Genomic DNA, 56,451 nt, shown 5'->3' on the forward strand with positions numbered 1-56,451 from the left:
GCCCAGCGTTTTGAATGGGTTCACCACCATATTCCCGGCCTGCTCACCCTGAACGCCTACCGCGCCATCACCCTGCTCGAAACGCCGGACACGGTACGTTTTGGCTGGGCGAATAAACAGATTGTCAAAAACCTTAGCCGCCAGCAGGTGCTTGAGATGTTAGAAAAAAGCCTGAATGCCGGGCGAGCCGTGCCGCCGTGGACGAAAGAACAGTGGGCCGAGCGCGTAGCGCAGGAAATCGATGATGTTCAAAGGCTGCCGGAAAGTATACGGCTAAAAATCAAACGGCCGGTCAAGGTACAACCTGTGGCCCGCGTGTGGTATCAGGCACAGCAGAAACAGGTGCAATATGCCTGCCCTTCTCCGCTGATTGTTTTGTGTAAGCAGGAGAGTGGCGAAACGCCTCCCGACACAGGAGAGTTGCTGAACTACGATGCCGAAAATATTCAGCATCGCTATAAGCCTAAAGCGCAGCCGCTGAGACTGATTATCCCGCGGCTGCACCTTTACTGCGAAGCGTAAAATTACGACTTCATGCTGCCGACCATATCCTCAGGGCGAACCCAGGCGTCGAACTCTTCCTCGGTCAGATAACCGAGTTTCAGCGCCGATGCTTTAAGGGTCAGCCCCTCTTTGTGGGCTTTTTTGGCAATTTCTGCCGCTTTGTCATAGCCGATATGGGTATTGAGCGCGGTCACCAGCATCAGCGACTCGTTCAGCAACTGGCTGATACGCTCGCGATTAGGCTCGATGCCCACCGCACAGTGCTCGTTGAAGCTTTCCATGCCGTCAGCCAGCAGGCGAACGGACTGCAGGAAGTTATGGATAACCATCGGGCGATAAACGTTCAGCTCGAAGTTACCGGACGCACCGCCGATGTTCACCGCCACGTCGTTGCCCAGCACCTGGCAGCAAAGCATGGTGACGGCTTCGCACTGGGTCGGGTTCACCTTCCCCGGCATGATGGAGCTGCCCGGTTCGTTCTCAGGAATCGACAGCTCGCCAATCCCACAACGTGGGCCGGAAGCTAGCCAGCGAACGTCGTTGGCAATTTTCATCATCGCCGAGGCCAGCCCTTTCAGCGCGCCATGCGCGTGAACCAGGGCATCGCAGGTGGCTAATGCTTCAAATTTGTTTGGCGCCGTCACAAACGGCTGCTTCGTGAAGTCAGCCAACTCTTTTGCCACTCGCACCGCATATTCAGGATGCGTGTTCAGCCCGGTACCCACCGCCGTGCCGCCCAATGCGAGCTCCGCCAGATGCGGCAAGCTATGGTCGATATGCTTCAGGTTATGCTCAAGCATAGCCACCCAGCCGGAGATCTCCTGCCCCAGCGTCAGCGGCGTGGCGTCCTGCAGGTGGGTACGGCCGATTTTGACGATATCCTTAAACGCATCGGCCTTTTTGGCCAGCGTTTGTTTGAGCACGTTTAACTGCGGCAACAGGTGCTCGCGAACCGCGATAATGGCCGCCACGTGCATGGCGGTCGGGAAAACGTCGTTCGAACTCTGACTTTTGTTCACGTCGTCGTTCGGGTGCACCAGTCGCTCCATCCCGCGCACGCCACCCAGAATTTCACTGGCGCGGTTCGCCAGCACTTCATTCATGTTCATGTTGCTTTGGGTGCCGGAGCCGGTCTGCCAGATAGCCAGCGGGAACTCACCGGGGTGCTTTCCTGCCAGCACTTCATCGGCGGCCGCGATAATAGCCGTGCCGCGCTCTGCGGGCAGCAGGCCGAGGTCAACGTTGACCTTTGCCGCCGCGCGCTTGGTGAGCGCCAGCGCCCGAATCAGCTCGGTGGGCATTTTCTCGGTAGAAATGCGGAAGTGCTCAAGTGAACGCTGGGTCTGTGCCCCCCACAGTTTATCTGCCGGGACGTCGATCGGGCCCATTGAGTCTTTTTCACTGCGACTGGATGTCATGCCTTTCTCCTTTGCGATAAAAAAAGCCGCCACTATAGGCGGCGGCTTGAGTATTACTTAACGCATCGAGAGCACTGTGAGGCCTGAATTTTCTGGAAGAAGTCGTTGCCTTTGTCATCCACAAGGATAAACGCCGGGAAGTCTTCCACTTCGATTTTCCAGATGGCTTCCATACCCAGTTCCGGGTACTCCACACACTCCAGACTCTTGATGCTGTTTTGCGCCAGCACGGCCGCCGGGCCACCGATGCTGCCCAGGTAGAATCCACCGTGTTTGTGACAGGCGTCGGTCACCTGCTGGCTGCGGTTGCCTTTGGCCAGCATGATCATGCTGCCGCCGTTGGCCTGCAGCTGATCCACGTAGGAGTCCATGCGGCCCGCCGTCGTCGGCCCTAATGATCCGGATGCGTAGCCGTCAGGCGTTTTGGCCGGGCCTGCGTAATAAATCGGGTGATCTTTCACGTACTGCGGCAGATCTTCCCCGTTATCGAGACGTTCTTTCAGTTTAGCGTGGGCGATGTCACGCGCCACAATAATGGTGCCGGTTAACGACAGACGAGTGGACACCGGGAAGTCGGACAGCTGAGCAAGGATCTCTTTCATCGGGCGATTCAGGTTCACTTTCACCGCCTCGCCCTCGCCTGCCTGACGCAGCTCTTCCGGGATGTATTTGCCCGGATTGTGCTCCAGTTTTTCAAGCCAGATGCCGTCTTTGTTGATTTTGGCTTTGATGTTGCGGTCGGCGGAACAGGACACGCCCATCCCAACCGGGCAGGATGCGCCGTGACGCGGCAGACGAACAACGCGGATATCATGCGCGAAGTATTTGCCGCCGAACTGCGCGCCCAGACCAAGATTCTGCGCTTCTTTCAGCAGTTCTTCTTCCAGCTGCACGTCGCGGAACGCCTGACCGTATTCGTTGCCTTCCGTCGGCAGGCCGTCGTAGTACTTGGTTGACGCCAGCTTCACGGTTTTCAGCGTCGCTTCGGCAGACGTTCCGCCGATAACAAACGCCACGTGATACGGCGGGCAGGCCGCGGTACCTAACGTACGCATTTTCTCAACCAGGTAATCTTTCAGCTTCGCCGGGGTGATCAGCGCTTTGGTTTCCTGATAGAGGTAAGTTTTATTGGCAGAACCGCCGCCTTTGGCGATGCACAGGAATTTGTACTCGTCGCCGTCCACGCTGTAGAGATCAATCTGCGCTGGCAGGTTGGTACCCGTGTTCACCTCTTTGTACATATCCAGCGCGGCGTTCTGGGAATAGCGCAGGTTATCTTCAATAAAGGTGTTGTAGACGCCGCGAGACAGCGCTTCTTCGTCGCCGCCGCCGGTCCAGACGCGCTGGCCTTTTTTACCCATGATGATAGCGGTGCCGGTGTCCTGGCAGGTCGGCAGAATGCCCTTGGCGGCAATGTCTGAGTTACGCAGGAACTGCAGCGCAACGTATTTATCGTTCTCGCTGGCTTCCGGGTCACTCAGGATATCCGCCACCTGCTGCTGGTGCGCCGGGCGCAGCATAAACGAAGCGTCGTGGAAGGCATGTTGGGCCAGCAGCGTCAGGGCCTGAGGATCAACCTTGAGGATTTGCTGGCCGTCAAACTCGGCGACGGAAACATAGTCGGAGCTCAGGAGGTAATATTCGGTCGGGTCTTTTTGGAGCGGGAAAGGCTCCTGGTAATGGAAGGGTTTATTCGACATATTTCTCTCACTTGCGACAACAGTAACGTTAATTTTTATATTTCAGCGCAGGATCTTACGCTGCGTTCCAAAAACAAGTCATAACATGCTACACAATTTTTTAACAGAAACTGAGACTAATACGACTTTTTGTTGCCCTGGTTACTTCGCGGCGGATAATTGGTTTAATAACTGAAACTTCGACTCAATGATGACAGGGACCTGAGATGCAAAAATTGATCAATGCGGTACAAAATTATACCTGGGGAAGTGAAACGGCGCTAACGGAACTGTACGGCATCGCCAACCCGCAGCATAAGCCCATGGCCGAACTGTGGATGGGCGCTCACCCAAAGAGTAGCTCAAAAGTGCTCGATGCCAACGGGCAACCGCACGCATTGCGCGATGTGATTGACGCCGACAAGCAAGCGCTGTTGGGGAAAGCCGTTGCCGGGCGTTTTGGCGAGCTGCCTTTCCTGTTCAAAGTCCTTTGTGCCGCCCAGCCCCTCTCCATTCAGGTTCACCCGAACAAAAAAGCGTCTGAAATCGGCTTTGCGAAAGAAAATGCAGCGGGTATTCCGCTTGATGCCGCAGAACGTAACTACAAAGATCCTAACCACAAACCTGAACTGGTCTTTGCCCTGACGCCGTTCCTCGCGATGAACGCTTTCCGCGAATTCTCTGACATTGTGTCGCTACTGCAGCCGGTATCTGGCGCTCATCCGCTGATTGCGCATTTCCTCCAGCAGCCCGGGGCCGAAAGTCTGGCGCAGCTGTTTGCCGGCCTGCTGAATATGCAGGGCGAAGAAAAAGCCCTGGCGCTCGGCGTGCTGAAAGCTGCCCTGAATAATCAGCAGGGTGAGCCGTGGGAAACCATTCGCGTGATTTCCGAATTCTACCCGGACGACAGCGGCCTCTTCTCCCCGCTGCTGCTGAACGTGGTTAAGCTTGAGCCCGGCGAGGCAATGTTCCTGTTCGCCGAAACCCCACATGCCTACCTGAACGGTGTGGCGCTGGAAGTGATGGCCAACTCTGACAACGTGCTGCGTGCCGGATTAACGCCGAAGTACATTGATATTCCTGAACTGGTGGCTAACGTTAAGTTCGAGCCAAAACCGGCCAACCAACTGCTGACCCAGCCGCAGAAAACCGGCAGCGAGCTGGACTTCGCTATTCCTGTGGATGACTTTGCCTTTTCCCTGCACGACCTGAGTACGCAGGAAGCCGCGCTGGCACAGCAAAGCGCAGCCATTGTGTTCTGCGTTGAAGGTGAAGCCGTGCTAACCAAAGACGCCCAGCGTCTGGTGCTGAAGCCGGGTGAGTCTGCGTTTATTAGCGCCGCCGAGTCGCCAATTGCCGTCAGCGGCGTTGGCCGGGTAGCACGAGTGTTTAATAAACTTTAACTTACTGATCTTTTTAGCGCGTATTGCTAAGCTAGTAAGCATGTTGACGAAAACGCCTGATAACAGGCGTTTTTCTTTCGCCCGGTGGGGGACGGCTACCGGCTTCTATACATGGATAATGACACGATGAAAAAATCTCTGGTTGCGGTTGGGGTAATTGTTGCGCTGGGCGTGGTATGGACCGGCGGAGCGTGGTTTACGGGTAAACAGCTCGAAGGTCGTATGGCCGAAATGATTGATAACGCCAATGCTGAAATCAAAAATTCAGCACCGGAATCGGGGATTGTGCTGAGCTACCAGGACTACAAACGTGGGCTTTTCCACAGTTCGGTACAGCTGGTGGTTAAGCAGGCTGCCGGGACGAAAAATGCCCTGCTCACGCCAGAACAAAGCGTGTTATTCAACGAAACCATCGATCATGGTCCTTTCCCGTTCGCGCAGCTGAAGAAATTCAACCTGATACCGAGCATGGCGTCGATCCACACCGAACTGGTGAATAACGACGTGACCAAACATCTTTTCACGCTGACCAAAGATAAGCCGCTTATCGGCGTGGAAACTCGCGTCGGCTACAGCGGCGCAACGTCTTCGGATATCGCGCTGGCGGCCATTGATGCCACCGAGGGTGAAGACAAGTTCAGCTTCAGCGGCGGCAAGTTCACCGCCGACGTGGACGGCGCAGGAAATGAAATCGCCCTTTCCGGCTCGGCCGACAGCGGCCTTGTGAACACCGTCAACGAATACGGCCAGCGCGTGCAGCTCTCTTTCAACGGGATCAAAACCGACGGAGACAGCAAACGCAGCCTGTTTGACCAGCGCGTAGGCTCACAGAAAGCGACTATCGACAAGCTATCTATGGTTGTGGACGGCAAAGAAATTGCCGTTGTCGAAGGCTTCAACCTGAACGCAAAATCTGACGTGCAGGACGACAAAAAGCACTTTACCGGCCAGTTCGACTACAGCCTGGATGCGCTGAAAGTCCAGAACCAGAACATGGGCAGCGGCAAGCTGACGCTTAAGCTCGGCAATATTGATGCCGCCGCACTACGCGACTTTACCCAGAAGTACAACGCTGGCGTACAGCAGCTAATGGCCGACCCGGCGCTGCAGCAAAACCCTGAGCTCTACCAGCAAAAATCCGTGGAGCTGATTAGCGCTAACCTGCCGCTGCTGCTGAAGGGCAACCCTATCATTACCGTTGCCCCGCTGAGCTGGAAGAACGCGAAAGGCGAATCGACCTTTAACCTGTCCCTGTTCATGAAAGATCCTCAGGGCGCAACCGGCCCGGCCAATACGCCGGAAGAGCAGCTGGATCGCTACGTGAAATCTCTCGACGCGAAGCTGGTGATCCCTATGCCAATGGCTACAGGGCTGATGTCCCAGGTGGCACAGCTGGAAGGCTACAGTCCGGAAGAGTCGGACAAACTCGCCGGCCAGCAGATCAAAGGCCTCGCCGCCATGGGCCAGATGTTCCGCATCACCAAGGTTGACGGCGATAACATCACCACCAGCCTGCAATACGGCAGCGGAAAAGCCTCGCTGAACGGCGAGCAGATGTCGCTGGGTGAGTTGTTCAGCATGTTCGCCCTGCCAGCGGGTATGGGTGGCCCGGCGCTGCAGGATAACGACAGCGATGCCGTACCGCAGCCGCAGGACGAAGCGCCGGGGGATGATTCATCTCCGGACGCCGACCCGGCACCTCAGCAGTAAGCCATACAAAAACCCGCCAGATGGCGGGTTTTTTAGTTTCTGCCAGCCAGCAGCGCCGCAAGCGAGTCCCGAATCTCCGGCCATTCATCGTCAATAATGCTAAATCTCACCGAGTCACGCTTTCGGCCATCCGGCATAATCCGCTCGTGTCTGACTATTCCTTCCTGCTTCGCGCCTAATCTCAGAATGGCGCGGCGAGATTTTTCGTTGATCACATCCGTGGTGAACTGCACCCGCACACAATCCAGCGTCTCAAACGCATATTGCAGCATCAGAAATTTGGCTTCGGTATTGGCCCATGTGCGCTGCCAGCGGGTGGCAAGCCACGTACTGCCAATTTCAAGCTTGCGGTTTTTCATATCTATTTTCCAAAACCGCGTGCAGCCAATCACGTTTCCAGACTCAATATCTATCGTCACGAACGGCAAAATTGTCCCTGCCTGCCGCCCATTGAGTGCATGCTGGATGTAGTCGTTTACCGTCTGTGCGGACGGCACAACGGTAAACGGCAAGTTCCACAGCTCACCGTCAGAGGCGGCCTCAACCAGCAGTGGAGCATCGCTCAGTTCCAGGGGTCTAAGCTTGACACGCTGGCCGGTAAGTGTAGGAAAGTCGCTCATGTGATCCCTGCAAAAGTTAGTTTTTAATAGTGATTAACCGCGCCGGCATGATCTGGTTGCTGTACACGACGTCGCTTTCCTGGGCCCGCTGGAGAATGCGCTGCGCCGCGCTGCGACCAATTTCCCTTGCAGGCGTCGTCACCCAGGTCATCGGCACGTCGTCCAGGTCATCTTCTGTGACTTCAGCAAAGCCTGCCAGCGCGATGTGCCGGTCGTAATAACTGTCCACGCTGCCGCCACCCATCTGCCAGCCTGCACGGGTCAGGCCGAACCATGCCCCCATCGCCACTGTACTGTTGTGGCAAACCACGGCGCTGATGGTCGGAAAGTTGTGCAGCAGTTCCGTGATGGCATCCGCCGCCTGCTTCTGGCTCGGCTCGCACTCGAGGATCCAGTCGCTATGGAAAGGCAGTCCATGCTGCATCAGGGTGGCGCAAAACCCGCCCAGCCGCTCCGCCCGCGTTAACGACGAGCTACGCCCGCCGAGCCAGGCAATACGCTGATGCCCGCGTTTAATCAGATGCTCGGTCACCATTTGCGCCGCCTGCATATTATCCGGGCGGATAATATCAACCTCGTCCAGATAACTTGCCCGCGAGGCAAACACCAGCGGCACCTTATTCTGTACTGCCATATCCCGCAGGTCCGCCCCCTGGCCTGCCGCCCCGGCAATAATAATGCCGTCCACGCCCTGGGCCACCAGCGTGTCGAAACAGCGCTGCATGTGCTGCCCCTGGCTTCCGCTCTGGGTAAGAAACAGAAGCTGGCCCTGCTGCTCCAGCGCTTCCGTTAACCCGGCGGTCAACTCCGCATAAAAAGGATTACAGAGGTCGCGGACAATCAGGCCAATCACCCCGCTCTGCCCGCCGCGTAGCGAAGCCGCCTGGCGATTACGCACAAAGCCTAACTTTTCGATAGCCTCATTCACCCGCTGACCGGTGGCGGTGGAGATCCTGCCCTTGCCGCTAAGCACCAGCGATACCGTGGTCACCGAGACACCTGCGGCCTCGGCAACCTCGTTGATAGTGATTCTTTTGGTCAGCGTCGACATCGTTAAGTCAGATCCTCCGTGAATCGATAAATATAAAGATAAAACGTTTTACTTATGCTGGCATATTCAACTTCATTATGCGCGGTAATTCTGCGATCGTCCTCACGATAAAATTGGGTAAAACGTTTTATCATTTTCAAACTTTACTTACACAACACCTCATTTTAACCGGGTCAAGGAGTCGTGATGGCGGCTAATACACCACAAAAAAAATCGCTTTGGGAGTTTTTCCAGAACCTCGGCAAGACTTTTATGTTGCCGGTCGCGCTGCTGTCATTCTGCGGCATCATGCTGGGGATCGGCAGTTCGCTGAGCAGCCATGACGTTGTGACCGAAATCCCGTGGCTGGGTAATCCGGTCTTACAGCTGATCTTTACCTGGATGAGCAAAATGGGCTCATTCGCGTTCAGCTTCCTGCCGGTGATGTTCTGTATCGCCATCCCGCTGGGCCTGGCGCGCGAGAATAAAGGCGTGGCCGCCTTCGCCGGTTTCGTTGGCTATATGGTAATGAACCTGGCGGTTAACTTCTGGCTGACCGCCAAAGGCATCCTGCCGACGACCGATGCGGCAATCCTCAAAGCCAACAACATTCAAAGCGTGCTCGGCGTGCAGTCTATTGATACCGGTATTCTCGGCGCGGTTATTGCCGGGATTATTGTTTATTTGCTGCACGAGCGTTTCCACAATATCCGCCTGCCGGACGCGTTAGCGTTCTTCGGCGGCACCCGCTTTGTACCGATCATTACCACCCTGGTGATGGGGCTGGTTGGCCTGGTTATTCCGCTGATCTGGCCAGTTTTTGCCGCCGGGATCAACGCCCTGGGCTACATGATCCACAGCGCAGGTATCTTTGGGCCAATGATCTTCGGTACCGGGGAGCGTCTGCTGCTGCCGTTCGGTCTGCAGCACATCCTGGTGGCTCTGATTCGCTTCACCGAAGCGGGTGGCACGATGGACGTTTGCGGCCACACCGTAAGCGGCGCGCTGACTATCTTCCAGGCGCAGCTGAGCTGCCCGACTACCCACGGCTTCTCTGAGAGCGCAACGCAGTTCCTGTCCCAGGGTAAAATGCCAGCGTTCCTCGGCGGCCTGCCAGGTGCCGCGCTGGCGATGTACCACTGCGCTCGCCCGGAAAACCGCCACAAGATTAAAGGGCTGTTGATCTCCGGCGTGATCGCCTGCGTCGTCGGCGGTACTACCGAACCTATCGAGTTCCTGTTCCTGTTCGTCGCCCCGGTGCTGTACCTCATTCACGCCGTGCTGACCGGGATTGGCTTCACCATGATGTCCGTACTGGGCGTGACTATCGGCAACACCGACGGCAACATTATCGACTTCTTCGTCTTCGGCGTGCTGCACGGCCTGTCCACCAAATGGTATATGGTGCCGGTTGTGGCTGCGGTATGGTTTGCTGGCTACTATGCCATCTTCCGATTCGCTATCACCCGCTTCAATATCAAAACCCCAGGGCGCGATATTGAAACCACCACCGCAGAAAAACCAGTTGGCGGCCACACGGGCAAATCTGGCTACAACGTGCCAGCGATTCTGGCGGCACTGGGCGGCAGCGATAACATTTCAACGCTGGATAACTGCATCACCCGCCTGCGTCTGTCGGTTAAAGACATGTCGCTGGTGGATACCGCGGCGCTGAAGGCCAACCGCGCCATCGGCGTGGTGAAGCTCAACGAACACAACCTGCAGGTGGTTATCGGGCCACAGGTTCAGTCGGTAAAAGATGAGATGGTCGGCCTGATGCGCACCGTCGAGGCTTAATTTATCCAGGAGCGCCCCGGCGCTCTTCATTATCAGACAAAGAGGGAAAGCGCGGTTTTCCCTCTTTGTGGTTAAAAGCTGTGAGGTTTTATGTTTGATTTTTCTGTGCCGGTTGACCGCCACGGCACCTGGTGCACCCAGTGGGATTACGTGGCCGACCGCTTCGGCGCCGCCGACCTGCTGCCCTTCACCATCTCCGACATGGATTTCCCTACCGCGCCCTGCATTCTTGATGCTCTGCAAAAAAGATTGGCCCACGGCGTGCTCGGCTACAGTCGCTGGAAGAACGACGATTTTCTCTCCGCTATCGCCCACTGGTATCAACAGCGTTTCGGCAGCACCATCGACCCGGAAAGCGTGGTCTACGGGCCTTCGGTGATTTACATGGTTTCGCAGCTTATACGGCAGTGGTCACAGCCGGGCGACGGCGTGCTGATTCACACCCCGGCGTACGATGCGTTCTACAAAGCAATTGAAGGCAATCAGCGTCAGGTTCTGAGCGCGCCGCTGCAAAAATCAGCGGAAGGCTGGCACTGCGATATGGCGGAGCTGGAAACCCTGCTCGCCCGGCCTGAATGTAAAATCATGCTGCTTTGCAGCCCGCATAACCCGACAGGCAAAGTCTGGACGCGGGAAGAGCTGACCACCATGGCTGGACTCTGCGAACGCCACGGCGTGCGGGTTATCAGCGATGAGATCCATATGGATATGGTGTGGGGCAATAACCGTCACATTCCGTGGTGCGAAGTTGGCCACGGCGGCTGGGCGTTGCTCACGTCCGGCTCCAAAAGCTTCAATATCCCCGCGCTCACCGGTGCTTATGGCCTGATAAATAATGAGGACGACCGCCAGCAGTACCTGAACGTGCTCAAAGGGCAGGATGGCCTCTCCTCTCCGGCCGTGCTGGCGGTTGTGGCTCATATCGCCGCCTACCGGGAAGGTCAACCCTGGCTTGACGCACTGCGAGACTACTTGCAAAGCAATTTGCAGTTCGTCGCCGACAGGCTGAACCAGGCATTTCCTGAACTTAACTGGCAGCCGCCGCAGTCAACCTACCTGGCCTGGGTTGATTTACGTCCGCTAGGGCTCGACGACAGAGCACTGCAGAAGGTGCTTATTGAAGAGCAGAAAGTCGCCATCATGCCTGGCTACACCTACGGCCTGGAAGGCAACGGTTTTGTGCGTCTTAACGCCGGGTGCCCACGCGTCAAACTTGAGGCTGGCGTCGAGCGGCTTATCAATGGGCTCCGTTCACTGAAATAGTCCTTAAAGGGGAGCCCGCTCCCCTTCTTCTCCTGCTGCATTCATCACTTCGTCATCTTTCCGACACCCAACCGACACACAATCTTCACCCGCTCCCCTTAATCTCGTGACAATTAAGAACAGGAGCAAATCATGCACGTTTTTTCCGGTGAAATTCCCTTCGGTCATGCCGTTCACACCTTCCCTGTGGCAGACAATACCCCGGCGATTAGCCTGACGGGCACGACGCTGCGTACCGGGCACCTCTACTGCTACCTTTACGACAGCCGCCAGCAGCTTCGTGCTTCGGTGATGCTGCAAAAACCGGAAAAGGTGCTGACAGTCTGCACAGACTGGGCTTCGGTGGGCGCCTTGCCGGGCGAACTGCCCACCGGAGAATGGCAGTTGCATATCTATAACGTCATCGGTGAAAGCCGCTCTCCGCAGCCCATGAGTTATCAACTGAACATCAGCTTTGACGCACTGGCCGCTCCCGTTGATTTTGAAAAACAAGACGTGCTGCGCCCGGATCACCAGGTCATTTTTGACTATCAGCGAGCGCTGAGCGATCGTCCCGGCTGGTATCGCGGGGACCTGCACGGCCATACCACGCTGTCCGACGGCAACAACACGCTGCCTGAGGCGCTGGATATCATGGCTTCACAGGGATTAGATTTCTTCTTCCTGACCGAGCACAACTTGTCCCACGCCTGCCTGCCGCGCCACGACAGCGTTTTGTTGCTGCCAAGTATTGAAGTTACCGCCGACAAAGGCCACCTGAACGTTCACGGCCCCGCTGCAACGCTGAATATGCTCAATGCAGATTACAGCAGCCGCGGCCTACTGACTCAGGGCATTGCGCTCAAGCGGCCAGAAAGCGTGCTGAGCGTAAACCACGCCATGCTGCACCCGTGGAGCTGGCTCTATAACGACATGCCGATGGCGGATATCGACGTGCTGGAAGTGCTCAACGACCCGACCTGGAAAAACGCCACCACCGCGAACGAGCAGGTGGTCGAGATCTTCACCACGCTGTGGAACGCGGGACACCGAATTTATGCCGTCGGCGGCAGCGACTGCCACATGCAACCCCACGAGCGCTATCCGCAGGCTACCGAGCCGTCCATGTACGGCGACCCGGCAACCTGGGTTTATGCCGAGGCGCTTAGCGGAGAGGCTATCCTGGCGGCCATCAAAAAAGGACATTGTTACTTTGAGCGCCGCTGCGGCCTGACGTTCAGCCTGAATGACGGCGCGCTGCTGCCGGGTGACGCCGCCGATGGCAAACAGATCGCCTTGACCGTGGCGGTAAAAGATAGAGAACAGCGCTACACGCTTCAGGTCGTATCGGAAGCGGGCATTCTGGCTGAATATCCCCTGGAAAATGCTCCGCAAGATATCCATGCAGATATGACAAAACATGCATGGGTTCGCTGGGATATTCGCCGCGAGGACGGCACGCTGGAGGGCATGATCAACCCGGTTTACTGCGCTCAGCATCCGCTATTTCTCTCGCCAGTCGGCGCAACCTGGGGTGAGGTGACCGGCCACCTTGAATTTCCCCGCAGCCCCGACTCGGAGTGATTTTTAAGCACTTTCGTCTGGTTATCTTTTTGGTTTGTAAAATTTTGAAATTATTTAATGTGAATATTTAGTCGTTCAGCTTTGCATAAAACCACTAAAAACGACGAAAATGCTCCCTCATCATAGTCATAGAAATTAAGACCCGATGACGCCCTGCTTCCCGGGTCTTTTTGTTGTTGAGAGAGACAATATGAGTTTATCTTCCGGCCACGCTTCGCATCAGGCCATTCCTCCCGGCTCGGGCGCGCTGTTCTTTATTCAGATGTTCGCCACCCTGGGCTTTGCGGTGCTTTACTCCACGCTGGTGCTTTACGTTACGAAGCGGCTGGGCTTTAGCGAAGGCGAGGCCGATGCCATGATGGGGATCTTCGGGGCATTCAACTACGGGCTGCACCTGTTTGGCGGCTGCCTCGGGGGCCGCTATCTGAGCAACCGGAACCTGTTTGTGCTGGGGATGCTGCTGCAGGTCGCGGGCTGCTATCTGATTGCCGACGCGGGCCTGACGGGCCTGTGGTGGGGGCTGGCGATGTTCCTGAGCGGCAGCGGGCTGAACGTCACCTGCCTGAACATGATGCTGACCCAGCGTTTCGCGCCGGATGACGATCGCCGAGAAGCCGCCTTCCTGTGGAACTACGCCGGGATGAACCTGGGCTTCTTTATCGGCTTTACCGTGGCGGGCTACTACCAGTTGACAGAAAGCTACCGGGCGCTGTTCCTGTTTGCTACCCTCGGCAACGTCGCCGCCATAGTCATTACCTTACTCCGCTGGCCGGTGCTGGCCGATATCAGCACCCCGCTGCAGCACGTCAAAGGGAGAGGGTTTTACCTGCGCATGGCTTTTGGCCTGCTGATCCTCATTCTTCTGGTTCCCGTCCTGCGCCTGCTGCTGGGGCACACCGAATTCAGCAGCACATTTGTTATCGTGCTGGGCGCGCTGGTCTTCCTGTCGCTCTGCGTCATGACCGCCCGCCACCCTCGCAAGCACGAACGTCGCCGCATGGTAGCCTACTTGTTGCTGGCAGCGGGCTCGCTGGTATTTTGGTCGCTGTACCAGCTGGCACCAATGGGGCTGACGTTGTTCGCCGAGCATAACGTCACCCTGAACGCTTTCGGCTGGGAAGTCTCTCCGCAGTGGCTGCAAAACATCAACACTATAGTCATCGTGATCGGCGGCCCGCTGATGGCCTGGCTGTTCAAACGCCTGCGCGATCGCGGCGTGCGCATCGACATACCCGCTCAGTTTGCCTCTTCGCTGTTCTGCATGGGTGTTGGCATGCTGGTGCTGCCGCTGGGCATTTCCCTCGCCGGCGCGGACGGCATGGTGGCGCTGAAATGGATTGTGCTGAGCTACATTCTGCAGAGCATCGGCGAGCTGCTGATTTCCCCGGTGGGCTACTCGATGATCGGCAAACTGGCCCCGGCCAACCTGCAGGGCCTGATGATGGGCTGCTGGATGATGGTTACGGGCGTGGCCTCCGTGCTGGCGGGCTATGTTTCCGGCCGTATGCCGCAAAACAGCGGCAGCACGCCGATACTGACCGACCCTGGCTATAGCAAAGTCTTTAGTCAGCTTGGCTGGGGCTCCGTCGCTACCGGCGTTATTTTACTGCTGCTGATCCCGCTGCTGCGCCGCCTGATCGAGCCAAAAAACATGGCTCAGGCCTGAGTCACAGGGCGCGGGGGAACCCGCGCTTTTTGTACTACCTCAAATGGTGGTTGACCCTCTTCCAGGCAGAAACTAAAGTTAATCACCCACTCTTTCTCCCCGAGGTTTGCAACGAAATGAACAACTAATGCGCTCGCTGCCTGACTTATGCCAGTGTGAATACGCATTGCTGTTTATTGTTGCAATTTCGTCTGTGTTTTTTGCCACACATCTTGCCGCCGTTCGCTATTCCCTGGCCCTGCTTTCACTCCCCAGAGGAAAACAAGATGCCTGATACACTTACCCACTCTTCCGACTTACTCGAGCACAACCGCGCCGCATGGGATGCCCTTGCCCGCCAGCAGTGCGAATGGTCACAGCCTGTCAGCACCGACATAATTGAGCAAGCTCGCCGAGGCGAGTGGCAGATTCATTTAACGCCAGGCAAGCTCCCTGACAGTTGGCTACCGAACGTGCAGGGAAAACGCATTCTCTGCCTGGCGTCTGCCGGAGGCCAGCAGGCGCCGGTACTGGCCGCTGCCGGGGCGGAAGTCACCGTATATGATTTATCGCAAGAACAGCTCAATAAAGACCGCTTTGTTGCGCAACGGGACAATCTGACGCTGACATTTGTCCAGGGCGATATGCGCGATCTGTCCCGTTTCGCGGATGAAAGCTTTGACTACATTATCCACCCGATATCCAACCAGTACGTGCCGGATATTCGCCCCGTCTGGCGCGGCTGTTATCGGGTTTTAGCGAGAGGCGGAAAGCTGTTATCCAGCTTTTTTAATCCGGTCGTTTTTATTGGCGATCGTGCAGCCAACTATGCCGAACAGGGCGTTATCCGCCCAAGATTCAGCCTGCCCTATTCTGACGTTAATGATCTAACAGCCGACGAGCTGGCCGCGAAACAGGCTCGGGGAGAAGCGTTCGTCTTCGGCCATTCACTGGCAGAACAGATCGGCGGGCAGCTTGAGGCGGGTTTCGTCCTGTCCGGTTTTTATGAAGATAAGCAGCCCAATCCACGTTTTTTGATTGACCAGTTTATGCCGACGTTTATCGCTACCTGCGCGATTAAATATGGATTGGCAGCCGTCGGTGAAACAGGCGAATAAAAAGATCTTTTTTATTTAAATATGCTTACAAACAACTTTTTATAAACCCCAAAAACAGCCAGCCCCAAAAGCTGGCTGTGATAGTATTTTCAGGCTTAAGCGTTTCTCCCTCCTCCTGATGGAAACCAGCCAATGACCGAAATACTGTTTCGCAAAGCGCAGCTTGCCGATGTTCCCGCCATTATCACCCTGCTAGCCGACGACATCCTGGGCCGTCTGAGAGAAGATCCCAGCCTTCCCTTAGATCAGCGCTACATTGAAGCTTTTCATGCCATCGATGCCGACCCGAATCAGCTACTTGCCGTGGCCGTATCCGGAGATGAGGTCATCGGGACGTTACAACTGACCTTTATTCAGGGCTTAGCGCGCAAAGGCGCGTGGCGCGGCCAGATTGAAGCGGTACGCATTGCGCGTTCGCAGAGAGGGACGGGGTTTGGGAAACAGATGGTGGATTGGGCCGTCCAGCAGTGCAAAGAAAGAGGCTGTCATCTCGTACAGCTCACAACGGACAAAACGCGGACGGATGCGCACCGCTTTTATGACAACCTTGGCTTTGAGGCCAGCCATCTGGGCTACAAGCTGACGCTGCAGTAATTTTCCTCAGCAAAAGCGCGACAGGGACGTTTGCGCAACAAAATGCTGACAGCCGTAGCAATTGCCCCCCATTTCTTTTTATAATACGCCGCACTTTAATCAAAAAAAGAGTGCGACCATGATTGATACCACCCTGCCGTTAACCGATTTGCACCGCCATCTTGATGGCAATATTCGTGCGCAAACCATCCTCGATCTCGGCCGCCAGTTTAATTTATCTTTGCCTGCCAACACCCTCGAAACCCTGCGTCCCCACGTTCAGGTCGTTGAAACTGCACCGGACCTGGTTAGCTTCCTGCAGAAGCTGGACTGGGGCGTTAAAGTGCTGGGCGATCTCGAGGCATGCCGCCGCGTCGCCTGGGAAAACATTGAAGACGCCGCCCGCAACAGCCTGCACTATGTGGAGCTGCGTTTCTCCCCTGGCTATATGGCGATGAGCCACAACCTGCCGGTCGTCGGCGTGGTTGAAGCGGTGATTGAAGGTGTTCGCCAGGGCTGTCGCGACTTTGGCGTTGAAGCCCGTCTGATCGGCATTATGAGCCGTACCTTTGGTGAAGCCGCCTGTGAAGCGGAACTGAACGCCCTGCTCGCCCACCGCGACAGCATCACCGCGCTGGACTTAGCCGGCGACGAACTCGGCTTCCCGGGGAGTCTGTTCCTGAATCACTTTAATCGTGCGCGGGACGCTGGCTGGCGGATTACCGTTCATGCCGGTGAAGCAGCCGGACCAGAAAGTATCTGGCAGGCTATTCGCGAGCTGGGCGCGGAGCGTATCGGCCACGGCGTAAAAGCGGTTGAAGATCCGGCGCTGATGGATTTCCTGGCCGAGCATAAAATCGGCATTGAGTCCTGCCTGACCTCAAATATTCAGACCAGCACCGTTGCGGCCCTGGACAAACACCCGCTTATTGCTTTCCTGGATCACGGCGTGCTGGCGACGATCAATACCGATGACCCGGCGGTTCAGGGCATCGATATTATTCATGAGTATACCGTCGCGGCACCTCAGGCCGGCCTCAGCGCGGCGCACATTCGCACCGCGCAGGAGAATGGCCTGAAGATTGCGTTCCTGAGCGAAGCCGAGAAACAGGCGCTTATCGCTAAGGTTAAGGCGGCGTAATCTCCCCGGCAGCTGGCGTCAGGACGCGGATTCCAGCTGCCGTTTTTATTCGGCCGTTTTGCGGGCATAGCGCTGAGCCAGAACGGCGCAAACCATCAGCTGGATTTGGTGGAAAATCATCAGCGGCAGTACCATCATCCCCACCGCACTCGCCGGGAACAACACATTGGCCATCGGTACGCCGTTAGCCAGGCTTTTCTTCGACCCACAAAACACGATAGTAATCTCGTCAGCCGTATTAAAGCCCAACAGGCGCGCCGCCAGCGTATTCACCACCAGCACAATGGCCAGCAGCACCAGTGAGCAGACCAGCACCATCAGCAGCGAGAAACCGTTGACCTGATGCCAAATCCCTTCGACTACCGCCTCGCTAAACGCGACATAGACGACCAGTAAAATGGACGATCTGTCGGTCAGGCCAATGAGCTTTTTATGGCGATCGACCCATTTGCCAATCAGCGGCCGGGAAAGATGCCCGATAACAAACGGCACCATCAGCTGCATAATGATTTTGCCAATGGCATGCAGCGTGTCGGTTGAGCCCTCCTGAGTCTGCATCAGCGCTCCGACGAGAACAGGCGAGAGGAAGATCCCCAGGATGCTGGACGCTGAAGCACTGCACACCGCCGCCGCGACGTTACCCCCAGCAACCGAAGTAAAGGCGATGGCCGACTGCACCGTCGCAGGCAGCGCACAAAGATAGAGGAAGCCCATATACAGCGGCTGGCTCAGAATCGCCGGAGAGAGAAAGCCCATCGCCAGCCCCAGCAGCGGGAACAGCGCAAAGGTACTGAGAAATACCACAAGGTGAAGTTTCCAGTGCCCCATCCCCGCCACAATGGCATCGCGGGAGAGTTTTGCCCCATGCATAAAGAAGAGTAACGCGATGGCAAACGTCGTCAGGTATTCAAACCCGGTTTTCACTATCCCTTCGCACGGGAACAGCGACGCCACGATCACCACGCCAATCATGATCAGTAAAAAATTATCGATTTTTAGTTTTTGTAGCCAACCCATCCTGTTCCTCTGCCTGCCAGACATTATTTTGGCTGTTACTTTGCAACAAATTGGCCGCGCTGGCGAGTTAACAATTTTGCAAACTTCCAAAAAAATATGCGCTAGCAACGCCGTTTTTTATCCAGAAGCCGAACGCGAGGTATTTAGCGTAACTAAAACTAAAATATGAATACAGCCCGGCTTAATTTAAAATTATTTAAAGGAGAGATTTCCGGGTAAATCAAGCCAACTTCCATGAAAATATCTTTACCCTTTGGTAAAAATATAACCACATGATAAACATCAAATTAATAAGAAAGACCCTCAACGCAAAAGTGCGAAAATAAGACAAAAATCCCATTTAGAAATTTAAATTCATATTATATGAGCTGTGATGTGGCAGTGATTAAAATACGCCATACACTTATTAATACGCCGTCCGGCGTGCTAATAGTGGAGTATTGCTATGCGCTCAAATAACATTGGCCGCCTCAGCGCTATTGCGATGGCGGTACTTCTTGCCTTCTCCCTGTCGGCCTGTAGCGGCGGCGGCGGGAGTTCGCACAATACGGCGAAAACGGCCGGGTCTGCCGGCACCACAGGCACAGACACCGCAAGCAACGGCGGGAGCGGCTCGGGTTCTGGCGGTGACGGTTCCGGAGGAGGAACGGGTTCTGGCGGTGACGGTTCCGGAGGAGGAACGGGTTCGGGTGGCGGCACAGGGACGGGTGGTGGCTCCGGCGGCGGTACTGGTGGCGGTACTGGTGGCGGTACTGGTGGCGGAGGAACTGGCGGCGGCACAACCGTCTCCAACAGCGCCGGTAATAATGTCATCAAGGATGCTGGCGGCGTTGTTGGTGGGGTTGGCAGCACGGTCAGCGGCGTGGCTTCTCAGTTGCCGGTAAATAATCCTGTGACCTCCACCGTTGCCGTGGCCGTGAATGGCACCGGCAGCGCCATTTCAACCGTCGGCAACGGTGTAGTAAACGGTCTTGGCAATGCTAACAACCCTAACGGGGTGGGCACCACTGTGACCGGCGCCACTAATGCCGTATCCGGTCTCGGCACAACGGTCTCAGCAGTCGGAACTAATCTGGCAAGCTCAACGGCCAATACGCCAGTCGGCGGGGTAACCGGCGCAGCAGGTGGCCTGGTCAATACTGCGGGACAGGTTGTGACAGGCACAGGGAATGCCCTGACTCAAACGGTGCAAAGCCCTGGCGTATCAAACCTGACAACTGGCGCAACGGGGCTGGTTAACACCACCCTTTCAGATACACAGAAAGCAACACAAGCCGTGGGCGGGGCGACCGGGCTGGGTACACCAGTCAGTAATCTGCTGACCACCACAGGGGGAGCCGTCAGCGGCCTGGGGACTAACATCAGCGGCAGTAACTCGTCTCTCGGTGGCCTGGGGCAGGTTGTTCAGAATACCGGCCAGGTGGTGACTGACAGCGGCGCGCTGGTGAAACCAGTACAAACCAGCGGCAGCTCAGGCTCCGTTTCAGCGGGGGCTTCTGGCTCGCTCGGCGTGGGGGGGAATGGTCTGGTGACCGGCCTTGGCACCACAGTGAGCGGCCTGACCTCTTCGCTAACCACCAATGTCAGCGCCAGTGCGACAGGCAGTGATACAAGTTCAGGCCAGCAAGTCGGGCTTACCGGCGCGGTCAACGGTCTTTTGAAAACCAAATAGTGCTCGCTATAGCACATGTGCTCCCGTGGTAACGGCGGGAGCACTTTTTTCACAGCATATTCTTCGCTGCGCAGTTAAGGGAGATCATCATGGACACTCGTCTGGGTATCGTGTTGCTGTACGGCGCCACGCTGAGTATCAGCTACGCCGATATGTCACCCACGCTTATCGACCCCAATAACCCCGCTAAAGCCGCCCGTTCTCTCGCTATTCCGGTTGCGCCACAAAAACAGCCGGAGGTGAAAACGCCGCTGCCCGCACCGCAGCTAACCCCGCAGACGCCGGTTACGGTGAAACATCTGCAGTTTATTGGCGGCACGCGCTATAAACTTGACTCGCTGGCTCAGCCGTTTATGCCGCTGGTCGGCAAAACGGTCCCGCTGGCCCAGTTGATAACGTTAACCAACGGCATTACCCAGCGCTACCAGCAGGATGGCCTGCCGCTGTCCTACGCTTACCTGCCGAGCGACAATTTCCACGACGGCACGGTGCGCATTGTGTTGGTTGAAGGCTATATCGCGCACAGCAACATCAAAAGCGATAACGCGAGCACGGGCGAACGCTTAAGCCGTCTGTCGGCGTTGATGATGAATGAAAAACCCCTCAGTCAGGCGACGTTTGACCGCTACAGCCTGCTGATGCAGCGCACGCCAGCGACAAAAGTGGAAGCCAACGCCGCGTTACCCAATAACATTTACGGCGCGGCGGATATGAATGTTGACGCCACTCAGCCGCATATCTGGGATATTTCCTCCACGGTAGACACGCGCAAAGGCTCAAACCTGGCGCTGATTAACGGCACGCTCAGCAACCTCACAAGCTACGGCGATCAGCTAGGGCTGGCGACGCTGGTGCCGCTGGATAGCAGCACGAAAAAGACCTACTTTGGGGCCAACTATCAGCAATACCTCACCGATAACGGCCTGCTGATGCAGTTGAAAGGCAGCTTCTATCGTGAAAATCCCACTGATTACACGCCGCTGCTTTATTTGCCGCAGAACATTTCTATCGACGCAAAGGAAAAAACCACCCAGTACACCGGGGGGATAGCCTTCAGCTACCCGCTGCTGCTTGAGCGCAAGAAGCAGTTTTCGGTCAGCGGCGGGCTGGATTATGTCGATAAGCGCGACGATTATGCGCTGCGCGCCAGCGGCTTCGGCAATACCATTGATTTGCCCGGCGTCAGCCAGCGCGCTCGCTACCCGGCGGCAGAATTTTCAGCCTGGGGCTACCGCGAGTACGACACCACCAACTGGAGCACCCGCCTGACTCTGCGGAAAGGTATTGATGCCTTTGGGGCGAGCGTCACGCCAGGATTAAACACTAATCTCAACTTCACGCGCTGGAAGGGAAACGTCGATGCCGCCTGGCTGGTTATGCCCAAATGGCGGTTGAGTACGTCGCTGGAGGGGGACTGGTCGAACAATAATTTGCCAGAAGCCGAGCGCGTAAGCTTCGGCGCACAGCGCTTTGGCCGGGGATATCCTGACGGCGAGGCCAGCGGGGATTACGGCTACGGCGGGCAGGTTGAAATGCGTTACCTCCATAACCTCGATAACGGCGTGTGGATTAACACGGTGCAGCCTTACGTCGTGGCCGACACCGCCCAGACCTGGTTCAACCAGCCGGGCTTCCGTCACCAGCGCCTGGCCTCTATTGCCACCGGGGTAACGGTAGGCGACAGCCGTCACTACTCTGTTTCCGTTGAGGCGGCCAGGCCGCTGGCTGATTTACCCAGCGACAGCAGCCGCCGCGATGTCCGCTTCAGCCTGACCTTCACCTACAACTTTAATAATCTGCATTAACGGTAAACCCTCACCGTTCGCGGTGAGGGCCAGTCTCAGGCAAGATTCAGCGTCGCACGTTTTTTCGCGGACTCGATGCCCAACTCAATCAGCTCCATGACCTGAATCGCCTGGGCTGCCGGGACAGGATTCTCCCCTTTACCAACCAGAGCATCGCGCACTCCCGCGTAATAAGCCGGATAGTTACCCGGCACGGTCAGCAGCGTCTGCTCGTCCATTAGATCGCCCTGAGCCAGGGTCAGCACGCCGTCACGCATGTCGTAACCCCAATCTTCCTGCGGCAAGCGTTCGCCCGCTTTCAGACGATCTTCCTGCGGATCAAGGCCGTATTTAATGTAGCTCCCGCGCGTGCCATGCACGATGTAGCGCGCCGTTTCCGCCGCTGCCAGTAGCGTACCGTGCAGCACGACACGACGCTGCGGGTAAGCCAGCACGGCATGGAAGTAGTCTGTCGCCTGCGCCCCGGTACGAAGCTGCGCGAGGTCGACGGTCAGACTGACAGGCAACCCGAACAAACTAATGGCCTGGTCAAGCAGATGCGGCCCAAGATCGTACCAAATACCGCTGCCGACGCCCGCCTGTTCACGCCAGCGGTTACGCACCTGCGGGCGGTAGCGGTCAAAATGGGACTCAAAATAAGCCACTTCGCCGAGTGTGCCTTCCGCCAGCAGATTTTTCACCGTCAGGAAATCGCTATCCCAGCGTCGGTTGTGGAACACGGACAGCAGCAGGCCGAGTTTTTTAGCCAGCGCATCCAGCTCCCGAGCCTGGGACAGCGTGACGGTGAAAGGCTTATCAACGACGACGTGTTTTCCGGCTTCGAGCGCCGCTTTGGCCAGCGGGAAGTGGGTGTCATTCGGGGTAGGAATGACAATAAGATCGATGGCGGGATCTTTAAACAGGTGCTGAGGATCGGACACGACCGTCATCCCCGGCCAGTCGGCGTGCACTTTTTCAGCATCGCTACTGGAAACTGCGGCGAGGATCATTCCTGGCGTACCGGAAATCAGCGGCGCATGAAAAGTCTTACTGGCATAACCGTAACCGATAAGCCCGACGCGGATGGTATCACTCATGTGTTTTCCTCTCTTTAATGAACTCCGGCATTTCACCTTATCCCCCGGTGGGCGACAACCGCAAGTTTCTGGATTGCGCATTTCCCGGGCATAAGACCGCCATTATTGCTAATAGTCCTGACAGTTATTATGGCTTTAAATAACAGTCTTCATTTAGCCCGAACGGCCAGGGTAAATTAAAATTAAGGAGATTTTATGTAGTCCAGGGTGCGATATTCCTGGCCATTGCAAAGAAAACTCCTAATTGTTCCGTCGAGTAATAATAGCGCTAAGCCGCGACCGCGTTTGCGATTATCATCGCCTCTCAATCCGCCGACCGTGATTAATTGATACCCGCCATGGAAAATGCAACACCTCTTAGTGCCCTGGACTACCTGATGAAATTCCGCAAAATAAGCTCACAGGAAAATCTGGAAAAGCTATTTGATCACCTGAATTACACCCTGACCGACAGCCAGGAAATCATGAATATGTATCGCGCGGCCGATCACCGCAGAGCCGAACTGGCCTCCGGCGGGCGCCTTTTCGACCTCGGATGCGTGCCGAAAACGGTCTGGCGTTACGTTGTATAGCCGCTGCCGGTAGCATTAGCGGCAAAATCCCTTATAATCCTCCCGCTTTATTCACCTTATTTAAAATCGGGAGGACACATGACGACGCCCCAACCCCCGCGCATTGCCGGCTGGCTCCTTGCCCCTTTGGCCTGGCTACTGATGTCGTTGCTCAGCAGCTCGGTGGCGCTGTTAAGTTTCCTGATGATGATTTTATCCCCGGCAGCCCGCGAGGCGCTGGCCAACGCTGACGCAAAAACAACGCTGTTGTTCAGCTTATCCGTCGGCTGCGCGATGGCGATGTGGGCTTATACCCTCTGGCTAACCATTGCGTTCTTTAAACGCCGCCAGAATGTGGTCCGCCATTACATTCTGTGGCTGCTGTTCACCGTGCTGCTGGCGATTAAATCCTTTGCGTTTTCGCCGGTCAGCGACAAGGTCGCGGTTCAGCTGCTGCTGCCTTCTCTGCTTGCGGCGGCATTACTGGTGCCTTATTTGAAGCGTTCGAAGCGAGTGAAGCAGACCTTCATTAACCCGTAATAACCCTATAGATAGCCCGTTGTCGCCGCCCGCCGATTCGTCGATAATAGGCGGCTTTTTTTGTTTCAGGTCGAATCATGTCAGATTATTTGCTGCTCTTTGTAGGTACCGTGCTGGTCAATAACTTCGTGCTGGTGAAGTTCCTTGGTCTGTGTCCGTTTATGGGGGTTTCCAAAAAACTGGAAAGCGCCATCGGCATGGGGCTGGCAACCACCTTCGTGATGACACTCGCCTCTATTTTTGCGTGGATCATCGACGAGCTTATCCTGGTACCGCTGGACCTGATCTATCTTCGCACCCTGGCGTTCATCCTGGTTATTGCGGTTGTCGTGCAGTTCACCGAAATGGTGGTGCGTAAAACCAGCCCCGCGCTTTATCGCCTGCTGGGGATCTTCCTGCCGCTTATTACCACCAACTGCGCCGTCCTCGGCGTGGCATTGCTCAACATTAACCTGGGCCATAACTTCCTGCAGTCCGCGGTGTACGGTTTTTCCGCCGCGCTGGGCTTCTCGCTGGTAATGGTGCTGTTCGCTGCCATTCGCGAGCGCATGGTTGTAGCAGATATTCCTGCTCCGTTTCGCGGCAACGCTATCGCGCTGGTCACCGCAGGCCTGATGGCCCTTGCATTTATGGGCTTTAGCGGTCTGGTGAAGTTCTGATGACAACGTTGTGGATGGCGATTATTTCGGTCACGCTGATGGGGCTGCTGTTCGGCCTGATCCTCGGCTATGCCTCTCGCCGCTTTGAAGTAGAAGAAGACCCAATAGTTGACCGTATTGACGAACTGCTGCCCCAGAGCCAGTGTGGCCAGTGCGGTTACCCTGGCTGCCGCCCTTACGCAGAGGCCGTTGGCAATCAGGGCGCGAAAATAAACCTTTGCGCGCCGGGCGGCGAAGCCGTAATGCTAAAAATTGCCAGCACCCTGAACGTTGAGCCCCAGCCGATTGACGGTGACGCCACCGCCGCAGAGCCGGTGCGCATGCTCGCCGTTATCGACGAAGCAAACTGCATCGGCTGCACAAAATGCATTCAGGCCTGCCCCGTTGACGCGATTGTAGGCGCGACCCGCGCCATGCATACCGTGATCAGCGACCAGTGCACTGGCTGTAACCTTTGCGTCGACCCTTGCCCTACCCGCTGCATCGACCTGATCCCCGTCAGCCCAACGACAGAAAGCTGGAAATGGGATTTGCAGACCATCCCGGTGCGTATGATCCCGGCGGATAACCATGCTTAATATCTTCAATCGCTTTAAAAAAGACAGAATTTGGGACTTTGACGGCGGCATTCATCCACCGGAGATGAAAACCCAGTCTAACGGCACGCCGCTGCGCCAGGTTCCGCTTCCCTCTCAGCTCGTGATCCCACTCAAGCAACACATCGGCGCGGAAGGTGAACTGTGCGTCAAACCTGGTGATCATGTGTTACGCGGCCAGCCGTTGACCCGTGGGCGCGGGCGTATGCTGCCGGTACATGCTCCAACCTCCGGCATCATTAAAGCTATTGAACCACACTCAACCGCGCACCCTTCTGCCCTCGCCGAACTTAGCGTCATTCTTGATGCCGACGGTGAAGACCGCTGGATTGAACGAGACGGCTGGAGCGACTACCGCTGCCAGAGCCGCGAAGCCCTTATTGAACGCATTCATCAGTTCGGCGTGGCCGGGCTGGGCGGGGCGGGGTTCCCGACCGGCAGCAAACTGCAGGGCGGTGGCGATAAAATTGACACGCTGATCGTGAACGCCGCCGAATGCGAGCCCTACATCACCGCCGACGACCGCCTGATGCAGGATTGCGCCGCGCAAATCATCGAAGGCGTGCGCATTCTGGCCCATATTCTGAAGCCACAGCGCATTCTTATTGGCATTGAGGACAACAAGCCGCAGGCCATCTCCATGATGCGGGCAGTGCTGGCCAATAGCCACGATATGCAGCTGCGGGTCATCCCGACGAAATATCCGTCCGGCGGCGCTAAACAGCTGACGCAGATTTTAACCGGCAAGCAGGTGCCCCACGGGGGCCGTTCGTCCGACATTGGCATTCTGATGCAGAACGTCGGTACCGCGTATGCCATTAAACGTGCGGTGATTGATGGCGAACCGCTCACCGAGCGCGTCGTCACTTTAACCGGCGAATCGATAACTCAGCCCGGCAACGTCTGGGCGCGCCTGGGCACGCCGGTCAGCCACCTGCTCAGTTTTGCGGGCTTCCGCCCGGGGCAGGATCAGAAAGTGATTATGGGTGGGCCGCTGATGGGCTTTACCCTGCCGTGGCTTGATGTCCCGGTGGTGAAAATCACTAACTGTCTGCTGGCCCCGTCTCCGGCTGAAATGGGCGAACAGGAAGAAGAACAAGGCTGTATTCGCTGTAGCGCGTGCGCGGACTCCTGCCCGGCCGATCTGCTGCCGCAGCAGCTGTACTGGTTCAGCAAAGGCCAGCAGCACGACAAAGCCACCACCTACAACCTGTCGGACTGCATCGAGTGCGGGGCCTGCGCCTACGTTTGTCCGAGCAATATCCCGCTGGTGCAGTACTTCCGGCAGGAAAAAGCTGAGATTCGTGAGATTGAACTGGAAGCAAAACGCACCGTTGAAGCTAAGGCTCGCTTTGAAGCCCGTCAGGAAAGGCTGGAGCGTGAGAAAGCCGCTCGCCTTGAACGCCATAAAAATGCCGCCGTTCAGCCTACAGCAAAAGATAATGACGCTATTCAAGCCGCGCTTGCCCGCGTGAAGAACAAAAAAGCGCAGACCAGCGACGAACCGATCGTGGTGAAAGCCGGCAGTACGCCGGACAACAGCGAAGTCATTGCTGCCCGCGAAGCCCGTAAAGCTGAAGCGCGTGCGCGCCAGGCGGAGAAAGCTCAACAAGCAGAATCGTTGACCAGCCCTGAAGCCGATCCGCGTAAAGCTGCCGTTGAAGCCGCCATTGCCCGTGCCAAAGCTCGCAAAGCAGCACAAAACGCAGAAAGCACTGAGCCCGCTGCCGTTGAGCAAGAAGCCGTTGATCCGCGTAAAGCCGCTGTTGAGGCCGCCATTGCCCGTGCCAAAGCTCGCAAAGCAGCACAAAACGCAGAAAGCGCTGAGCCCGCTGCCGTTGAGCAAGAAGCCGTTGACCCGCGTAAAGCCGCCGTTGAAGCCGCTATTGCTCGCGCTAAGGCCCGCAAGGCCGCGCAAAATGCAGAAAGCGCCGAAACAGCTGCCGTTGAGCAAGAAGCTGTTGATCCGCGTAAAGCCGCCGTTGAGGCCGCTATTGCTCGCGCTAAAGCTCGTAAAGCGGCGCAGAAAGCGGAAAGCGAGCAATCAGTCCCACAAGAAGAACAAGATCCACGCAAAGCTGCAGTGGCTGCGGCAATTGCCCGCGTTCAGGCGCGTAAAGCCGCTCAGATGTCTCCAGAGGAATAAATGGTTTTTAAAATCGCAAGCTCCCCGTTCACCCATAATCAGCGCAGCACCGCGCGGATTATGCTGCTGGTTTGTCTCGCAGCCCTGCCCGGCATTGCGATGCAGTGGTACTGGTTTGGCTGGGGAACCCTGATTCAGGTTGTATTGGGGATAGTTAGCGCTATGGCCGCCGAAGCGCTGGTGCTACGTCTGCGCAAAAAATCCGTCCAGAACCACCTTGCCGATAACTCGGCGCTGCTGACCGGCCTGTTGCTGGGGATCAGTATCCCGCCTCTCGCGCCGTGGTGGATGGTGGTTGTCGGGATGGTGTTTGCGATCATCATTGCCAAGCAGCTTTATGGCGGCCTCGGCAATAACCCGTTTAACCCGGCGATGATTGGTTACGTTGTGTTGCTGATTGCTTTCCCGGTGCAAATGACCTCCTGGCTGCCGCCGCAATCTATTGCCGCCAACGTACCGGGTTTTGTTGACAGCCTGCAGGTGATTTTCCACGGTGCAACCGCCACAGGCGGCACCATGGATACGCTGCGCATGGGCGTGGACGGCATCAGCCAGGCCACGCCGCTGGACACCTTCAAAACTGGCCTGCACGCGGGGCACTCCGCGGAGCAACTTCTGAGTGCGCCAATCTATGGCGGCGCGCTGGCGGGCCTCGGCTGGCAGTGGGTTAACCTGGCGTATCTGGCCGGCGGCCTGTTCCTGCTGTGGCGTGGCACCATTCGCTGGCATATTCCGGCAGGCTTCCTGGTGGCTTTGGCCGTCTGCTCCACGTTCGGCTGGGTTATTGCCCCGGAAAAATGCCTGTCGCCAATGGTGCATCTGTTCTCCGGCGCGACCATGCTCGGCGCGTTCTTTATCCTGACTGACCCGGTCACCGCCTCGACGACCAACCGTGGTCGATTGATTTTCGGGGCGTTGGTTGGTCTGCTGGTCTGGTTGATCCGCACTTACGGCGGTTACCCTGATGGCGTAGCATTCGCCGTACTGCTGGGCAATATTACCGTGCCGCTGATCGACTACTACACCCGCCCTCGCGCCTACGGCCACCGTTAAGGAGACGCTATGTTTAAAACGATGCAAAAGCATGGCGTAGCCCTGGCGCTGTTCGCCGCCTTGTTTACCGGGCTGACAGCGCTGGTGAATGAACTGACTAAACCGACTATCGCCCAGCAATCGGCGCTGCAGCAAAAAATGCTGTTTGATCAGGTGATTGCCGATGACGTCTACGATAACCCTATTCAGGACAGCTGCCTGGTGGTGAAGGATTCCCCGCTGGGCAAAGGCGTCCGACATATTTATGTGGCGCGTAAAGGCGACAAGCCGGTTGCCGTAGTGATGGAAGCCACCGCGCCTGACGGCTATTCTGGTGCTATACAGATTCTGGTTGCCGCCGATTTTAACGGCACCATCCTGGGCACCCGCGTGACCGAACACCACGAAACGCCGGGGCTTGGAGATAAAATAGAACTGCGTCTTAGCGACTGGATCACCCACTTTGCTAATAAACGCATTCAGGGCAGCAATGACCCGAGCTGGGCGGTCCAAAAAGACGGCGGGCAGTTCACGCAATTTACCGGGGCAACCATTACCCCACGTGCGGTAGTCAACGCCGTTAAGCGCGCTGGCCTGTTCGCAGAAACCCTGCCTGCGCAGCTCAGTGAACTGCCGGCCTGTGGAGAGCAACAATGAGCGAAACAAAACGCGTCCTGATAAACGGGCTGTGGAAAAATAACTCAGCGCTGGTCCAGCTGCTGGGCCTTTGCCCACTGCTGGCCGTCACCTCCACCGCCACCAACGCCCTGGGGCTTGGGCTGGCGACCACTCTGGTACTGACGCTGACCAACGGGACAATTTCCGCTCTGCGCCGCTGGGTGCCCGCTGAGATTCGTATTCCGGTATATGTGCTGATCATCGCCTCGGTGGTCAGTATCGTGCAGATGCTGATCAACGCTTACGCATTTGGGCTGTACCAGTCGCTGGGGATCTTTATCCCGCTGATCGTGACCAACTGTATCGTTGTTGGGCGAGCCGAAGCCTATGCGGCAAAAGCCAGCGTGCCCTATGCCGCGCTGGACGGGTTTGCCACCGGACTGGGCGCAACCAGCGCGATGTTTGTTTTAGGCTCCATTCGCGAGATTATCGGTAACGGCACCCTGTTTGATGGCGCGGACGGCCTGCTTGGCAACTGGGCAAAAGTGCTGCGCATTGAAGTCTTCCATACCGACACGCCTTTCCTGCTCGCCATGCTGCCGCCGGGCGCCTTTATTGGCCTGGGTATGCTGTTGGCGATAAAATACCTCATTGATGAAAAAATGAAGGCACGTCGCGCCCGCGAAAGCGCCGCCGCCGTAGCAGGCAATGTAGAGAAGGCTTAATGAATAACAGCAAGCGCGTTGAGATCCTCACCCGCCTGAGAGACAACAATCCTCACCCGACAACCGAACTCAACTTCAGCAGCCCTTTTGAGCTGTTGATTGCAGTGCTGCTTTCCGCTCAGGCAACCGACGTCAGCGTGAACAAGGCGACGGCAAAGCTCTACCCTGTCGCTAACACCCCGGCGACGGTGCTGGCGCTTGGCGTCGATGGTGTGAAGGAGTACATCAAAACCATCGGCCTGTTTAACAGCAAAGCGGAGAATGTGATCAAAACCTGCCGCATGCTGCTCGAGCTGCACGGCGGCGAAGTTCCCGAGGACCGGACGGCACTTGAAGCCCTACCGGGCGTAGGCCGCAAAACCGCCAACGTCGTGCTGAACACTGCCTTTGGCTGGCCAACGATTGCCGTAGATACCCATATCTTCCGGGTATGTAACCGCACTCAGTTTGCTGCGGGGAAAAACGTTGAGCTGGTAGAGGAAAAACTGCTGAAAGTGGTTCCGGCAGAATTTAAGGTCGACTGCCATCACTGGCTGATCCTTCATGGCCGCTACACCTGTATCGCACGCAAGCCGCGCTGTGGCTCATGCATTATTGAAGATCTCTGCGAATTCAAAGAGAAGGTTGACGTCTGAAAGCCGCGCCCGGGCCAGTCCCGGGCTTCCTCTGTACTTCCCTGCCTTAAAATCCCTCTGATTACACACTTTTATCCCAGGAAAAACGCGGGACGATTTTATATTGTTCGCCGATCAATCAGCTCACCAGGTTAATCGTTTTTTTGCGATAAGAAATTTCTATAAATTTGTGATCTGCATCACTTTGATAACTCGAGGTTGCAAAAAGGTAACGAAAAGACCGCTAACATCTTGCTATCGTTAGCAATAATGGATCTACAGCAATACAATAGGCCACACATATTGAATATACTGGTCATTAACACTGCATTTTGGCCTTAACAGCAGAACATACAACTGCAATGTTAAAAAATCGCTTTGAAAAAAGACAAAAAATCGTTAATAAATGAATTAGTAAAATTTAACGCTGAATAACAATTCACCTACTGGCGTATTATATCGCCCTGGATATATGTAACAGATTATTACAAACCCCTTGCCTGCAACCCCTGGATAGTGAACATTACCCCCCGTTTTTCCTTCCTAATAACAAGAAAAATGCTTACCCATGCGGTAAGGCATAAGCAAGCCCCTTAATTAAAGCGGGATGTAAAAAAAGAGGTATATGTGTCGACTGCAAACAAAGAACCAGCAGAAAGCGTTAGTCTAAACGCCTTTAAGCAACCTAAATCGTTCTACCTGATTTTCTCTATCGAACTCTGGGAGCGTTTCGGCTATTACGGCCTGCAAGGCATCATGGCCGTTTATCTGGTCAAAATGCTGGGCATGTCCGAAGCGGACTCCATCACGCTGTTCTCGTCCTTTAGCGCCCTTGTATATGGCCTGGTCGCGATTGGCGGCTGGCTGGGCGATAAAGTCCTCGGTACCAAACGCGTTATCATGCTGGGTACGGTTGTACTGGCTATTGGTTACGGGCTCGTTGCCTACTCCGGCCATGACGTGAGCGTGGTGTATATCGGGATGGCAACCATCGCAGTGGGTAACGGCCTGTTCAAGGCTAACCCTTCCTCGCTGCTGTCTACCTGCTATGCGAAAGATGACCCGCGTCTGGACGGTGCATTCACCATGTACTACATGTCCATCAACATCGGCTCCTTCTTCTCTATGCTTGCTACCCCGTGGCTGGCTGTGCACTACGGCTGGAGCACCGCGTTCTCCCTGAGCTTCGTGGGTATGCTGATTACGCTGGTGAACTTCATCTTCTGTAAGAAGTGGGTGAAGGACTACGGCTCTAAACCTGACTTCGCGCCGGTACACTTTGGTAAGCTGATGGCAACCATCGCAGGCGTTGTGGTGCTGATTGCCGTGGCAACCTGGCTGCTGCACAACCAGGGCATTGCTCGCGCCGTGCTGGGCTTAGTAGCACTGGGTATCGTTATTATCTTCGCGAAAGAAGCTTTTGCGATGAAAGGCGCCGCTCGCCGTAAGATGATCGTGGCCTTCATCCTGATGGTTGAAGCTATCGTCTTCTTCGTGCTTTACAGCCAAATGCCAACCTCCCTGAACTTCTTCGCTATTCGTAACGTGGGCCACGAAATTCTGGGCATCACTTTCGAAGCCGAGCAGTTCCAGGCGCTGAACCCGTTCTGGATCATGATTGGTAGCCCGATTCTCGCTGCCATTTACAACAAAATGGGCGACCGCCTGCCAATGCCGCATAAATTCGCTATCGGTATGGTGCTGTGCTCCTTCGCCTTCCTGGTGCTGCCGGTTGGGGCTAAGTTCGCTAACGAAGCGGGTATTGTGTCCGTGAACTGGCTGATCCTGAGCTATGCGCTGCAGAGTATCGGTGAGTTAATGATTTCCGGCCTGGGCCTCGCTATGGTGGCACAGCTGGTACCACAGCGCCTGATGGGCTTCATCATGGGCAGCTGGTTCCTGACGACGGCCGGGGCAGCAATCATCGCCGGTAAAGTTGCAGGCCTGATGGCGGTGCCAGAAAACGTGACTGACCCGCTGCAGTCTCTGGAAGTGTACGGCCGTGTATTCATGCAGATCGGTATCGTCACCGGCGTGATTGCCGTGCTGATGCTGCTGACCGCACCGAAGCTGAACCGCATGACGCTGAGCGAAGACAAAGCCGAAAAGGTTAACGAAACCGCTACCGCGTAATTTCTCCAGGAAAAATGATTATTTAGCCGTCGGCCTCACAGCTGGCGGCTTTTTTTTTCACGGCGTCCGCACTAACATAAGTTATCTTAGCGCCCTAAAGGAGTTCGTCATGAAACTGTATTTCAAGCCCGGTGCCTGTTCCCTCTCCCCACATATTATCCTGCGTGAATCTGGCCTGGACTTTTCGCTGGTCAAAGTTGACCTTGCGACCAAACGCACCGAAAACGGTGACGATTTTCTTGCCATTAACCCTAAAGGGCAGGTGCCCGCGCTGGTGCTGGATGACGGCTCCCTGCTGACTGAAGGTGTGGCTATCGTGCAATACCTGGCGGATAAAGTGCCTGACCGCCAGCTTCTCGCCCCGGCAGGCAGCATGACTCGCTACCATACGCTGGAGTGGCTGAACTATGTGGCAACCGAGCTGCATAAAGGTTTCTCTCCGCTGTTCAACCCGGCGACTCCCGAAGAGTTCAAGGCTGTGGTTCGCAAGCAGATGGAGAAAAAATTCCACTATGTGAACGAATCGCTGCAGGACAAGCAGTGGCTGATGGGATCCCGCTTCACGGTGGTGGATGCTTACCTGTTCACCGTACTGCGCTGGGCCTATGGCCTGAAACTGGATCTGGCGGGGCTGTCGAATATCGAAGCCTACGTTGAGCGCATGAAAGCGCGTCCGGCTGTGTCTGCGGCGCTGACCGCCGAAGGGATTTAAGTTAGCCCTGGATAGCAAAACGCCCTCTCCTGAGGGCGTTTTTTATTTCAGAGCTTCACCGCCGTGAAATAGTGTTCAGGTTTGGCAATCCCGTCCTGAGCCGCAACCAGCTGCAGTTCGTACTCGGCCATGCGTTTGGTGACGACCATAATGTCGTACACCGCCGCCGTCACATGCTCCAGCGCTTCACGCAGCGTTGCACCCTGCAGCAGCTTAACCAGCAGCAGGCCGCTGGTCACGTCGCCCACACCAACCGGCTGGCGTTCGCCAAAGTCTACCAGCGGGCGATGGATGTGCCAGGCTTCATCCGCCGTCACCAGCAGCATTTCAAAGCGGTCCTGCTGGTAGCCTGCGCGAGCCAGGTGCTTCACCAGCACAATTTCCGGCCCCTGAGCGATAAGCTCACGGGCAGTCGCCACAGCTTCGTCCACGTTGTTTACGCTGTGGCCACTCAGAATTTCCAGCTCAATCAGGTTCGGGGCGATGATATCGCTGGCAGGCATGGCGAAGCGCGTATGGTATTCCGCCACGCCAGGCGCCACGATACAGCCTTTCTCCGGGTGGCCCATCACCGGATCACAGAAGTATTTTGCCTTCGGGTTAGCCGCTTTGACCTGACGCACGATGGAAAGAATATGTTCGCCCTGCTCCGCCGAGCCCAGATACCCGCTCAGCACCGCATCACAGCGCTCCAGCTGGCCAATATTCGCAATCCCCTGCACAATCTCGCTCAGGTGGCTGGCGGGCATCACCGTGCCGGTCCATTGCCCGTACTGCGTGTGGTTGGAGAACTGCACCGTGTTCAGCGGCCAGACGTTGGCGCCCAGGCGGCGCATCGGGAATTCGGCGGCGCTGTTGCCGGCGTGACCAAATACCACGTGGGACTGGATGGCAAGAATGTTTTTCATTTTCGACTCGGGTATCGCCAGGTGTTGTGCTTGCTAAAAAAAAGCACGGCATAAGCCGTGCTTTTCTATGTCGATAACTTATTTCCAGCAGACGAGGCAGTAGTTCTTTTTACCGCGACGCAGCAGGGTGTAACGGTTAAACAGGATATCGCCTTCGGTGAAGGTATATTCCGGGTCAGACTGCTTTTCGCCGTTGATGGTGATTGCGTTCTGAGAGATGGTTTTACGCGCCTGGCCACGGGATGGCTGCAGCTCGGAATCCACCAGCGCCTGTTGCAGGTCGGCACCGCGATCCATTTCAACCATCGGCACGCCATCCTGAGCCAGCTGCTCAAAATCTGCTTCGCTCAGTTCACTCAGGTTGCCGTTAAACAGGCTGGCGGTAATACGCTTAGCCGCGGTCAGACCTTCTTCACCGTGCACCAGTCGGGTGACCTGCTCGGCCAGCACGTACTGGGCGCGAGGTGCAGCCCCGCTGTTTTTGTCTTCTTCTTCCAGGGCATTGATCTCTGCAATGTCCATAAAGGTGAAGAACTTCAGGAAGCGATACACATCGGCATCCGCGGTGTTGATCCAGAACTGGTAGAACTTGTACGGGCTGGTTTTCTTCGGATCAAGCCAGACCGCGCCGCCTTCAGTTTTACCGAATTTGGTGCCGTCAGATTTAGTGATCAGCGGTACAGTCAGGCCGAAAGCCTGCTGCTGGTGCAGACGACGGGTCAGGTCGATACCGGAGGTGATGTTACCCCACTGGTCAGAACCGCCAATCTGCAGCACCACGCCGTGCAGTTTGTTCAGGCAGGCGAAGTCGTAACCCTGCAGCAGGTTGTAAGAGAACTCGGTGAAAGAGATCCCCACGTCGTCGCGGTTCAGACGCTGTTTTACCGCTTCTTTGTTAATCATCTGGTTAACAGAGAAGTGTTTGCCGATATCACGCAGGAAGGTCAGCACGTTCATGCTGCCGAACCAGTCGTAGTTGTTTGCGGCGACGGCAGAATTATCACCGCAGTTAAAGTCGAGGAACGGTGCAACCTGGCGGCGGATTTTTTCCACCCACTCCTGCACGGTATCTTCGGTGTTCAGCTTACGCTCAACGGCTTTAAAGCTTGGGTCGCCGATAAGACCGGTCGCGCCGCCCACGAGGGCAACCGGCTTATGGCCTGCTTCCTGAAAGCGTTTCAGGCACAGCAGTGGAACCAGATGGCCCAAATGCAAGCTGTCGGCGGTCGGATCGAAGCCGCAATAGAGTGCAATTGGCCCTTGCGCCAGTCGCTCTGCTAACGCATCCTCATCCGTCACCTGGGCCACCAGGCCCCGCTCTTGCAATTGTTTGATCAAATTGATGTTCGACATCAAATTCTCCATCTCTAATACGACTGCACCTTTGCCGGTACACGGCTTTTCGCCCACTGGCGAAAGAATTCATTTTGAGGGCACATAGGATAAAGGGCTGGCGCAGTTAGCACCAGCCCTTAAGCTGAAAATCCTGACTTTACGGCGCGAGGCGGTCTATTTTCCAGGCAGTTCCGTCACGCTGGTAGAGGAAGCGGTCGTGCAGACGGTGTTCGCCGCCCTGCCAGAACTCCATCTGGTCGATGCTGACGCGGTAGCCGCCCCAAAAACTCGGCAGCGGCACTTCGCCCTGCTGGAACTTCTGTTTCAGCTCAAGGAATTTGCTTTCCAGCACGCCGCGCGCGGATATGCGGCTCGATTGCTTCGATACCCAGGCGCCTATCTGGCTGTCCTTCGGGCGGCTGTGGAAGTATTTCAACACTTCAAGGGTGGACAAACGCTCGGCGGTGCCCTGCACCATCACCTGCCTGTCCAGCATATGCCAGGGAAAATGCAGGCTAATTCGTGGGTTCATTTCAAGGTGATGTGCCTTACGAGATCCCAGGTTGGTGTAAAACACCAGCCCTTTTTCATCAAAATGCTTAAGCAGGACGATGCGTTGATACGGTTGGCCGTTTTCATCCACCGTGGCGACGACCATCGCGGTCGGATCAACTATCCTGGCTTCGCAGGCCTGAGCCAGCCAGCGTTCAAACAGCGGCAGCGGCGTGTCGGTAAGATCGTGGCGGCGCAGGCCACCTTTGGTGTATTCGCGGCGCAAATGCGCAATCTGTTGCAAAGAGTCGTTATCAGACATGGCGTTACATCAGGCTATCCTCGGGTGGAGCTATTGTGCTCTCCACCCTGAGAAATCTCAACGTTTGGCCGTCTGTAGCTGGCAATTATTCAGCACGATAGTGTCTTTGCGGTAGACGGTGGCGCTGTCGCCCTTAGACCAGAAGACGTAAACGCCGTCGGTATAACGCGCACCGGACGCGGAAAGCCCCTGCGTCAGGTTCAGCATCTGGTTATCGTAGACAAAGCTAACCTGCTGTTTGTCGTTATTCAGCTTCACGGTGAGTGGTTTTTCATCGCACTGATACGCCAGCGTATCGGTATGCATTTTTTCGAGAAAAGCGTTGTAGTAACTACAGCCGGCGAGCAGCATTGGCACGGTGGCAACGAGCAGTTTTTTCATCTGAGTATCCTGAAGATCTTGTTATCCCTGGAGGGCCTGCGCCCTCCTTAACGCTAGCAGTTTAGCGGCTGCGGGATGAAGATAATTTCAGTTAACTCTGATTATGACGCGGATTAGCGGGATAAATGGCACCGAGGATGGTTGGCTCTGAGGCACCGGTTACCGAAGGCAGGTTGCCCGGCAGGCCGGACATTGTGCGGTAGGCCAGCCAGGCAAACGCCAGCGCTTCCATATCGTCCCCGCTGATTCCGGCTTCGTCTGTCGTCGTCACTTCGGTACCCGGCAGCAGCGCAGCGAGGCGCGCCATTAGCAGCGGGTTACGGCTGCCTCCGCCGCACACCATGAGACGTTCACAGCCGCCGCTCAGGAGCACCTGCTCGGCGATAGTTGTTGCCGTCAGCTCAGTGAGCGTGGCCTGCACATCTTCTCCGGCAAGTGCCGGGAACATCGCAAGCTGGCGTTCAAGCCAGCCATAGTTAAAGTATTCACGGCCCGTACTTTTGGGCGCAGGTGCGGCGAAGTAAGGATCGCTCAGCATTTGCTGCAGTAAAGGAAGAACGACTTTGCCCTGGCTCGCCCATTCGGCGTCTTTATCGTAACCTTTCCCACGCTGCCGCCAGATCCACGCATCCATCAGCATATTGCCGGGCCCGGTGTCGTAGCCTCTGACCGGCTGGTCTGGGATCAGCAAAGAGAGGTTGGCTATGCCGCCGATGTTGAGCACCATTCGACGCTCCACCGGATGCGCGAGCAGCGCCTGGTGAAACGCCGGCACCAGCGGCGCGCCCTGCCCGCCAAGCGCCATATCGCGGCGGCGAAAATCACCGACAACGGTAATACCGGTCAGCGCGGCAATATGGTTGTTGTCGCCAATTTGCATGGTGTGGGCGGCCTCACCCTGTGGCTCATGCCACACGGTTTGCCCGTGACAGCCAATGGCGGTGACGTCTTCAGGCCGCAGCCCTTCACGCTTAATAAGGATTTGCACCGCCTCGGCGAACAATTTACCCAGCCGGTTGTCCAACTGGCCTAGCTGGGACAGCGTGAGTTGCTGCCCCTGGCAAACGGCAAGAACTGCGTTTTTGATGGCCAGCGGCATCGGGTGGCTGTAGCTAGCCTGCTGAACGACCAGATGTTCGTCGATAGCAGCCAGCACCACATCGATACCATCCAGACTGGTGCCTGACATCACGCCTATATAACGACCTGACTTCATCCGTCACTCCTTATTCTCGCCGGGGCGGTAAATTAATGCGGTTAAACTAGCACGCAATATTATGATTTATTAATAATTTTAATTAATAATCTGTGTCAGCCGCGGCAGCAGGCGGCTCGACACTTAAGCGAAACTCGCACAGCGTAGCGGTTTAATTGTTGTTAAAGACATTTGATTTACTATTTTTACAGGATTGTTGTAGAACAAACATGAACTATGGCCAGGAATTGCCATATAATTTAGCCATAACGGATGCTCACCGAGCGTTGATGGGTTCACAGGAGAGGTACAAATGATTTCACGTATTTTGGCAGTTTCACTGGTTGCTTTCACCCTTGCTGGCTGCGCCAACGAAGGGCTGTCCGGCGATGTATACGACGCGTCTGAAGCTAAACAGGTAAGAACCGTAACCTACGGGACCATTACCCACGTTCGCGCGGTGACCATTAAAGGCAGCGACAGCAACAGCACTATCGGGGCTATCGGTGGTGCGGTACTGGGTGGCCTGCTGGGTAACACCGTCGGTGGCGGCACCGGGCGTACTCTGGCAACCGCAGGCGGCGCTGTAGCTGGTGGCCTGGCGGGCGATGCCGTCGGCGGCGCAATGGGCAACAGCAAAGGCGTTGAGCTGGAAATCCGTAAAGATGACGGCCAGACCATCATCGCCGTGCAGAAACAGGGTGACACCCGTTACTCCGTTGGCCAGCGTGTAGCCATCTCCGGCAGCGGCAACAACATCACCGTTGCGCCTCGCTAAGACAGCGCTAAATGAATTAAGGCCCGCATAGCGGGCCTTTTCTGTTAGTAAGTAATGCCGGGCGGATTCACTTCCGACTGCGCAACTTCTTCCCCCTGCTCCCCCCACCGCGCTAGCACCTGCTGATACTCACCCCGCTGAATAGCCCCATCCAGCGCCGCCTGCAGGGCGTACACCAGCCCGTTGCCCTTTTTCGTTGTCGTCGCCACATAGGCTTTTTTCGGCCCCAGCCCGACCACGCGCGTGGTGCCGGTTAACGCGGCTTTATAGGCTGTAATTGACTGCGGCCCAAAGAACACGTCGGCCCGGCCAGACTGAATATAAAGATTGGCGGAGGCATCGTCGGTCACATAAACAGGCAAGGCAGGCTCGCGCCCGGCCCCTTCGTTTTCTGCATTCCAGCCAAGCAAAATACGCTCCTGATTTGTGCCTGACCCGACGATAACTTTTCGCCCGGCGAGATCTTCTGCCTTAGCGATAGACTGAATCGGGCTGCTGGCCTTCACGGCAAAAGAGAGCGAGTCCACTCGATAGGTGGCAAAATCAAATTTCTCCTTCCGCTGCTCAGTCACGGCAATGTTTACCAGCGCCACATCGTAGCGCCCGGAGGTGATGCCCAGCGGCCAGTCTTCCCACGCGGTCGGGACCAGCTTCAGTTTCAGGCCCAGGCTGCCGGCCAGCAGGCGGGCAATGTCCGGGTCGCTGCCTATGCGCGTGCGGTTATCGCTGGCCAGCAGTGCCAGCGGCGGAGAATTAAGCGCAGAGATCGCCACCGTCAGCGTGCCGGGTTCGACGAACCGATAACCAGCGGGGATTTTGGCAATCGCCTTTTCATCCCGTGCCACGCTCAAAGGCTTTTCATTGGCAACAAGGTCTATATTCGTCTGCGCGGACAAAGCGGAAAAAGAGACCAACAGCGCGATAAATCCATATTTCATCTCACAGCACCTTCGATAAGAACTGGCGGGTGCGCGGGTGCTGCGGCCGATTCAACACGTCGTCGCTACTTCCCTGCTCTACAATTTTGCCGTCCACCATAAACACCACCTGATCGGCCACCTCCCGCGCAAAGCCGATTTCATGCGTGACGACTACAAGCGTCGTGCCCGAACGAGCCAATCTTTTTATTACGTCCAGCACTTCGCCGACCAACTCAGGGTCGAGCGCTGACGTTGGCTCATCAAACAGCATCACCCGTGGGCTTAACGCCAGCGCGCGGGCAATGGCAATACGCTGCTGCTGCCCGCCGGATAAGTGCCGCGACCAGGCGTCGGCTTTATTGCGCAGCCCGACGACGTCCAGCAGATCATACGCCCGCTCAATCGCCTCTTTACGGCTCAGCTGCTTATGGGCCACCGGCGCTTCAATCAGGTTTTCCAGCACCGTCATATGGGGAAACAGATTGAAGTTCTGAAAGACATAGCCCACGTTGGCCCGCTGGCGCAGGATCTCCTTTTCTTTCAGCTCGTACAGTTTGTCGCCTTTAAGACGGTAACCAATATAATCGCCGTCAATCTGGATATAGCCTTCGTCCACCCGCTCAAGGTGGTTGATGGTGCGCAACAGCGTAGATTTACCGGAGCCCGATGGCCCGAGGATCACCGTCACCGTGCCAGGCTGGATCTCAAGCGAGACATCATCCAGCGCCTTATGACGACCGAAATATTTGCTGACGCCGGTAATGGAAATATGGCCGTTATGAGAGGTTGGCATGGACCGGCTCCTGGGCAACGGGGGCTGTGGACGGCGCAGCGCTGCGGGCGGTGCGCGTTTGGTTGATGGCGGAGCGGCGTTCGCTGCGGGCCAGCGAGCGTTCAACCAGGTACTGAATCAGCGACAGTACGCTGGTGATCACCAGATACCAGACGGCCGCCACCATCAGCAGCGGGATCACCTGCTGCGTGCGGTTGTAAATCATCTGGATGGTGTAAAACAGCTCCGGCATCGCCAGCACGTAAACCATCGCGGTGCCTTTGGCGAGACTGATGATTTCGTTAAACCCGGCGGGCAGGATCGTGCGTAGCGCCTGCGGCAGAATAATCCTTACGGTGCGTCGCCATGCGGGCAAGCCTAACGCTGCAGCGGCTTCATATTGCCCGTGATCCACCCCCAGAAAACCACCGCGAACAATCTCTGCGGTGTAAGCACTTTGCACCAGCGTCAGCCCCACTACTGCCGTCGAAAACTGCCCCAGGACGTTAATCGTGTCGTAGCTGCCCCAGACAATGCTGGTGAAAGGCACCCCAATCGACAGCGTGTCATACAGGTAAGAGAAGTTATAAAGCACGATCAACACGACAATCAGCGGCAGGGAGCGAAACAGCCAGATGTAACTCCAGGCGAGGCTGCTCAACAGCCAGGAGGAAGAGAGCCTTGCCAGCGCGAGTAAGCCCCCGAGCACCACGCTCAGCGCCGTGCCCAGCAGCGTTAACAGCAGCGTTTGCCCTAACCCTTCCAGAATGACCGGATCAAAAAACCAGTGGACAAAAACGCCCCATTCCCAGCGAGGGTTAAATGCGACGGATTGCACCACCACCGCCAGTACAAACAGCGCAATCACTGCCCCTGCGGTGCGCAGCGGGTAACGCGCGGGCACAACTTTAATGGTTTCAGACGTTTTCATCGTCGCTCCTCAGGCCGTTTTACTCAGGCTTTCCAGCGCTAAGATTTTGGTGAACCGCAGCCGCCCGTCGTAGGGCGGCTGGCTGAACGTTTCGGGATCAACTTCAAGGCTGAACTGTGGATCGTAACCTTCGCTCAGATAAAGCCTGACGGCCTCCGGCTGACGAAAGCCGGTGGTGAGATAGATGCGGCTGTAGCCAGCCTGAAGGGCCAGACGCTCCAGTTCGCGAACCACTCGTCCGGCCAGGCCCTGCTTGCGCAGCGTATTTTTCGTCCAGATACGTTTGATCTCGGCGGTTTGCTGGTCGTAGGGCTTGTAGGCCCCGGTGGCAATAATTTCGCCCTCGCGCTCCAGCACGATAAAAATACCCTGCGGCGGCAGATACCATTCGGTCAGCTCCACTTCAGCATCACGCGAGAAAAAATCCCCGTAGCGGGCGGCATACTCGCCAAACAGGCCGCTAATGATCGGCTGAAGCTCAGGCGCTTCCGGGGACAAGATACGAAAATGTTCGCTCATACACGCCTCCTCAATCGCCTAAACCGGCGGGATTAACTTCCGAGGCAGGAATACGTTCCACGTCCTCGCCCCAGCGCTTTAAAACTTTGTCGTAGTCGCCCTGCTGAATCGCGCCGTTGAGCGCCGTCTGCACCGGTTCCACCAGGCCGCTGCCTTTTTTCAGCGTCACCGCAATGTGTGCCGCTTTCGGCCAGCCGCCGTCCACGCTGCCCACCAGCTTCGTTTTGCCGGTCAGCGCCGCTTTCCAGGCCCCGGTCACGTTCGGCCCAAACCAGGCATCTGCCCGCCCGGACTGCAGCGCCAGCGTTAGCGCGGCATCATCTTTGGTGTAGACCGGCGTAAACGGCTTCAGCCCTTTTTTCTCGTTTTCCGCATTCCACGCCAGCAGGATAGCTTCCTGATTGGTACCGGAACCTACGACAATACGTAATCCGGCGATATCTTCCGCATGGGCCAGCGATTTGATCGGGCTGTTCGCTTTCACGTAAAAGCCCAGCGAGTCTTTGCGGTAGGTAGCAAAATCGAACTTCTCTTTGCGATCTTTGGTGACGGTAATATTGCTGATCGCGGCATCATATTTCCCCGACGCCACGCCGAGCGGCCAGTCCTCCCAGGAGGTAGGAACCACGTTCAGCTCCAGCCCAAGGCTGTCGGCAACCAGGCGGGCAATGTCGACTTCGCTGCCGAGCAGGGTTTTATTGTCATCAGAAAAAACCGTCAGCGGCGGCGAATTGAGCGCCGCCACTGCCACGGTAAACTTACCGGGAACGGCAAATCGATAATCTTTGGGTAGCTGGGCGATGGCCTGAGGATTTTTAGCGGTATTGATCGGCGCTTTGTTGGCTTCCAGGCTCACGCCGGTGCCGTTAATGGTCACGTCGTTCGCCCAGGTAAGCGGCGTCCACGCCAGTGCGATAGCCAGCAGCAGGGATGTTTTTTGCATAGTTTTTCTCTTTATTTGTTCTATTTGCCGTAGCGATTTTCGGGTTGCGCAAGGTCAAAGCTTTCGCGCAGCGTGGTGCCGGGGTATTCGGTGCGGAACAGGCCGCGAGCCTGAAGCACCGGCACAACCTGCTCCACGAAACGCGGGAAGGTGTCCGGGGTGCCACCCTGGATGATGAATCCGTCCGCCGCTCGCTCGTCAAACCACTGCTGCAGGCCGTCCGCCACCTGTTCCGGCGAACCGGAAAAACGTGGCCTTGGGCTGGCGGCCTCAAGGGCGACCTGGCGCAGGGTTAACCCACGCTCGCGGGCGTTGCGTTTGATCTCATCGGTGGTGCTGCGGAAGCTGTTCTGGCCCAGGTCACCGATGTCCGGGAAAGGTTCGTCCAGCGAGTACTGGCTAAAGTCATGGTGTTCGAAATAGCGGCCGAGATAATTCAGAGCATCGGCGATGGACACCAGCGCGGCGGTGGTCTGGTACTGCCGTTCGGCGTCCTCGGCGTCGATGCCAACAATGACGCTCACGCCCTGGAAGATGTGCAGCGAGTCAGCCTCGCGGCCTTGCCCTTCCAGTTGGTTTTTCACATCCCGGTAGAAGGCTTTCGCCTCACTGAGTGATTCATGATGAGTGAAGATGGCATCGGCATGTTTTGCCGCCAGCTTTTTGCCGTCTTCCGAGGCCCCGGCCTGGAAAAGAATGGGCCTGCCCTGCGGTGTACGGCCTATGTTCAGCGGCCCGGCGACCTGAAAGAAATCGCCCTGATGATTGAGCGCGTGCAGCTTTTCAGGGGCAAAAAACTGCCCGCTCTCTTTATTCCGCACAAAAGCATCTTCTTCCCATGAATCCCAAAGCCCCTTCACGACGTCCAGGTATTCATCGGCGATGCGATAGCGCAGCGCGTGTTCAGGATGTTGGGTTCTGGAGAAGTTTTTAGCCGAGCCCTCCAGCGGAGAAGTGACCACGTTCCAGCCCGCGCGGCCATTACTTAGGTGATCTAGACTCGCAAACTGGCGCGCCGTGGTAAAAGGGTCGCTATAGGAGGTCGACAATGTCCCCACCAGGCCCAAATGCTTCGTCACGCTCGCCAGGGCAGATAATACCGTCAGCGGCTCAAAGCGATTTAAAAAGTGCGGGATAGATTTCTCGTTAATATAAAGCCCGTCGGCGACAAAAATAAAATCCAGCTTCCCCTCTTCCGCTTTGAATGCCGTTTGTTTGACGAATTCAAAATTAATGCTGGCATCCGCTATCGCAGCAGGATGGCGCCAGGCTGACATATTTCCCGACGCGCCATGTAATATCGTACCCAGTCGTAATTGTCGTGTTGCAGACATACTTCATCCTTATGCGGATCGTTAAAATCCGCCGTCGCTAATTAGAGTTAAAGTTGTTGTAGCGCCGATTGGGCTAACCGGGCGAAATAACGTGCCGCGGGTTCAAGCAATCTTTCATCGGGATCGAAGGCCGGATGATGAAGCCCGTAGCGGCTGTCGCTGCCGATGCTGACAAACGCGCCGGGAATATGCTGGAGATAAACAGCAAAATCTTCGCCTCCCAGGTGCAGATCTGCATGATGCGTGGTGTAACCTTCTACGGCGGCAACTTCGCTGGCAAATGCTGCCCAGCGCTCATCGTTAACCAGCGCATCTGGCCCCAGGTGCCATATGACGTCGATTTCTGCACTAAAAGCGCTGGCAAGACCGGCCGCAATCTCAATAACGCGAGCTTTAACCGCCTCTCGCACGCTGGCGCTGTGGGTGCGCAGCGTACCTTCCAGTTCAACGCTTTCCGGCAACACGTTCCAGGTGTTACCGCCCGCAATACGGGTAATGCTCAGCACGGCTGAATCCAGCGTGTTGACCTCACGGCTGGTGATACTTTGCAGCAGAGTCACCAGTTGGCTGGCGAGCAAAATGGCGTCCTGGCCTTCATGCGGGCGCGCCGCGTGCGCTCCTTTGCCCCGCACCTGGATGACCAGCCGGTCAACGTTGGCATAGAACGGGCCGCCACGTGTGGCAAACGCCCCGACAGGCAGACCTGGCTCATTGTGCATGCCAAAAATGGCAGAGATCCCCTCCAGCACACCGGCCTTAACTAGCGTGGTTGCCCCACCGAAACGCTCCTCAGCGGGCTGAAACAGAATGCGAACCCGGCCGTTAAGCTGCGCTTCGTGCTGCTTAAGCAGCAGTGCCGCGCCCAGCATCACGCTGCTGTGAACGTCATGCCCGCAGGCGTGCATCACGCCCGGATTCTGCGAACTAAAGGCTACGCCGCTGGTTTCTTCAATGGGCAGCGCGTCGATATCGGCCCGCAGCGCAATCGCTTTCTCACCTTCGCCAATCTCCGCCACGACGCCAGTTTGTAGCGAATACGGCAACAGGCGGATACCCGCGCTTTGCAGCCAGTCGCGGATGCGTGACGTGGTTTCGACTTCTTCAAGGGACAATTCAGGGAACCGATGCAGCTCCCGGCGCCAGTCAATAAGCTGCTGAGCAAACGTCATACAGCCACCTCCGTTACCGTATGCGCTTCTGCCAGCAACTGAAGAGAAGCCAGCCGCTCAGCCCCTTCTGCCACCGGCGTATCAATAATAAATTCATCGATGCCGTACTCTGCGTGCAGCGCCTGAAGCGCTTCCCGCACCGTTTCAGGTGTGCCTTTTAACAACGAAGGTTCACGTCGCGTCAGGCTACGCAGCGTACTGCCGGACTGGCGGGCAAAGCTGTGGGCCTGCTCTTCGCTTGCCACGCTCACGCGCTGGCCGTTTTCAAGTTCTACGCCCCAGATTTCAACCTGTCGGGCAAGCTCTTCCGCACGCCCAGCATCCCTCGCCACGATAGCCTGCACGGCCACCAGCACGTCGCGGCGGCTGTTCTTTTTCCAGTCGGTCACTACGTCGCGCAGCAGCGTTTTATCGCCGTTCAAATGGGCGGCAAAAACAAAGTTCCAGTCCAGGCTGGCGGCCAGTCGAGCGCTTTGCAAACTTGCCCCTAATAAAAAACCTTCCGGGCGCTCGGCCGGTAGCGGCGTGGCGCGAACGCTTTCGTCCGTCGCGGGTTCACGTCGCGAGAGCCAGTCGTCGAGCTGCGTGAGCTGTTCATCAAAGCTGCCTTTTACCGCCGGCGATTGCCCGTGCTGCAGCGCCTGCGTCGAAAGCGGCAAGCCGCCCGGTGCTTTACCGACGCCAAGATCGATGCGGCCGGGTGCAAGGGAAGACAGCAGGTTGAAGTTTTCGGCCACTTTGTAAGGACTGTAATGCTGGAGCATCACGCCGCCGGAGCCCACGCGAATTCGGCGAGTCTGCCCGGCAATCCAGGCAATCAGTACTTCCGGCGAAGGGCTGGCAAGCTGGGGCGTGTTGTGGTGCTCCGCCAGCCAAAAACGGTGATAGCCCCAGGTTTCTGCCTGCTGCGCGAGATGCAGCGTACGGGCCAGGGCATCCGTCGCGCTGTCGTCGGGCGCAAGCGGGCTTTTATCCAGGATACTGATGCGATAAGACATAATGCAGGCTCATTGTTATAAACATGCCTGCATTATTAAAAGCGGGAGACGACGGTGAGAAACAATTAATTTACATTTAGACTTCTGAAATAGAGATAAACAAACTCACACGCCTGCTCAACAATTTGCTACCGGGTGCCTATTTCCCCCATCAGTGGATCGTCAGGTAAAAAAAAGCCCCGCAGGAGAAGCCGCGAGGCTTTGGTTCAAACAGGGAGATTAATCCCGGTTTTGTAGCTCAATAATATTTTGCTCAAGCCGGCTAATCAGGCTGCTTAACAGCGCCTGCTCTTCGCGAGTAATACCCGACAGTATTTCTCCTCGCGTTTCGTTAATAACGCCTTCCATCTTTTCAATGATAGGCGCGGCCTGCTCGGTCAATTTAATCCGTTTTGCCCGACGGTCATTCGCACAGGTTTTACGCGAGATTAACCCTTTTTCTTCGAGTTGATCGAGCGTACGAACCAGTGATGGCTGCTCAATGCCGATCGCTTTAGCCAACTGAATCTGTGACTGATCTGGCGGCAGCTGATGAATATTATGCAGCGTTACCCAGTGTGTCTGTGTCAATTCCAGAGGTTTCAGGCGATGGTCAATCAGCGCACGCCAGATGCGTACCAGGCGGGCCAGATCCGAACCTAATGGCGATGGCGATTCCAATTTCATCTCCTTATAATTAGCTTGCTAACTTATTATACTGATTTTAGACTATTGTGCAGGCATTAATTGTTAAAAACAAATCCCTTACTTTCACTGAAGTTATGCAACCAGCTATACTTTTATTCTACATCTAAGTGAGGGGAAACGGCAGTCACCCCCGTTTTTTAAAGGATTATCACTACGTGAGTCTCACTTTTAGCCCGTCCGGCTTCCCGCTTCAGGATCTTGTGGTCGGGGCATCGGTCTACTTTCCCCCGCTGTTCAAGGCCGTGTTTGTCGGCTTTTTTATCTGGCTGGTCGTCCACCGTTTGCTGCGCGACTGGATTTATTCCGGTGAAATCTGGCACCCCACGTTGATGGACTTATCCCTTTTCGCGCTGTCCGTCAGCGCCGGCATGGCTCTTTTGGTGATGTGGTAACGCAATGAATCTCAAAACAATAAAATACTTTTCCACCCTCATCGTTTTTGCCGCCGCACTGCTGGCGGGCTGGCTCTTATGGAACTACTACATGCAGTCGCCCTGGACGCGGGACGGTAAAGTGCGCGCCGAGCAGGTCAGCATCACGCCGCAGGTGTCCGGGACCATCGTTAGCCTGAGCGTAAAGGATAACCAGTTCGTGAATAAAGGCACGACGCTGTTCACCCTCGACGCCACGCCTTACCACATTGCGGTGCTGAATGCCGAGGCGCAGCTGGCGAAGGCCCAGTCCGATCTGGCCAAAGCCAGCAACGAGGCAAACCGCCGCCAGAACCTGCCCCGCAATTACATTTCTGCCGAAGACATGGACACCGCCAACATTAACGTCAAAGCAATGCAGGCGGCGGTGAAAGTCGCCCAGGCCACGCTGGAGCAGGCCCAGTGGCAGCTTTCACAAACCACGGTCACCGCCCCGGTGGATGGCTGGGTCACGAACCTGACCTCCAGGGTCGGGAACTATGCCAGCGAAGGCAAGCCGGTCTTTGCGCTGGTAGACAGCCACTCGTTTTACGTGGCGGGCTATTTCGAAGAGACCAAGCTGCGACGCATTCAGCCGGGTAATACCGTGCAGATCGTGCTGTACAACGGCAACCAAAAGCTGAGCGGCAAAGTAGAAAGTATTGGCCGCGCCATCTACGACCAAAGTATCGAAAGCGACAGCGACCTGGTCCCTGACATTAAGCCAAACGTGCCGTGGGTTCGCCTTGCGCAGCGCGTGCCGGTGCGCATTAGCCTGGATACCATACCTGAAGGCGTGACTCTGGTGTCGGGCACCACCTGTACCGTTAGCGTTCAGCCCTGATGAATCTCAGTTTTCTGGCGTGGCATAACACGCCGTGGGGAAAAGCCACCGCCGGGCAATGGCGCTATGCGCTGCGTAACGCGATTGCTATGGGCATGGCGCTGGCCATTGCCTACGGCCTGAATCTGGATGAGCCCTATTGGGCCATGACCTCCGCCGCCGTGGTGAGCTTCCCCACCGTTGGCGGCGTAATAAGCAAAAGTCTTGGCCGAATCGCAGGCAGCTTTATCGGTGCCGCGGCCTCGTTAATGATTGCCGGCAACGCGCTGAACGATCCCTGGCTGTTCACCTTCGCGATGGCAAGCTGGCTGGCACTTTGTACCTGGGCCTCCAGCCATTTTCAGAATAACGTGGCCTACGCGTTCATGCTCGCCGGGTATACTGCCGCCATTATTGCCTTCCCGATGATCAATACCGTCGAATCGACGGAGCTGTGGGATATTGCCCAGGCCCGAGTTTGTGAAGTAGTCGTCGGGATATTGTGCGGCGGCTTTATGATGATGGTGCTGCCCAGCACCTCGGACGGCAGCGCTCTGGTTAGCGCCCTGAAGAACATGCACGCCCGGCTGCTCGAACACGCCAGCCTGCTCTGGCAGCCGGAAACCACCGACGCCATTCGCACCGCGCATGAAGGGATTATCGGCCAGATCCTGACCATGAATTTGCTGCGTATTCAGGCCTTCTGGAGCCACTACCGCTTCCGCCGCCAGAACAACCTGCTGAACTACTTGCTCCACCAGCAATTGCGTCTGACCAGCGTGATATCCAGCCTGCGCCGGATGCTACTCAACTGGCCTGAGGCGCCCGCCAATATCTGGTCGGTGCTGGACAGCCTGCTGCGGGAGCTGGCCAAACCCAACGCAGATAAATACACCGTCGCCAGGCTGCTGCAGCAAATCGCCCCTCATTCGCAGGACGATTATCGCCATCAGGCATTCTGGCACCGCCTGCGTTATTTCTGCTGGCTCTATCTCAACAGCAGCCGCTGGCTAAGAGAGCTGGAAAACGCCACGCCGGTGTCGGTGATTACGCCGCCTGAAGCCCCACCGCTGGCGCGTCATACCGACAATGCCGAAGCGCTATGGAGTGCCGTGCGCACCTTTGCGACGATCGTCCTCACCGGCGCGTGGTGCATCGGCACCCAGTGGGAATCCGGCGGCGGCGCGCTGTCCCTCGCCGCCATTAGCTGCGTGCTCTACTCTTCGGTCGCCTCGCCGCTCGGCTCTCTCACATTGCTGATGCGCACCCTGCTTTGGCTGTCGCTGTTCAGTTTCCTGGTGAAATTTGGCCTGATGATTCAGGTCACGCAGCTGTGGCAGTTCCTTGTTTTCCTGCTGCCGCTGCTGCTCACCATGCAGTTACTGAAACTCCAGCAGGCAAAACGCGCCGCACTTTGGGGGCAGCTTATTGTCTTTATGGGATCGTTTCTGGCGGTCAGCAATCCGCCGGTGTACGACTTTGCAGGGTTTATGAATGACAACCTCGCCAAAGTTCTCGGCGTGGGCATTTCATGGCTGGCTTTTTCGGTGCTGCGCCCCAGCTCCGACACCCGCAGAAGCCGCCGCCATATCCGGGCGCTGCGGCGCGGGTTTATCGACCAACTCAGCCGTAAACCTCAACACAGCGAGAGCCAGTTTGAGTCGCTGGTGTACCACCACATTAGCCAGCTTAGCAGCAGTAAAGAAGAAGCCGCCCGCCGCTGGCTTCTGCGCTGGGGCGTGGTGCTGCTCAACTGCTCGCACGTAGTCTGGCAGCTGCGCGGGTGGGAAACGCGCTCCGATCCGCTGTCGATGGTAAGGGACGTTTGCCTGCATACGCTTCGCGACGTGATGAGTGAACGAGGCGTTCTGCAAAGGCCGCTGGCGGAATCACTGAAAGAACTGCAAAGAATGTGCGACACGCTGTCGCATCATCACGACCCGGCGGCGCGGGAACTGGCGGGAATTATCTGGCGGCTTTACTGCTCACTGTCCCAGTTGGAACAGGCACCGCCTGCCGGAACCCTGGCAGGCGGTCAGTAACGATTAAGGCACGTCGTAGCCGAGCGCGGCCTTACGAATGCGGAACCACTGCTGACGAGTCATCTCCAGAGACAGCGAGTGGATAGCTGAGCGAACACGTTCGATTTTGCCGGAACCGATGATCGGCAGCGGCGAGGACGGCAGGCGCATCACCCAGGCATAAACCACCTGCTCGATGGTCTCGGCCCCAATCTCTTCCGCCACTTTTTGCAATTCGGCGCGCAGCGGCTGGAATTCATCGTCGTTAAACAGACGGCCGCCGCCAAGGCAGGACCACGCCATCGGGCGAATGCGCAGCTGCTGGAGCTGGTCCAGCGTACCGTCCAGCAGCAGCGGCTGGTGCACCGGCGAAAGCTCAACCTGGTTTGTTGCCAGGGTGAACGGCAGGCGAGACTGCAGCAGCGAAAACTGCGCCGGGGTAAAGTTAGACACGCCGAAATGGCGCACTTTGCCGCTGTGATGCAGCGCGGTGAAGGCTTCTGCCACTTCATCGGCGTCCATCAGCGGATCCGGACGGTGGATCAGCAGCAAATCCAGGTAATCGGTAGACAGTTTTTTCAGCGAGCTTTCTGCACTGCTGATGATGTAATCGCGGTCGGTAATATAGTGGCCAATTGCGTTTTCAGGCTTCGCAGTGGTGGCGATACCGCACTTGGTGACAATCTCCATTTTGCTGCGCAGATGCGGCACTAAACGCATCGCTTCACCAAAGGCCGCTTCACACTCGTAACCGCCGTAAATATCGGCGTGATCCGCCGTGGTAATGCCCAACTCAACGTGCTCTTCAATAAAGCTCGCCAGCTCGCGCGGGGACATGTTCCATTCCATCAAACGCCAGTAGCCCATCACCAGGCGTGAAAATTCCGGGCCCTGCGGGGCAATCGTAATACGCTGTACCATAAAAAAATAACCTCAAAAGGAGAGAAACTGCCCCGAGTATAACGGCGCTGAGGGATTAAAACAGTGAAGGCTGCTCAGGTTCTTCAGGAGCATTTGGCCTGTTTGCTCGTAACTTGCGCAATAAGCGCTGGCGGCAGAGACGCAGCACGTCCTGCTTTTGGGCGTCGCTCATTTGCTGCCACTGGAAACGCTCGTCCCGGCTGCGCATGCAGCCACGGCAAAAGCCACGTTCATCCGACTGGCAGATCCCGCGGCAGGGGCTTTGGATGGGGAAGAACTCTAGCTGTTCAGACACTAACCCGCCTCATTAACGACTTTTCATCAATTGAAGCCTGACTCTGCCCCGGATGCAAGCGTGATGGCTAAAAAATCACCCTTCACCGGAAAGCGGCTGAAAATTAAGGTTTAGCTAATCTTCTCTCTCTACTCTGGCGAATATTCTGTTTTGTTTTCATGGCTTATATGAACTTTTTGAAAAAGTTACAGTGCAACGATTCGCAATTTAACCTTTGCTGCGCCTTTTTCTTCACGTTGATCAATGCTCTTTTTATCCACCGCAGCTGGCAGTTAATTGCCCCGGACTCGCTCCGTAGCTGGTTATTTGCCGCTTCCGTGCCGGTGGTGCTGTTTTGCGCCTGGCTGACGATTTTCAGCGTGGTGAATTTACCCTGGCTGCGGAAACCCGTACTGGTGTTTCTGCTCATCGGATGCGCTGTCAGCAACTATTTTATGTTCACCTACGGAGCTGTCATCGATAAAAACATGATGGTCAACGTGTTTGAGACAAACTCTCAGCAAGCCAAAACGTTCGTTACACCTCAGTTAGTTAGCTGGCTGGCCCTGCTGGGGATTATCCCCGCCCTGTTGCTTTCGCTGGTGAAAGTGCAGCCGGCGCGCTGGCGGCATACCGTGCTGACTCGCCTGGTCAGCATTCTGGCCGGTCTGCTGGTGATAATCCTCGTCGCCTCCGTGTTTTACAAGGACTACACTTCGCTGTTCCGCAGCAATAAAAGCGTGATGAAAATGGTCACTCCCGCAAACTACATCAGCGCCATTAGCCGATACGGCAAAAAACGTTGGTTTTCTGACGCCCATAAGGACTAATACAGCTGCGCACACAAAAAAATAACCGCAGCCTATTGCATTAGACCGACTGGTCTACTACATTTGAGCCCATGAACAGACATCCTGAACACGACACTCGCGAACATCTCCTCGCCATTGGCGAGAGACTCTGCCTTGCCCGGGGCTTTACCGGAATGGGTTTAAGCGAATTGTTGCGCACCGCAGAAGTGCCCAAAGGCTCTTTCTACCACTACTTCCGCTCTAAAGAAGCGTTTGGCGTGGCGATGCTTGAGCGCTATTACGAGGCGTCTAATTTGCGCGTGGCAGATCATTTCTCTCGCGGTGAGGGCAATTATCGCCAACGCCTGTTGAAGTGGTACCAGGATATGCTGAGCTACTTCTGCCAGAGCGGGAACCTGAGCAACTGCCTGATAGTGAAACTCTCAGCAGAGGTTTGTGACCTTTCGGAAGATATGCGCGGGGCGCTGAATAACGGCGGTTCACAGGTCATTTCCCTGTTAGCAGATGCGCTGGAGAAAGGCCGCAGCGAAAAAAGTCTTCGCTTTGAAGGCGAAGCGCTCGACCAGGCCATGGTGCTGTATTCACTGTGGTTAGGCGCCAGCCTGCAGGCAAAAATTTCCCGCAGTGCCCTACCGCTTGAAAGCGCCCTGGCACACGTACAAACCCTATTGGCAAAACCTGTCGCCTGACGGGTTTTTTATTTATCAAATTACTAGACGACCGGTCTACTCGAGGAAATACCATGTCAGCAGATAAACTGTTTACGCCACTCAAAGTTGGCGCAATTACCGTACCAAACCGCATTTTTATGGCTCCGCTGACGCGCCTGCGCAGTATTGAGCCAGGCGATATCCCAACTCCACTAATGGGTGAATATTACCGTCAGCGCGCCAGCGCCGGGCTTATCATCAGCGAAGCAACCCAGATGTCCGCCCAGGCCAAAGGCTATGCGGGCGCACCGGGTCTGCACAGCGAAGAGCAAATCGCCGCGTGGAAAAAAATCACCGCTGGCGTGCACGCTGAAAAAGGCCACATGGCGGTGCAGTTGTGGCACACCGGCCGCATTTCCCACTTTACCCTCCAGCCAGGCCAGCAGGCTCCGGTCGCGCCTTCCGCACTGATTGCCGGGACCCGCACTTCGCTGCGTGACGAAAACGGCAATGCCGTTCGCGAAGATACTTCCATGCCTCGCGCGCTGGAACTGAGCGAAATTCCGGGCATCGTGGATGACTTCCGCAAGGCAATTGGCAACGCTCGCGATGCTGGTTTTGACCTGGTTGAGCTGCACTCTGCCCACGGCTACCTGCTGCACCAGTTCCTGTCTCCTTCCTCTAACCACCGTACCGATGAATACGGCGGCAGCCGCGAAAACCGCGCTCGCCTGGTGCTGGAAGTGGTTGATGCCGGGATCAAAGAATGGGGTGCCGATCGCATCGGGATCCGCGTGTCCCCAATTGGTTCGTTCCAGAACGTGGACAATGGCCCGAACGAAGAAGCTGACGCGCTGTACCTGATTGAAGAGCTGGGCAAACGCGGCATTGCCTATCTGCACATGTCCGAGCCGGACTGGGCCGGTGGCGAACCGTACACCGAGGCGTTCCGTGAAAAAGTTCGCGAGCGTTTCAGCGGCGTGATCGTCGGCGCTGGCGCCTATACCCCGGAGAAAGCGGAAGATCTGATCGGCAAAGGCCTGATCGACGCCGTCGCTTTTGGCCGTTCGTTCATTGCCAACCCGGACCTGGTGGCTCGCCTGCACAAAAATGCCGAGCTGAACCCGCAGCGCCCTGAGTCCTTCTACGGCGGCGGCGCAGAAGGTTACACCGACTACCCAACCCTGTAACTCCGCAGTACCTTTCATTGATAGCGGCGCGCAAACGCCGCTATACTCAACGACTCCAGAAATAACTGTCTCATTCGACGAGGATTTTATGCGTCTACTTCATACCATGCTGCGCGTTGGCGACCTGCAACGCTCCATCGAGTTCTACACCAAAGTGCTGGGCATGAAACTGCTGCGTACCAGCGAAAACACCGAGTACAAATACTCTCTCGCGTTTGTCGGCTATGGCGATGAAAGCGACACGGCGGTTATCGAACTGACTTATAACTGGGGTGTAGACAGCTATGAGCTGGGCACCGCTTACGGCCACATCGCGCTGAGCGTGGATAACGCCGCCGACGCCTGCGAGCGTATTCGCAATAACGGCGGCAACGTGACCCGTGAAGCTGGCCCGGTAAAAGGCGGCACTACCGTTATCGCTTTTGTTGAAGATCCGGACGGTTACAAAATCGAGCTGATTGAAGAGAAGCACGCGGGCAAAGGCCTGGGTAACTGATTTTCAGGCGATTAGCGTCAAACAAGGGGCGTGATGTGCGCCCCTTACTGCAACACTCCCCGAAATTTGCCATAATGCGCGCTGCATTTTCCCCGTATTAAGAGAAGCTGATGTCAGACAACACGCAATTGCATGGCCTGTGCGACCGTTTTCGTGGTTTTTATCCGGTAGTGATCGATGTTGAAACCGCGGGTTTTAACGCCAAAACCGATGCGCTACTGGAAATCGCTGCCGTTACCCTGAAGATGGATGAAGACGGCTGGTTATCCCCCGACGAAACGCTGCACTTCCATGTCGATCCGTTTGAAGGCGCGAACCTGCAGCCTGAAGCCCTGGCGTTTAACGGGATCGATCCGCATAACCCCCTGCGTGGTGCCGTCAGCGAATATGATGCCCTGCACGCCATTTTCAAAGCCGTGCGCAAAGGCATTAAAGACAGCGGCTGTAGCCGGGCGATTATGGTGGCGCATAACGCCACGTTCGATCACAGCTTTATGATGGCCGCCGCAGAGCGAGCCTCTTTGAAGCGCAACCCGTTCCACCCGTTTGTGACATTTGATACCGCGGCCCTGAGCGGCCTGGTGCTGGGGCAAACCGTGCTGGCTAAGGCCTGCATCGCCGCAGGCCAGAAGTTTGATAGCTCTCAGGCTCACTCCGCCCTGTATGACACCGAGCAAACCGCCCTGCTGTTTTGCGAAATCGTCAACCGCTGGAAGCGCCTCGGCGGCTGGCCGCTGCCGCTGGCAGACGAGCCTGAAACTGAAGAATAAAAAAACCACCTACTTAACGGGTGGTATTGCTTATATAAAGAAATGGCGCGCAGGGAAATATATCCTGCGCGCACAATAAACAGAGTGAGTAAATTTAGTTATTCAGTGTATGAGTTTGCAACAAAGTGATATGCATAGAGGCCACTCACCAATTCACTTGCAGGAACATCGTTCGCTGAAGTTGCCGTTAATGAATATGAATTTACTCCGCCATTTGTCATTTTAAAAACATGTGAACTAGAAGACTTATAAGTACCCGCTGGAAAATATTCAGCGTCATTAGTCAATTCATAATTACCCGAGCCGGTGCCTTCTATTTTTGCCGTTAGCATCCCATTCCTGGTCGCACCATCTGTGGTCGCCAGGGAATTTTCTAGCAAACCATATATGGACGCCCCGGGTGCTGCAAGTCCTGATTCGATACGGTTTGCGACCATATATCCGGCGTCGTTGGTAGGTTCAATGACCTGCGCCATGATGTTATCCGAGCCCTGTTTCCTTATCACTACACCGGTATTTGATTACCCAGGTCAACTTCAGGCTGTTACAGGGACGGTAGCCGTTTTCTCATCAGTGCCTGCAAACTCAGAAAGACATATTTTCTTCAACACTCCATTACGTTAACTCACAGAAAAAGCCTTACTCATATTAAAATCAACACTATCGGTCAGTACGCGCCAGATGATCCTTGTCAGTTTATTCGCCAACGCTACGGTGGTTTTCAGAAACCCTCGGCGGGCCTCAAGTTTTTTCAGCCAAAGGCCCAGACGGTCATCACGTTTCTTCATACATCGCATCACTGATCGTGCACCGTGGATGACCAGCGTTCTCAGGCTACGATTGCCATTTTTTGTCACAGAAGACAATCTTTGTTTTCCTCCCGAACTGTGCTGTCGGGGTACCAGACCACACCAGGCAGCCAATTCTCTGCCGCTGGAGAACTGAACAGCATCCACTTCACTGATAAAAGCTGCCGCGATAAGCGGCCCAACACCCGGGATCGTTAATAAATGACGATAGGCTTTCTGTTGTGAAGACAA

54 protein-coding genes and 1 pseudogene (1 of these 55 only partly in view) are annotated in these 56,451 nt (G+C 56.1%); 32 read left to right on the plus strand and 23 right to left on the minus strand.

Going from position 1 to position 56,451, the window contains the following annotated elements:
* Window positions 1-522 carry the 3' portion of a DNA replication terminus site-binding protein gene (gene tus, locus B9Y90_RS15760; protein WP_085541794.1) on the plus strand. Its footprint begins 408 nt before the window's first position, so only the last 522 of its 930 coding nucleotides appear in the window; its start codon lies off the left edge, out of view; the stop codon is at window positions 520-522.
* Window positions 523-524: 2 nt separating this feature from the next.
* Here tus and fumC read toward each other — a convergent pair whose 3' ends face one another.
* Together fumC and fumA are read right to left on the minus strand one after the other, a co-directional pair.
* Window positions 525-1,922: a class II fumarate hydratase gene (gene fumC / locus B9Y90_RS15765; protein WP_085541795.1), complete on the minus strand. Its 1,398-nt coding sequence runs from the start codon at window positions 1,920-1,922 to the stop codon at window positions 525-527.
* A gap of 53 nt (window positions 1,923-1,975) precedes the next feature.
* Window positions 1,976-3,622: a class I fumarate hydratase FumA gene (gene fumA, locus B9Y90_RS15770; RefSeq protein ID WP_008456390.1), complete on the minus strand. Its 1,647-nt coding sequence runs from the start codon at window positions 3,620-3,622 to the stop codon at window positions 1,976-1,978.
* Between the two features lie 206 nt (window positions 3,623-3,828).
* Between fumA and manA the strand changes: the two genes are divergently transcribed.
* Together manA and B9Y90_RS15780 are read left to right on the plus strand one after the other, a co-directional pair.
* The gene (gene manA / locus B9Y90_RS15775) at window positions 3,829-5,004 is read left to right on the plus strand and encodes a mannose-6-phosphate isomerase (RefSeq protein WP_085541796.1); all 1,176 of its coding nucleotides are present in this window, start codon (window positions 3,829-3,831) and stop codon (window positions 5,002-5,004) included.
* A gap of 126 nt (window positions 5,005-5,130) precedes the next feature.
* Window positions 5,131-6,714, plus strand: coding sequence for a YdgA family protein (locus tag B9Y90_RS15780; protein WP_085541830.1), 1,584 nt, complete (start codon window positions 5,131-5,133; stop codon window positions 6,712-6,714).
* 32 nt (window positions 6,715-6,746) lie between these two features.
* Here B9Y90_RS15780 and B9Y90_RS15785 read toward each other — a convergent pair whose 3' ends face one another.
* Complete coding sequence (locus tag B9Y90_RS15785) at window positions 6,747-7,334, minus strand: GNAT family N-acetyltransferase (protein WP_085541797.1); 588 nt, start codon at window positions 7,332-7,334, stop codon at window positions 6,747-6,749.
* A 16-nt stretch (window positions 7,335-7,350) separates the two neighbouring features.
* Complete coding sequence (locus B9Y90_RS15790) at window positions 7,351-8,385, minus strand: Mal regulon transcriptional regulator MalI (RefSeq protein ID WP_085541798.1); 1,035 nt, start codon at window positions 8,383-8,385, stop codon at window positions 7,351-7,353.
* Between the two features lie 186 nt (window positions 8,386-8,571).
* Between B9Y90_RS15790 and malX the strand changes: the two genes are divergently transcribed.
* The 7 genes from malX (at window position 8,572) to add (ending at window position 17,464) form a co-directional block, all read left to right on the plus strand.
* Entirely contained in the window at window positions 8,572-10,161 is a 1,590-nt protein-coding gene (gene malX / locus B9Y90_RS15795; RefSeq protein WP_039292582.1) for a maltose/glucose-specific PTS transporter subunit IIBC, read from the plus strand.
* Window positions 10,162-10,251: 90 nt separating this feature from the next.
* Window positions 10,252-11,424, plus strand: a complete 1,173-nt coding sequence (locus tag B9Y90_RS15800; protein WP_085541799.1) for a MalY/PatB family protein — start codon at window positions 10,252-10,254, stop codon at window positions 11,422-11,424.
* Between the two features lie 132 nt (window positions 11,425-11,556).
* Window positions 11,557-12,987 carry a CehA/McbA family metallohydrolase gene (locus B9Y90_RS15805; protein WP_085541800.1) on the plus strand — a complete coding sequence of 477 codons (1,431 nt, stop codon included), beginning with the start codon at window positions 11,557-11,559 and terminating at the stop codon, window positions 12,985-12,987.
* Between the two features lie 190 nt (window positions 12,988-13,177).
* A complete protein-coding gene (locus B9Y90_RS15810; RefSeq protein WP_085541801.1) occupies window positions 13,178-14,653 on the plus strand; it encodes a peptide MFS transporter in 1,476 nt (491 codons plus the stop codon).
* A gap of 266 nt (window positions 14,654-14,919) precedes the next feature.
* Window positions 14,920-15,750 (plus strand): class I SAM-dependent methyltransferase, encoded by an 831-nt coding sequence (locus B9Y90_RS15815; protein WP_085541802.1) that lies wholly within the window; start codon window positions 14,920-14,922, stop codon window positions 15,748-15,750.
* 132 nt (window positions 15,751-15,882) lie between these two features.
* Window positions 15,883-16,344, plus strand: coding sequence for a GNAT family N-acetyltransferase (locus tag B9Y90_RS15820; RefSeq protein ID WP_039292568.1), 462 nt, complete (start codon window positions 15,883-15,885; stop codon window positions 16,342-16,344).
* A gap of 118 nt (window positions 16,345-16,462) precedes the next feature.
* A complete protein-coding gene (add, locus tag B9Y90_RS15825) occupies window positions 16,463-17,464 on the plus strand; it encodes an adenosine deaminase (RefSeq protein ID WP_085541803.1) in 1,002 nt (333 codons plus the stop codon).
* Window positions 17,465-17,509: 45 nt separating this feature from the next.
* Here add and B9Y90_RS15830 read toward each other — a convergent pair whose 3' ends face one another.
* The gene (locus tag B9Y90_RS15830) at window positions 17,510-18,481 is read right to left on the minus strand and encodes a bile acid:sodium symporter family protein (RefSeq protein WP_085541804.1); all 972 of its coding nucleotides are present in this window, start codon (window positions 18,479-18,481) and stop codon (window positions 17,510-17,512) included.
* A 445-nt stretch (window positions 18,482-18,926) separates the two neighbouring features.
* Here B9Y90_RS15830 and B9Y90_RS15840 point away from each other — a divergent pair, with 445 nt between their 5' ends.
* Together B9Y90_RS15840 and B9Y90_RS15845 are read left to right on the plus strand one after the other, a co-directional pair.
* On the plus strand, window positions 18,927-20,153 hold the full coding sequence (locus B9Y90_RS15840; protein WP_254902703.1) for a collagen-like triple helix repeat-containing protein: 1,227 nt from the start codon (window positions 18,927-18,929) through the stop codon (window positions 20,151-20,153).
* A gap of 89 nt (window positions 20,154-20,242) precedes the next feature.
* Window positions 20,243-21,958, plus strand: a complete 1,716-nt coding sequence (locus B9Y90_RS15845; RefSeq protein ID WP_085541806.1) for a ShlB/FhaC/HecB family hemolysin secretion/activation protein — start codon at window positions 20,243-20,245, stop codon at window positions 21,956-21,958.
* A 35-nt stretch (window positions 21,959-21,993) separates the two neighbouring features.
* Here the strand turns inward: B9Y90_RS15845 and B9Y90_RS15850 are convergent, their stop codons facing one another.
* Complete coding sequence (locus B9Y90_RS15850) at window positions 21,994-23,034, minus strand: oxidoreductase (RefSeq protein WP_085541807.1); 1,041 nt, start codon at window positions 23,032-23,034, stop codon at window positions 21,994-21,996.
* 338 nt (window positions 23,035-23,372) lie between these two features.
* Between B9Y90_RS15850 and ydgT the strand changes: the two genes are divergently transcribed.
* The 11 genes from ydgT to gstA all read left to right on the plus strand — a co-directional run bounded on the left by ydgT (window position 23,373) and on the right by gstA (window position 33,360).
* Window positions 23,373-23,606 (plus strand): transcription modulator YdgT, encoded by a 234-nt coding sequence (ydgT, locus tag B9Y90_RS15855; RefSeq protein ID WP_008456420.1) that lies wholly within the window; start codon window positions 23,373-23,375, stop codon window positions 23,604-23,606.
* Between the two features lie 78 nt (window positions 23,607-23,684).
* A complete protein-coding gene (locus B9Y90_RS15860) occupies window positions 23,685-24,125 on the plus strand; it encodes a DUF2569 domain-containing protein (RefSeq protein ID WP_085541808.1) in 441 nt (146 codons plus the stop codon).
* Between the two features lie 77 nt (window positions 24,126-24,202).
* Window positions 24,203-24,784, plus strand: a complete 582-nt coding sequence (rsxA, locus tag B9Y90_RS15865; RefSeq protein ID WP_008456422.1) for an electron transport complex subunit RsxA — start codon at window positions 24,203-24,205, stop codon at window positions 24,782-24,784.
* A complete protein-coding gene (rsxB, locus tag B9Y90_RS15870) occupies window positions 24,784-25,362 on the plus strand; it encodes an electron transport complex subunit RsxB (RefSeq protein WP_085541809.1) in 579 nt (192 codons plus the stop codon). Before rsxA ends, rsxB begins: the two co-directional genes overlap by 1 nt.
* Window positions 25,355-27,526 (plus strand): electron transport complex subunit RsxC, encoded by a 2,172-nt coding sequence (gene rsxC / locus B9Y90_RS15875; protein ID WP_085541810.1) that lies wholly within the window; start codon window positions 25,355-25,357, stop codon window positions 27,524-27,526. The genes rsxB and rsxC overlap by 8 nt, the downstream gene beginning before the upstream one ends.
* Window positions 27,527-28,579, plus strand: coding sequence for an electron transport complex subunit RsxD (gene rsxD / locus B9Y90_RS15880; protein ID WP_085541811.1), 1,053 nt, complete (start codon window positions 27,527-27,529; stop codon window positions 28,577-28,579).
* A 9-nt stretch (window positions 28,580-28,588) separates the two neighbouring features.
* Window positions 28,589-29,215 carry an electron transport complex subunit RsxG gene (rsxG, locus tag B9Y90_RS15885; protein ID WP_085541812.1) on the plus strand — a complete coding sequence of 209 codons (627 nt, stop codon included), beginning with the start codon at window positions 28,589-28,591 and terminating at the stop codon, window positions 29,213-29,215.
* The gene (locus B9Y90_RS15890) at window positions 29,212-29,901 is read left to right on the plus strand and encodes an electron transport complex subunit E (protein WP_085541813.1); all 690 of its coding nucleotides are present in this window, start codon (window positions 29,212-29,214) and stop codon (window positions 29,899-29,901) included. The genes rsxG and B9Y90_RS15890 overlap by 4 nt, the downstream gene beginning before the upstream one ends.
* The gene (nth, locus tag B9Y90_RS15895; RefSeq protein WP_085541814.1) at window positions 29,901-30,536 is read left to right on the plus strand and encodes an endonuclease III; all 636 of its coding nucleotides are present in this window, start codon (window positions 29,901-29,903) and stop codon (window positions 30,534-30,536) included. Before B9Y90_RS15890 ends, nth begins: the two co-directional genes overlap by 1 nt.
* Window positions 30,537-31,142: 606 nt before the next feature.
* Entirely contained in the window at window positions 31,143-32,648 is a 1,506-nt protein-coding gene (dtpA, locus tag B9Y90_RS15900) for a dipeptide/tripeptide permease DtpA (RefSeq protein WP_039292537.1), read from the plus strand.
* A 109-nt stretch (window positions 32,649-32,757) separates the two neighbouring features.
* Window positions 32,758-33,360, plus strand: coding sequence for a glutathione transferase GstA (gene gstA / locus B9Y90_RS15905; protein ID WP_039292535.1), 603 nt, complete (start codon window positions 32,758-32,760; stop codon window positions 33,358-33,360).
* 47 nt (window positions 33,361-33,407) lie between these two features.
* On the opposite strand, the gene pdxY is transcribed toward gstA, so the two are convergent.
* The 5 genes from pdxY to anmK form a co-directional block, all read right to left on the minus strand.
* Window positions 33,408-34,268 carry a pyridoxal kinase PdxY gene (gene pdxY / locus B9Y90_RS15910; RefSeq protein ID WP_085541815.1) on the minus strand — a complete coding sequence of 287 codons (861 nt, stop codon included), beginning with the start codon at window positions 34,266-34,268 and terminating at the stop codon, window positions 33,408-33,410.
* A 78-nt stretch (window positions 34,269-34,346) separates the two neighbouring features.
* Entirely contained in the window at window positions 34,347-35,621 is a 1,275-nt protein-coding gene (tyrS, locus tag B9Y90_RS15915) for a tyrosine--tRNA ligase (protein WP_085541816.1), read from the minus strand.
* 139 nt (window positions 35,622-35,760) lie between these two features.
* Entirely contained in the window at window positions 35,761-36,417 is a 657-nt protein-coding gene (gene pdxH / locus B9Y90_RS15920) for a pyridoxamine 5'-phosphate oxidase (protein ID WP_039292528.1), read from the minus strand.
* 57 nt (window positions 36,418-36,474) lie between these two features.
* Window positions 36,475-36,798: a C-type lysozyme inhibitor gene (gene mliC / locus B9Y90_RS15925; protein ID WP_039292525.1), complete on the minus strand. Its 324-nt coding sequence runs from the start codon at window positions 36,796-36,798 to the stop codon at window positions 36,475-36,477.
* 91 nt (window positions 36,799-36,889) lie between these two features.
* On the minus strand, window positions 36,890-38,014 hold the full coding sequence (gene anmK, locus B9Y90_RS15930) for an anhydro-N-acetylmuramic acid kinase (RefSeq protein WP_085541817.1): 1,125 nt from the start codon (window positions 38,012-38,014) through the stop codon (window positions 36,890-36,892).
* A 292-nt stretch (window positions 38,015-38,306) separates the two neighbouring features.
* On the opposite strand from anmK, the gene B9Y90_RS15935 reads away from it, so the two are divergent.
* On the plus strand, window positions 38,307-38,771 hold the full coding sequence (locus B9Y90_RS15935; RefSeq protein ID WP_085541818.1) for an outer membrane lipoprotein: 465 nt from the start codon (window positions 38,307-38,309) through the stop codon (window positions 38,769-38,771).
* Window positions 38,772-38,815: 44 nt separating this feature from the next.
* Here B9Y90_RS15935 and B9Y90_RS15940 read toward each other — a convergent pair whose 3' ends face one another.
* From B9Y90_RS15940 to slyA, 8 genes and pseudogenes are all read right to left on the minus strand, one after another.
* Window positions 38,816-39,709, minus strand: a complete 894-nt coding sequence (locus B9Y90_RS15940) for a transporter substrate-binding domain-containing protein (protein WP_039292521.1) — start codon at window positions 39,707-39,709, stop codon at window positions 38,816-38,818.
* A gap of 1 nt (window position 39,710) precedes the next feature.
* Window positions 39,711-40,484 (minus strand): amino acid ABC transporter ATP-binding protein, encoded by a 774-nt coding sequence (locus B9Y90_RS15945; protein WP_085541819.1) that lies wholly within the window; start codon window positions 40,482-40,484, stop codon window positions 39,711-39,713.
* On the minus strand, window positions 40,468-41,394 hold the full coding sequence (locus B9Y90_RS15950) for an amino acid ABC transporter permease (protein WP_085541820.1): 927 nt from the start codon (window positions 41,392-41,394) through the stop codon (window positions 40,468-40,470). Before B9Y90_RS15950 ends, B9Y90_RS15945 begins: the two co-directional genes overlap by 17 nt.
* A 9-nt stretch (window positions 41,395-41,403) precedes the next feature.
* Complete coding sequence (locus tag B9Y90_RS15955) at window positions 41,404-41,913, minus strand: GNAT family N-acetyltransferase (RefSeq protein WP_085541821.1); 510 nt, start codon at window positions 41,911-41,913, stop codon at window positions 41,404-41,406.
* Between the two features lie 10 nt (window positions 41,914-41,923).
* Window positions 41,924-44,190, minus strand: a pseudogene (locus B9Y90_RS27335) (NtaA/DmoA family FMN-dependent monooxygenase).
* A gap of 47 nt (window positions 44,191-44,237) precedes the next feature.
* Window positions 44,238-45,359 carry an amidohydrolase gene (locus B9Y90_RS15970; protein WP_085541823.1) on the minus strand — a complete coding sequence of 374 codons (1,122 nt, stop codon included), beginning with the start codon at window positions 45,357-45,359 and terminating at the stop codon, window positions 44,238-44,240.
* Window positions 45,356-46,357, minus strand: a complete 1,002-nt coding sequence (locus B9Y90_RS15975; protein WP_085541824.1) for an LLM class flavin-dependent oxidoreductase — start codon at window positions 46,355-46,357, stop codon at window positions 45,356-45,358. Before B9Y90_RS15975 ends, B9Y90_RS15970 begins: the two co-directional genes overlap by 4 nt.
* A gap of 219 nt (window positions 46,358-46,576) precedes the next feature.
* Window positions 46,577-47,023: a transcriptional regulator SlyA gene (gene slyA, locus B9Y90_RS15980; RefSeq protein WP_039292504.1), complete on the minus strand. Its 447-nt coding sequence runs from the start codon at window positions 47,021-47,023 to the stop codon at window positions 46,577-46,579.
* A 176-nt stretch (window positions 47,024-47,199) separates the two neighbouring features.
* Here slyA and B9Y90_RS15985 point away from each other — a divergent pair, with 176 nt between their 5' ends.
* The 3 genes from B9Y90_RS15985 to B9Y90_RS15995 are packed head-to-tail and all read left to right on the plus strand — an operon-like array spanning window position 47,200 to window position 50,319.
* Window positions 47,200-47,436 (plus strand): DUF1656 domain-containing protein, encoded by a 237-nt coding sequence (locus tag B9Y90_RS15985; protein WP_039292503.1) that lies wholly within the window; start codon window positions 47,200-47,202, stop codon window positions 47,434-47,436.
* Between the two features lie 4 nt (window positions 47,437-47,440).
* A complete protein-coding gene (locus tag B9Y90_RS15990; RefSeq protein WP_085541825.1) occupies window positions 47,441-48,298 on the plus strand; it encodes an efflux RND transporter periplasmic adaptor subunit in 858 nt (285 codons plus the stop codon).
* Entirely contained in the window at window positions 48,298-50,319 is a 2,022-nt protein-coding gene (locus tag B9Y90_RS15995; protein WP_085541826.1) for an FUSC family protein, read from the plus strand. The genes B9Y90_RS15990 and B9Y90_RS15995 overlap by 1 nt, the downstream gene beginning before the upstream one ends.
* A 3-nt stretch (window positions 50,320-50,322) precedes the next feature.
* On the opposite strand, the gene B9Y90_RS16000 is transcribed toward B9Y90_RS15995, so the two are convergent.
* Window positions 50,323-51,219, minus strand: a complete 897-nt coding sequence (locus B9Y90_RS16000) for an aldo/keto reductase (protein WP_085541827.1) — start codon at window positions 51,217-51,219, stop codon at window positions 50,323-50,325.
* A 55-nt stretch (window positions 51,220-51,274) separates the two neighbouring features.
* Window positions 51,275-51,514, minus strand: coding sequence for a DUF1289 domain-containing protein (locus tag B9Y90_RS16005; protein WP_085541828.1), 240 nt, complete (start codon window positions 51,512-51,514; stop codon window positions 51,275-51,277).
* Window positions 51,515-51,690: 176 nt separating this feature from the next.
* Between B9Y90_RS16005 and B9Y90_RS16010 the strand changes: the two genes are divergently transcribed.
* The 5 genes from B9Y90_RS16010 (at window position 51,691) to rnt (ending at window position 55,411) form a co-directional block, all read left to right on the plus strand.
* The gene (locus tag B9Y90_RS16010) at window positions 51,691-52,323 is read left to right on the plus strand and encodes a phosphoethanolamine transferase domain-containing protein (protein WP_254902704.1); all 633 of its coding nucleotides are present in this window, start codon (window positions 51,691-51,693) and stop codon (window positions 52,321-52,323) included.
* 71 nt (window positions 52,324-52,394) lie between these two features.
* Window positions 52,395-52,994 carry a TetR/AcrR family transcriptional regulator gene (locus B9Y90_RS16015; RefSeq protein WP_039292498.1) on the plus strand — a complete coding sequence of 200 codons (600 nt, stop codon included), beginning with the start codon at window positions 52,395-52,397 and terminating at the stop codon, window positions 52,992-52,994.
* Between the two features lie 53 nt (window positions 52,995-53,047).
* Window positions 53,048-54,145 carry an alkene reductase gene (locus tag B9Y90_RS16020; protein WP_039292496.1) on the plus strand — a complete coding sequence of 366 codons (1,098 nt, stop codon included), beginning with the start codon at window positions 53,048-53,050 and terminating at the stop codon, window positions 54,143-54,145.
* Window positions 54,146-54,233: 88 nt separating this feature from the next.
* Window positions 54,234-54,641 (plus strand): lactoylglutathione lyase, encoded by a 408-nt coding sequence (gene gloA / locus B9Y90_RS16025; RefSeq protein ID WP_039292495.1) that lies wholly within the window; start codon window positions 54,234-54,236, stop codon window positions 54,639-54,641.
* Between the two features lie 110 nt (window positions 54,642-54,751).
* Window positions 54,752-55,411 carry a ribonuclease T gene (rnt, locus tag B9Y90_RS16030; protein ID WP_085541829.1) on the plus strand — a complete coding sequence of 220 codons (660 nt, stop codon included), beginning with the start codon at window positions 54,752-54,754 and terminating at the stop codon, window positions 55,409-55,411.
* A gap of 98 nt (window positions 55,412-55,509) precedes the next feature.
* Here the strand turns inward: rnt and B9Y90_RS26925 are convergent, their stop codons facing one another.
* Both B9Y90_RS26925 and B9Y90_RS16035 read right to left on the minus strand, forming a co-directional pair.
* Window positions 55,510-55,887: a hypothetical protein gene (locus B9Y90_RS26925; RefSeq protein WP_176227873.1), complete on the minus strand. Its 378-nt coding sequence runs from the start codon at window positions 55,885-55,887 to the stop codon at window positions 55,510-55,512.
* Between the two features lie 144 nt (window positions 55,888-56,031).
* A partial coding sequence (locus B9Y90_RS16035) for an IS110 family RNA-guided transposase (RefSeq protein WP_139827406.1) occupies window positions 56,032-56,451 on the minus strand: 420 nt, incomplete at its 5' end.

It is taken from the genome of Cedecea sp. NFIX57, from assembly GCF_900177785.1.
Taxonomy (GTDB): Bacteria; Pseudomonadota; Gammaproteobacteria; order Enterobacterales; family Enterobacteriaceae; genus Cedecea; species Cedecea neteri_C.

Excerpts from the sequence above, each read along its gene's own strand:
- fumC (WP_085541795.1), bottom strand. The coding sequence starts at position 1,922 with ATGACATCCAGTCGCAGTGAAAAAGACTCAATGGGCCCGATCGACGTC.
- anmK (WP_085541817.1), bottom strand. The coding sequence starts at position 38,014 with ATGAAGTCAGGTCGTTATATAGGCGTGATGTCAGGCACCAGTCTGGAT.
- nth (WP_085541814.1), top strand. The coding sequence starts at position 29,901 with ATGAATAACAGCAAGCGCGTTGAGATCCTCACCCGCCTGAGAGACAAC.
- B9Y90_RS16015 (WP_039292498.1), top strand. The coding sequence starts at position 52,395 with ATGAACAGACATCCTGAACACGACACTCGCGAACATCTCCTCGCCATT.
- rsxC (WP_085541810.1), top strand. The coding sequence starts at position 25,355 with ATGCTTAATATCTTCAATCGCTTTAAAAAAGACAGAATTTGGGACTTT.
- B9Y90_RS15800 (WP_085541799.1), top strand. The coding sequence starts at position 10,252 with ATGTTTGATTTTTCTGTGCCGGTTGACCGCCACGGCACCTGGTGCACC.
- B9Y90_RS15995 (WP_085541826.1), top strand. The coding sequence starts at position 48,298 with ATGAATCTCAGTTTTCTGGCGTGGCATAACACGCCGTGGGGAAAAGCC.
- rsxA (WP_008456422.1), top strand. The coding sequence starts at position 24,203 with ATGTCAGATTATTTGCTGCTCTTTGTAGGTACCGTGCTGGTCAATAAC.
- B9Y90_RS15785 (WP_085541797.1), bottom strand. The coding sequence starts at position 7,334 with ATGAGCGACTTTCCTACACTTACCGGCCAGCGTGTCAAGCTTAGACCC.
- B9Y90_RS15970 (WP_085541823.1), bottom strand. The coding sequence starts at position 45,359 with ATGACGTTTGCTCAGCAGCTTATTGACTGGCGCCGGGAGCTGCATCGG.
- B9Y90_RS15975 (WP_085541824.1), bottom strand. The coding sequence starts at position 46,357 with ATGTCTTATCGCATCAGTATCCTGGATAAAAGCCCGCTTGCGCCCGAC.
- malX (WP_039292582.1), top strand. The coding sequence starts at position 8,572 with ATGGCGGCTAATACACCACAAAAAAAATCGCTTTGGGAGTTTTTCCAG.
- B9Y90_RS15820 (WP_039292568.1), top strand. The coding sequence starts at position 15,883 with ATGACCGAAATACTGTTTCGCAAAGCGCAGCTTGCCGATGTTCCCGCC.
- pdxY (WP_085541815.1), bottom strand. The coding sequence starts at position 34,268 with ATGAAAAACATTCTTGCCATCCAGTCCCACGTGGTATTTGGTCACGCC.
- B9Y90_RS15815 (WP_085541802.1), top strand. The coding sequence starts at position 14,920 with ATGCCTGATACACTTACCCACTCTTCCGACTTACTCGAGCACAACCGC.
- B9Y90_RS15840 (WP_254902703.1), top strand. The coding sequence starts at position 18,927 with ATGCGCTCAAATAACATTGGCCGCCTCAGCGCTATTGCGATGGCGGTA.
- B9Y90_RS16020 (WP_039292496.1), top strand. The coding sequence starts at position 53,048 with ATGTCAGCAGATAAACTGTTTACGCCACTCAAAGTTGGCGCAATTACC.
- B9Y90_RS15955 (WP_085541821.1), bottom strand. The coding sequence starts at position 41,913 with ATGAGCGAACATTTTCGTATCTTGTCCCCGGAAGCGCCTGAGCTTCAG.
- rsxG (WP_085541812.1), top strand. The coding sequence starts at position 28,589 with ATGTTTAAAACGATGCAAAAGCATGGCGTAGCCCTGGCGCTGTTCGCC.
- manA (WP_085541796.1), top strand. The coding sequence starts at position 3,829 with ATGCAAAAATTGATCAATGCGGTACAAAATTATACCTGGGGAAGTGAA.
- ydgT (WP_008456420.1), top strand. The coding sequence starts at position 23,373 with ATGGAAAATGCAACACCTCTTAGTGCCCTGGACTACCTGATGAAATTC.
- B9Y90_RS16000 (WP_085541827.1), bottom strand. The coding sequence starts at position 51,219 with ATGGTACAGCGTATTACGATTGCCCCGCAGGGCCCGGAATTTTCACGC.
- tyrS (WP_085541816.1), bottom strand. The coding sequence starts at position 35,621 with ATGTCGAACATCAATTTGATCAAACAATTGCAAGAGCGGGGCCTGGTG.
- gloA (WP_039292495.1), top strand. The coding sequence starts at position 54,234 with ATGCGTCTACTTCATACCATGCTGCGCGTTGGCGACCTGCAACGCTCC.
- fumA (WP_008456390.1), bottom strand. The coding sequence starts at position 3,622 with ATGTCGAATAAACCCTTCCATTACCAGGAGCCTTTCCCGCTCCAAAAA.
- B9Y90_RS15845 (WP_085541806.1), top strand. The coding sequence starts at position 20,243 with ATGGACACTCGTCTGGGTATCGTGTTGCTGTACGGCGCCACGCTGAGT.
- B9Y90_RS15935 (WP_085541818.1), top strand. The coding sequence starts at position 38,307 with ATGATTTCACGTATTTTGGCAGTTTCACTGGTTGCTTTCACCCTTGCT.
- B9Y90_RS15810 (WP_085541801.1), top strand. The coding sequence starts at position 13,178 with ATGAGTTTATCTTCCGGCCACGCTTCGCATCAGGCCATTCCTCCCGGC.
- add (WP_085541803.1), top strand. The coding sequence starts at position 16,463 with ATGATTGATACCACCCTGCCGTTAACCGATTTGCACCGCCATCTTGAT.
- B9Y90_RS15990 (WP_085541825.1), top strand. The coding sequence starts at position 47,441 with ATGAATCTCAAAACAATAAAATACTTTTCCACCCTCATCGTTTTTGCC.
- slyA (WP_039292504.1), bottom strand. The coding sequence starts at position 47,023 with ATGAAATTGGAATCGCCATCGCCATTAGGTTCGGATCTGGCCCGCCTG.
- gstA (WP_039292535.1), top strand. The coding sequence starts at position 32,758 with ATGAAACTGTATTTCAAGCCCGGTGCCTGTTCCCTCTCCCCACATATT.
- B9Y90_RS15780 (WP_085541830.1), top strand. The coding sequence starts at position 5,131 with ATGAAAAAATCTCTGGTTGCGGTTGGGGTAATTGTTGCGCTGGGCGTG.
- mliC (WP_039292525.1), bottom strand. The coding sequence starts at position 36,798 with ATGAAAAAACTGCTCGTTGCCACCGTGCCAATGCTGCTCGCCGGCTGT.
- rnt (WP_085541829.1), top strand. The coding sequence starts at position 54,752 with ATGTCAGACAACACGCAATTGCATGGCCTGTGCGACCGTTTTCGTGGT.
- rsxD (WP_085541811.1), top strand. The coding sequence starts at position 27,527 with ATGGTTTTTAAAATCGCAAGCTCCCCGTTCACCCATAATCAGCGCAGC.
- pdxH (WP_039292528.1), bottom strand. The coding sequence starts at position 36,417 with ATGTCTGATAACGACTCTTTGCAACAGATTGCGCATTTGCGCCGCGAA.
- B9Y90_RS15940 (WP_039292521.1), bottom strand. The coding sequence starts at position 39,709 with ATGAAATATGGATTTATCGCGCTGTTGGTCTCTTTTTCCGCTTTGTCC.
- B9Y90_RS15860 (WP_085541808.1), top strand. The coding sequence starts at position 23,685 with ATGACGACGCCCCAACCCCCGCGCATTGCCGGCTGGCTCCTTGCCCCT.
- B9Y90_RS15790 (WP_085541798.1), bottom strand. The coding sequence starts at position 8,385 with ATGTCGACGCTGACCAAAAGAATCACTATCAACGAGGTTGCCGAGGCC.
- B9Y90_RS15890 (WP_085541813.1), top strand. The coding sequence starts at position 29,212 with ATGAGCGAAACAAAACGCGTCCTGATAAACGGGCTGTGGAAAAATAAC.
- B9Y90_RS15805 (WP_085541800.1), top strand. The coding sequence starts at position 11,557 with ATGCACGTTTTTTCCGGTGAAATTCCCTTCGGTCATGCCGTTCACACC.
- B9Y90_RS15850 (WP_085541807.1), bottom strand. The coding sequence starts at position 23,034 with ATGAGTGATACCATCCGCGTCGGGCTTATCGGTTACGGTTATGCCAGT.
- B9Y90_RS15830 (WP_085541804.1), bottom strand. The coding sequence starts at position 18,481 with ATGGGTTGGCTACAAAAACTAAAAATCGATAATTTTTTACTGATCATG.
- B9Y90_RS15950 (WP_085541820.1), bottom strand. The coding sequence starts at position 41,394 with ATGAAAACGTCTGAAACCATTAAAGTTGTGCCCGCGCGTTACCCGCTG.
- B9Y90_RS26925 (WP_176227873.1), bottom strand. The coding sequence starts at position 55,887 with ATGGCGCAGGTCATTGAACCTACCAACGACGCCGGATATATGGTCGCA.
- B9Y90_RS15945 (WP_085541819.1), bottom strand. The coding sequence starts at position 40,484 with ATGCCAACCTCTCATAACGGCCATATTTCCATTACCGGCGTCAGCAAA.
- rsxB (WP_085541809.1), top strand. The coding sequence starts at position 24,784 with ATGACAACGTTGTGGATGGCGATTATTTCGGTCACGCTGATGGGGCTG.